This is a genomic window from Polaromonas sp. 39-63-25 (assembly GCF_002278925.1).
Taxonomy (GTDB): Bacteria; Pseudomonadota; Gammaproteobacteria; order Burkholderiales; family Burkholderiaceae_C; genus Polaromonas.
Window position 1 is genome coordinate 1 of sequence record NZ_NCJH01000003.1, and the last position, 54634, is coordinate 54634.

Annotated in this window: 58 protein-coding genes and 2 pseudogenes (1 of these 60 cut by a window edge); 22 read left to right on the forward strand and 38 right to left on the reverse strand. The window is 63.5% G+C overall.

Translation table 11 applies throughout. The annotated features are described in order from the left end of the window. Window positions 1-478: pseudogene (locus B7X65_RS04325) on the forward strand (type I glyceraldehyde-3-phosphate dehydrogenase); the annotation flags it as partial. 59 nt (window positions 479-537) lie between these two features. Here the strand turns inward: B7X65_RS04325 and B7X65_RS04330 are convergent. The 5 genes from B7X65_RS04330 to B7X65_RS04350 form a co-directional block, all read right to left on the reverse strand. Further along, complete coding sequence (locus B7X65_RS04330) at window positions 538-867, reverse strand: hypothetical protein (protein ID WP_293593033.1); 330 nt, start codon at window positions 865-867, stop codon at window positions 538-540. Between the two features lie 34 nt (window positions 868-901). After that, window positions 902-1354, reverse strand: coding sequence for a hypothetical protein (locus B7X65_RS04335; protein WP_293593035.1), 453 nt, complete (start codon window positions 1352-1354; stop codon window positions 902-904). Window positions 1355-1441: 87 nt separating this feature from the next. Beyond that, entirely contained in the window at window positions 1442-1849 is a 408-nt protein-coding gene (locus tag B7X65_RS04340; RefSeq protein WP_293593037.1) for a hypothetical protein, read from the reverse strand. Continuing rightward, on the reverse strand, window positions 1846-2211 hold the full coding sequence (locus tag B7X65_RS04345; RefSeq protein ID WP_293593039.1) for a hypothetical protein: 366 nt from the start codon (window positions 2209-2211) through the stop codon (window positions 1846-1848). Before B7X65_RS04345 ends, B7X65_RS04340 begins: the two co-directional genes overlap by 4 nt. Before the next feature lie 300 nt (window positions 2212-2511). Beyond that, the gene (locus B7X65_RS04350) at window positions 2512-3558 is read right to left on the reverse strand and encodes a pirin family protein (RefSeq protein ID WP_293593041.1); all 1047 of its coding nucleotides are present in this window, start codon (window positions 3556-3558) and stop codon (window positions 2512-2514) included. Window positions 3559-3845: 287 nt separating this feature from the next. Between B7X65_RS04350 and B7X65_RS04355 the strand changes: the two genes are divergently transcribed. Then, window positions 3846-4184 (forward strand): collagen-like protein, encoded by a 339-nt coding sequence (locus tag B7X65_RS04355; RefSeq protein ID WP_293593043.1) that lies wholly within the window; start codon window positions 3846-3848, stop codon window positions 4182-4184. A gap of 139 nt (window positions 4185-4323) precedes the next feature. Here B7X65_RS04355 and B7X65_RS04360 read toward each other — a convergent pair whose 3' ends face one another. The 6 genes from B7X65_RS04360 to B7X65_RS04385 form a co-directional block, all read right to left on the reverse strand. Further along, window positions 4324-5085, reverse strand: a complete 762-nt coding sequence (locus B7X65_RS04360) for an ABC transporter permease (RefSeq protein WP_293593045.1) — start codon at window positions 5083-5085, stop codon at window positions 4324-4326. After that, entirely contained in the window at window positions 5082-6032 is a 951-nt protein-coding gene (locus B7X65_RS04365; RefSeq protein WP_293593236.1) for an ABC transporter ATP-binding protein, read from the reverse strand. The genes B7X65_RS04360 and B7X65_RS04365 overlap by 4 nt, the downstream gene beginning before the upstream one ends. Before the next feature lie 133 nt (window positions 6033-6165). Further along, window positions 6166-6873, reverse strand: a complete 708-nt coding sequence (locus B7X65_RS04370; RefSeq protein ID WP_293593047.1) for a DUF899 family protein — start codon at window positions 6871-6873, stop codon at window positions 6166-6168. 15 nt (window positions 6874-6888) lie between these two features. Beyond that, the gene (locus B7X65_RS04375) at window positions 6889-7410 is read right to left on the reverse strand and encodes a DUF1579 domain-containing protein (RefSeq protein WP_293593049.1); all 522 of its coding nucleotides are present in this window, start codon (window positions 7408-7410) and stop codon (window positions 6889-6891) included. Window positions 7411-7423: 13 nt separating this feature from the next. After that, window positions 7424-7849: a VOC family protein gene (locus tag B7X65_RS04380; protein ID WP_293593051.1), complete on the reverse strand. Its 426-nt coding sequence runs from the start codon at window positions 7847-7849 to the stop codon at window positions 7424-7426. Continuing rightward, entirely contained in the window at window positions 7798-8433 is a 636-nt protein-coding gene (locus B7X65_RS04385; RefSeq protein WP_324488451.1) for a VOC family protein, read from the reverse strand. Before B7X65_RS04385 ends, B7X65_RS04380 begins: the two co-directional genes overlap by 52 nt. Window positions 8434-8576: 143 nt before the next feature. Here B7X65_RS04385 and B7X65_RS04390 point away from each other — a divergent pair, with 143 nt between their 5' ends. Both B7X65_RS04390 and B7X65_RS04395 read left to right on the forward strand, forming a co-directional pair. After that, a complete protein-coding gene (locus B7X65_RS04390; RefSeq protein WP_293593053.1) occupies window positions 8577-9239 on the forward strand; it encodes a TetR/AcrR family transcriptional regulator in 663 nt (220 codons plus the stop codon). A gap of 14 nt (window positions 9240-9253) precedes the next feature. Next, a complete protein-coding gene (locus B7X65_RS04395) occupies window positions 9254-9952 on the forward strand; it encodes an amino acid racemase (protein WP_293593055.1) in 699 nt (232 codons plus the stop codon). Between the two features lie 108 nt (window positions 9953-10060). On the opposite strand, the gene B7X65_RS04400 is transcribed toward B7X65_RS04395, so the two are convergent. Then, window positions 10061-10639, reverse strand: coding sequence for a DUF1439 domain-containing protein (locus B7X65_RS04400; protein ID WP_293593057.1), 579 nt, complete (start codon window positions 10637-10639; stop codon window positions 10061-10063). A 464-nt stretch (window positions 10640-11103) separates the two neighbouring features. Between B7X65_RS04400 and B7X65_RS04405 the strand changes: the two genes are divergently transcribed. Continuing rightward, window positions 11104-11475, forward strand: a complete 372-nt coding sequence (locus tag B7X65_RS04405) for a hypothetical protein (protein WP_293593059.1) — start codon at window positions 11104-11106, stop codon at window positions 11473-11475. 10 nt (window positions 11476-11485) lie between these two features. On the opposite strand, the gene B7X65_RS04410 is transcribed toward B7X65_RS04405, so the two are convergent. After that, entirely contained in the window at window positions 11486-12265 is a 780-nt protein-coding gene (locus B7X65_RS04410; protein ID WP_293593061.1) for an N-acetylmuramidase domain-containing protein, read from the reverse strand. A gap of 350 nt (window positions 12266-12615) precedes the next feature. On the opposite strand from B7X65_RS04410, the gene B7X65_RS04415 reads away from it, so the two are divergent. Together B7X65_RS04415 and B7X65_RS04420 are read left to right on the forward strand one after the other, a co-directional pair. Continuing rightward, a complete protein-coding gene (locus B7X65_RS04415) occupies window positions 12616-13332 on the forward strand; it encodes a phenylalanine--tRNA ligase beta subunit-related protein (RefSeq protein ID WP_293593063.1) in 717 nt (238 codons plus the stop codon). Window positions 13333-13482: 150 nt separating this feature from the next. After that, window positions 13483-13980 (forward strand): hypothetical protein, encoded by a 498-nt coding sequence (locus tag B7X65_RS04420; RefSeq protein ID WP_293593065.1) that lies wholly within the window; start codon window positions 13483-13485, stop codon window positions 13978-13980. A gap of 204 nt (window positions 13981-14184) precedes the next feature. On the opposite strand, the gene B7X65_RS04425 is transcribed toward B7X65_RS04420, so the two are convergent. The 4 genes from B7X65_RS04425 to B7X65_RS04440 all read right to left on the reverse strand — a co-directional run bounded on the left by B7X65_RS04425 (window position 14185) and on the right by B7X65_RS04440 (window position 16007). Next, a complete protein-coding gene (locus tag B7X65_RS04425; protein ID WP_293593067.1) occupies window positions 14185-14436 on the reverse strand; it encodes a hypothetical protein in 252 nt (83 codons plus the stop codon). A gap of 160 nt (window positions 14437-14596) precedes the next feature. Further along, the gene (locus tag B7X65_RS04430) at window positions 14597-15364 is read right to left on the reverse strand and encodes a tRNA-uridine aminocarboxypropyltransferase (protein ID WP_293593069.1); all 768 of its coding nucleotides are present in this window, start codon (window positions 15362-15364) and stop codon (window positions 14597-14599) included. A gap of 34 nt (window positions 15365-15398) precedes the next feature. Continuing rightward, window positions 15399-15779 carry a VOC family protein gene (locus B7X65_RS04435; RefSeq protein ID WP_293593071.1) on the reverse strand — a complete coding sequence of 127 codons (381 nt, stop codon included), beginning with the start codon at window positions 15777-15779 and terminating at the stop codon, window positions 15399-15401. A gap of 102 nt (window positions 15780-15881) precedes the next feature. Beyond that, a complete protein-coding gene (locus B7X65_RS04440) occupies window positions 15882-16007 on the reverse strand; it encodes a hypothetical protein (protein WP_293593073.1) in 126 nt (41 codons plus the stop codon). A gap of 97 nt (window positions 16008-16104) precedes the next feature. Between B7X65_RS04440 and B7X65_RS04445 the strand changes: the two genes are divergently transcribed. Both B7X65_RS04445 and B7X65_RS04450 read left to right on the forward strand, forming a co-directional pair. Next, window positions 16105-16830, forward strand: a complete 726-nt coding sequence (locus B7X65_RS04445) for a hypothetical protein (RefSeq protein WP_293593075.1) — start codon at window positions 16105-16107, stop codon at window positions 16828-16830. Between the two features lie 24 nt (window positions 16831-16854). Beyond that, window positions 16855-17511 carry a hypothetical protein gene (locus B7X65_RS04450; RefSeq protein ID WP_293593077.1) on the forward strand — a complete coding sequence of 219 codons (657 nt, stop codon included), beginning with the start codon at window positions 16855-16857 and terminating at the stop codon, window positions 17509-17511. Between the two features lie 131 nt (window positions 17512-17642). Here the strand turns inward: B7X65_RS04450 and B7X65_RS04455 are convergent, their stop codons facing one another. From B7X65_RS04455 to B7X65_RS04470, 4 genes and pseudogenes are all read right to left on the reverse strand, one after another. Beyond that, a complete protein-coding gene (locus B7X65_RS04455) occupies window positions 17643-18251 on the reverse strand; it encodes a trans-aconitate 2-methyltransferase (protein WP_293593079.1) in 609 nt (202 codons plus the stop codon). A gap of 90 nt (window positions 18252-18341) precedes the next feature. Beyond that, a pseudogene (locus B7X65_RS04460) lies at window positions 18342-18506 on the reverse strand (VOC family protein); the annotation flags it as partial. 73 nt (window positions 18507-18579) lie between these two features. Then, entirely contained in the window at window positions 18580-20376 is a 1797-nt protein-coding gene (locus B7X65_RS04465) for an AAA family ATPase (RefSeq protein ID WP_293593081.1), read from the reverse strand. 42 nt (window positions 20377-20418) lie between these two features. After that, the gene (locus B7X65_RS04470; protein WP_293593084.1) at window positions 20419-22236 is read right to left on the reverse strand and encodes a 3'-5' exonuclease; all 1818 of its coding nucleotides are present in this window, start codon (window positions 22234-22236) and stop codon (window positions 20419-20421) included. A 207-nt stretch (window positions 22237-22443) separates the two neighbouring features. Here B7X65_RS04470 and B7X65_RS04475 point away from each other — a divergent pair, with 207 nt between their 5' ends. Together B7X65_RS04475 and B7X65_RS04480 are read left to right on the forward strand one after the other, a co-directional pair. Beyond that, window positions 22444-23064: a flavin reductase family protein gene (locus B7X65_RS04475; protein ID WP_300511934.1), complete on the forward strand. Its 621-nt coding sequence runs from the start codon at window positions 22444-22446 to the stop codon at window positions 23062-23064. Window positions 23065-23139: 75 nt separating this feature from the next. Further along, window positions 23140-23898, forward strand: a complete 759-nt coding sequence (locus tag B7X65_RS04480) for a class II aldolase/adducin family protein (protein WP_293593086.1) — start codon at window positions 23140-23142, stop codon at window positions 23896-23898. Window positions 23899-24015: 117 nt separating this feature from the next. Here the strand turns inward: B7X65_RS04480 and B7X65_RS04485 are convergent, their stop codons facing one another. After that, window positions 24016-24819: a transglutaminase family protein gene (locus B7X65_RS04485; protein WP_293593089.1), complete on the reverse strand. Its 804-nt coding sequence runs from the start codon at window positions 24817-24819 to the stop codon at window positions 24016-24018. Window positions 24820-24953: 134 nt separating this feature from the next. Next, window positions 24954-25115, reverse strand: a complete 162-nt coding sequence (locus B7X65_RS04490) for a hypothetical protein (RefSeq protein WP_293593091.1) — start codon at window positions 25113-25115, stop codon at window positions 24954-24956. A gap of 273 nt (window positions 25116-25388) precedes the next feature. Between B7X65_RS04490 and B7X65_RS04495 the strand changes: the two genes are divergently transcribed. Beyond that, window positions 25389-25724: a four-helix bundle copper-binding protein gene (locus B7X65_RS04495; protein WP_293593093.1), complete on the forward strand. Its 336-nt coding sequence runs from the start codon at window positions 25389-25391 to the stop codon at window positions 25722-25724. A 34-nt stretch (window positions 25725-25758) separates the two neighbouring features. Further along, entirely contained in the window at window positions 25759-26760 is a 1002-nt protein-coding gene (locus B7X65_RS04500; RefSeq protein WP_293593095.1) for an OBAP family protein, read from the forward strand. Window position 26761: 1 nt separating this feature from the next. Here the strand turns inward: B7X65_RS04500 and B7X65_RS04505 are convergent, their stop codons facing one another. The 7 genes from B7X65_RS04505 to B7X65_RS04535 form a co-directional block, all read right to left on the reverse strand. Then, entirely contained in the window at window positions 26762-27955 is a 1194-nt protein-coding gene (locus B7X65_RS04505) for a nitrate/nitrite transporter (protein ID WP_293593238.1), read from the reverse strand. A 152-nt stretch (window positions 27956-28107) separates the two neighbouring features. Next, the gene (locus tag B7X65_RS04510; RefSeq protein ID WP_293593097.1) at window positions 28108-28527 is read right to left on the reverse strand and encodes a response regulator; all 420 of its coding nucleotides are present in this window, start codon (window positions 28525-28527) and stop codon (window positions 28108-28110) included. 188 nt (window positions 28528-28715) lie between these two features. Further along, entirely contained in the window at window positions 28716-30038 is a 1323-nt protein-coding gene (locus B7X65_RS04515; RefSeq protein WP_293593099.1) for a TRAP transporter large permease subunit, read from the reverse strand. Further along, window positions 30035-30565, reverse strand: coding sequence for a TRAP transporter small permease (locus B7X65_RS04520; RefSeq protein ID WP_293593101.1), 531 nt, complete (start codon window positions 30563-30565; stop codon window positions 30035-30037). Before B7X65_RS04520 ends, B7X65_RS04515 begins: the two co-directional genes overlap by 4 nt. Window positions 30566-30631: 66 nt before the next feature. Continuing rightward, complete coding sequence (gene dctP, locus B7X65_RS04525) at window positions 30632-31609, reverse strand: TRAP transporter substrate-binding protein DctP (protein WP_293593103.1); 978 nt, start codon at window positions 31607-31609, stop codon at window positions 30632-30634. A gap of 90 nt (window positions 31610-31699) precedes the next feature. Then, entirely contained in the window at window positions 31700-33214 is a 1515-nt protein-coding gene (locus B7X65_RS04530) for an indolepyruvate oxidoreductase subunit beta family protein (protein ID WP_293593105.1), read from the reverse strand. Next, window positions 33211-35397, reverse strand: a complete 2187-nt coding sequence (locus tag B7X65_RS04535) for an indolepyruvate ferredoxin oxidoreductase subunit alpha (RefSeq protein WP_293593108.1) — start codon at window positions 35395-35397, stop codon at window positions 33211-33213. Before B7X65_RS04535 ends, B7X65_RS04530 begins: the two co-directional genes overlap by 4 nt. 201 nt (window positions 35398-35598) lie before the next feature. Here B7X65_RS04535 and B7X65_RS04540 point away from each other — a divergent pair, with 201 nt between their 5' ends. Next, window positions 35599-36531, forward strand: coding sequence for a LysR family transcriptional regulator (locus B7X65_RS04540; RefSeq protein ID WP_293593109.1), 933 nt, complete (start codon window positions 35599-35601; stop codon window positions 36529-36531). A 92-nt stretch (window positions 36532-36623) separates the two neighbouring features. Here B7X65_RS04540 and B7X65_RS04545 read toward each other — a convergent pair whose 3' ends face one another. The 3 genes from B7X65_RS04545 to B7X65_RS04555 form a co-directional block, all read right to left on the reverse strand. After that, a complete protein-coding gene (locus tag B7X65_RS04545; RefSeq protein ID WP_293593110.1) occupies window positions 36624-37316 on the reverse strand; it encodes an SPOR domain-containing protein in 693 nt (230 codons plus the stop codon). Next, the gene (locus tag B7X65_RS04550) at window positions 37310-38176 is read right to left on the reverse strand and encodes a biotin--[acetyl-CoA-carboxylase] ligase (RefSeq protein ID WP_293593111.1); all 867 of its coding nucleotides are present in this window, start codon (window positions 38174-38176) and stop codon (window positions 37310-37312) included. Before B7X65_RS04550 ends, B7X65_RS04545 begins: the two co-directional genes overlap by 7 nt. Window positions 38177-38304: 128 nt before the next feature. Beyond that, window positions 38305-39024: an SET domain-containing protein-lysine N-methyltransferase gene (locus B7X65_RS04555; RefSeq protein ID WP_293593112.1), complete on the reverse strand. Its 720-nt coding sequence runs from the start codon at window positions 39022-39024 to the stop codon at window positions 38305-38307. 74 nt (window positions 39025-39098) lie between these two features. Here B7X65_RS04555 and B7X65_RS04560 point away from each other — a divergent pair, with 74 nt between their 5' ends. Beyond that, entirely contained in the window at window positions 39099-39617 is a 519-nt protein-coding gene (locus B7X65_RS04560) for a TlpA disulfide reductase family protein (protein ID WP_293593113.1), read from the forward strand. Further along, window positions 39614-42583: a DNA topoisomerase III gene (locus B7X65_RS04565; RefSeq protein WP_293593114.1), complete on the forward strand. Its 2970-nt coding sequence runs from the start codon at window positions 39614-39616 to the stop codon at window positions 42581-42583. The genes B7X65_RS04560 and B7X65_RS04565 overlap by 4 nt, the downstream gene beginning before the upstream one ends. A gap of 630 nt (window positions 42584-43213) precedes the next feature. On the opposite strand, the gene B7X65_RS04570 is transcribed toward B7X65_RS04565, so the two are convergent. The 4 genes from B7X65_RS04570 to B7X65_RS04585 form a co-directional block, all read right to left on the reverse strand. Then, window positions 43214-44041 (reverse strand): gamma-glutamyl-gamma-aminobutyrate hydrolase family protein, encoded by an 828-nt coding sequence (locus B7X65_RS04570; protein WP_293593115.1) that lies wholly within the window; start codon window positions 44039-44041, stop codon window positions 43214-43216. A 62-nt stretch (window positions 44042-44103) separates the two neighbouring features. Next, window positions 44104-45540 (reverse strand): sensor histidine kinase, encoded by a 1437-nt coding sequence (locus tag B7X65_RS04575; protein WP_293593239.1) that lies wholly within the window; start codon window positions 45538-45540, stop codon window positions 44104-44106. A gap of 140 nt (window positions 45541-45680) precedes the next feature. Continuing rightward, window positions 45681-46355 carry a response regulator transcription factor gene (locus B7X65_RS04580; RefSeq protein ID WP_096666079.1) on the reverse strand — a complete coding sequence of 225 codons (675 nt, stop codon included), beginning with the start codon at window positions 46353-46355 and terminating at the stop codon, window positions 45681-45683. Window positions 46356-46469: 114 nt separating this feature from the next. Then, window positions 46470-46973 (reverse strand): MarR family winged helix-turn-helix transcriptional regulator, encoded by a 504-nt coding sequence (locus tag B7X65_RS04585; RefSeq protein WP_293593116.1) that lies wholly within the window; start codon window positions 46971-46973, stop codon window positions 46470-46472. A 167-nt stretch (window positions 46974-47140) separates the two neighbouring features. Here B7X65_RS04585 and recA point away from each other — a divergent pair, with 167 nt between their 5' ends. Then, the gene (gene recA / locus B7X65_RS04590; protein WP_293593117.1) at window positions 47141-48256 is read left to right on the forward strand and encodes a recombinase RecA; all 1116 of its coding nucleotides are present in this window, start codon (window positions 47141-47143) and stop codon (window positions 48254-48256) included. A gap of 107 nt (window positions 48257-48363) precedes the next feature. Further along, window positions 48364-48837 (forward strand): recombination regulator RecX, encoded by a 474-nt coding sequence (gene recX / locus B7X65_RS04595; protein ID WP_293593118.1) that lies wholly within the window; start codon window positions 48364-48366, stop codon window positions 48835-48837. A gap of 79 nt (window positions 48838-48916) precedes the next feature. Here the strand turns inward: recX and argC are convergent, their stop codons facing one another. Beyond that, on the reverse strand, window positions 48917-49840 hold the full coding sequence (gene argC, locus B7X65_RS04600) for an N-acetyl-gamma-glutamyl-phosphate reductase (RefSeq protein WP_293593119.1): 924 nt from the start codon (window positions 49838-49840) through the stop codon (window positions 48917-48919). A gap of 197 nt (window positions 49841-50037) precedes the next feature. On the opposite strand from argC, the gene sucC reads away from it, so the two are divergent. The 4 genes from sucC to B7X65_RS04620 form a co-directional block, all read left to right on the forward strand. Further along, window positions 50038-51198, forward strand: coding sequence for an ADP-forming succinate--CoA ligase subunit beta (gene sucC / locus B7X65_RS04605; protein ID WP_293593120.1), 1161 nt, complete (start codon window positions 50038-50040; stop codon window positions 51196-51198). A gap of 15 nt (window positions 51199-51213) precedes the next feature. Then, window positions 51214-52107: a succinate--CoA ligase subunit alpha gene (sucD, locus tag B7X65_RS04610; RefSeq protein WP_293593121.1), complete on the forward strand. Its 894-nt coding sequence runs from the start codon at window positions 51214-51216 to the stop codon at window positions 52105-52107. A gap of 85 nt (window positions 52108-52192) precedes the next feature. Continuing rightward, on the forward strand, window positions 52193-52894 hold the full coding sequence (locus B7X65_RS04615; RefSeq protein WP_293593122.1) for a TerC family protein: 702 nt from the start codon (window positions 52193-52195) through the stop codon (window positions 52892-52894). 236 nt (window positions 52895-53130) lie between these two features. Beyond that, window positions 53131-54634, forward strand: partial view of a CHASE2 domain-containing serine/threonine-protein kinase gene (locus tag B7X65_RS04620; RefSeq protein ID WP_293593123.1) — the 5' portion only. It continues 1199 nt past the right edge of the window; only the first 1504 of its 2703 coding nucleotides appear in the window; its start codon is at window positions 53131-53133; the stop codon falls past the right edge of the window.

The following is a 54634-nucleotide window of genomic DNA, read 5'->3' on the forward strand; positions in this document are numbered from 1 at the left end:
GACTACCGTGCACGCCGCCACGGCCACCCAGAAAACCGTGGACGGTCCGAGCAACAAAGACTGGCGCGGCGGCCGCGGCATCCTGGAAAACATCATTCCATCGAGCACCGGCGCGGCCAAGGCCGTCGGCGTGGTGATTCCCGAGCTCAACAAAAAGCTCACCGGCATGTCTTTCCGCGTGCCGACCTCCGACGTCTCGGTGGTGGACCTGACCTGCGAGCTGAACAAGGAAGCCACACTCAAGGAAATCTGCGCCGAGATGAAGGCGCAAAGCGAAGGCGCGCTCAAGGGCATCCTCGGTTACACCGAAGACAAGGTGGTCGCCACCGACTTCCGCGGCGAGACCTGCACCAGCGTGTTTGACGCCGACGCCAGCATTGCGCTGGACAGCACCTTCGTCAAGATCGTCGCCTGGTACGACAACGAGTGGGGCTACTCGAACAAGTGTCTGGAGATGGTGCGGGTGGTCGCGAAATAATTCGTCGCCTGCTCCCTCAAAAAACGCGCCTGAAGGCGCGTTTTTTTTCGCCGGACGGGTTACAGAAGCACAAACCCCAGCGCGGTATTGACCGTGTCCTTGACGACATTCAGCGCAGCGTTGATGGCCGCTTCCGCCATCAGTATCCCGAGGCCCTCCAGCGTCAGCAGCACCATGCGCGTGGCATTTTTCTGGATATCCAGATGAAGTGCCGCCTGCTCCTCGTTGATCTTGCCGGCAAGCTTCAGCGCTTCAATCATGACCAGCGTCTGCGCCAGTTTTTTGCTTTCGGCCTCACCGTATTCCTTGATGTCGGGCCACTTGTCGCTCAGCACACCCTTGAACGCGGTGAGCATGTCCTTGCCGAGCTGGGATGCATTGAGACTCATGGTTTTTTTCCTTGCGAGTGGTTGGGAGATTTATTCACCGCGGCTTGGCGAGTTCCAGCTTGAGAATGGCCGTGAAGCTGCTGTTGAATTGCGTGCGCAGGGGCGCAATCTGGTCGCCGGACAGGCATGCCATCCGGTGCAGTTTTTCCAGACTCCCGAGGCTGCCTGAGAGCAACCCGGCCTGCTGCGTCGTGATCTCGTTTTTGGGAATCGCCGCAGCCCGGACGGTGATGGCGCTGATGTCGACCTTGGCCTCTTCATAGAACTGCTTGTGTTTCTCGTATTTGCAGTCAGGCAGGCCCTGGACCGCCTCCAGCGCAACGAGGTGTGCTTCGGTTTTTTTCTGCAGGGCCGTCACGGCCTTGTCGGTTGCTTCGTCATACTTGCTGATGAGCTGAATCGAGCAGCCCGAAAGCGCCATGCCGGCCGCTACGAAGACTGCGGCGAACCGGGCCCGGCACGTCGATGGATGTCTGATGCTTGTCATGCTGGCTCTCCTGGTTGTCAAGTTGCTATGCCTGGATCTGCAAGTGCGGCTGCGCGCGCGGGGATGGCGTGTATCACGGCACCGGCCTCACCCGCTCGCACGGGGCAGGTTGTCGTCGCGCGCGCCCGGCGCCGGAATATCCTTGCCCAGCAGGTAGCCCGCGATCGCGCCGAACAGGCCGACGATGGGCGTCAGCTGGTCGTTGCTGTAGCCAACGACCAGCAGCAGCGCAGAAATGCCGATGATGGAAATGACGCCAAAAATGCGCAGCACGTGCGACGCGGGTGCCTTCGAACGCCAGAGCAGCAGGGTGCCCAGCAACAAGGCGCCGAAGGTGAACAGCAGCACGGCTATTGCGAGGAACTGAACCAGACTGGGTGACCAGGCCTGGACCAGCTGCGTGTTGGCCGGGTTCGCCGCGGCGGCGCTCACGGCGGCTTGCGCGGCGTCGAGGGCGGCCATCGGGTCGGCGGGGGAGGGGGACGCTGTGGTCATTTGGTACCCCCGGCTTTTTTGGCGGCTTCCATTTGCTGCACCCGGGCCTCAAGCTCGTCGAGGCGTTTGGACAGCGCCTTGAGGGCGTTGGTCTGCGCGGTCAGCAAGGCGGCGTTGGCCTGCGTGGACTCCGCTGCGTCTGCCCCCGGCCCCGCATGGCCGGGCACCTGCGCGAGGTAGTCCTTGTAACTCAGGACCTTCGGTTCCTTGGGTGCCTGCCAGTTCCAGCCCTTGGGCTGGGGGCCCGCCGGAGGCCCTTCCGTGCCGGCGGGAAGTTTGGGCGGTAGCTGGGCGCTGGCGAGGGTAGCTTGCAGCAAGGCCGCGCATGCCAGAAGCGCAAGACCCATGCGTGTGGTTTTCATGCCTTTCCTCCTCAACAGAAAGCCCCTGTCTTGACCCTCTGCACGCCGACTTGCCAACGCGGCGCAGGAGCAGGGACATCAGCGAAACGATAGGCCGACCACCGGTAAAAGAAAGGCAACTATTTCCCGGGTTTTTCCGGAATTATTCAGGGTTTCCGGACGGTGCGGCGGAGCAGTGCGTCCCGATTTTTAACCATGAAAAGGAAGACTGGCCCTTATGCAGCGAGCGCGGCCAGCTATTAAAAATGTAGCGATTCAGGGGACGCCGACCACCCCGGGATGACGGGCGCCGCCACCGTCTCAAGGGGCCGGTTTTTCCTCGCGCCCGTCCGGATGCACCGCAAACCTCGCCGGGTCGCGCCCGTGCACGGGCGCATCGCTGTCAAACGACCAGCCACCGAACTGGGTGCGCTGGTAGTCGGCCATGGTCTGCGCAATTTCGGCCTGGGTGTTCATCACGAAGGGGCCGTACTGCGCCACCGGCTCGCCGATCGGCCTGCCTTGCAGCAGCAAAAACTCGGCGTCGTTGCTGCCGCTGTTGACCAGTTCGACGGCCCTATCGGCACGCACCTCGATGGCGGCCGGGCTGCGGATGTCCTGGCCGCCTATGCTGACGGACTCGCCCTTGAAGAAGTACAGGTTGCGCCGCGTGCCCTGGCCGCCGGCGGCTGGCAGCGTCCAGCGCGCGCCCGGCGCCATGCGTATCGTCCAGATCGCCACGTCAGCATCGGCCTGCGCAGCCCAAGAGTCGGGCGGCGGTGCCAGTGGCGTGGCGGCGTCCTGCAACCTTCCGGCAATCACGGCCACCTGGGTAGCGCGGCCTTCGGCGTCTTTGGTGGTCAGGCGCGGAATGTCCTGCGACCAGAACATGGTGAAGTGCGGGTCGCTCATCTTGGCTGCCGCCGGCAGGTTCAGCCAGATCTGGAACAGCTCCAGCGGGTTGTCGTTTTTTTCGTCCAGCAGCGGGAACATCTCGGCGTGCACGATACCCTTGCCGGCCGTCAGCCATTGCACGTCGCCGCGGCCGAAACGCGCGGTGGCGCCCAGCGAATCCGAATGGTCGATCAGGCCCTTGCGCACGATGGTGACGGTTTCAAAACCGCGATGCGGGTGTGGCGGAAAACCCGGCACTTTTTCGCCGTGGTACATGCTCCAGCCGTCCTTGCGGCTGAAGTCCTGGCCAATGGCACGGCCCGCCAGCGAGACCGCCGGCCCCATGTCGGCGTTGGCTTTGGGATAGGCGTCGTCGTGATAGGCGCAGAACAAAAAGGGGTCGATGGTTTCCCACGGAAAACCGAGAGGCTGGACCTGAACGATGGGGCTGGACGTAGGTGAAAAAGAGGACATGGCGTTGCTTTCAGGAGTCTCCCTCAAGCTTACCGGCATCTGTTTTCCAGTGCTTGGCGCCGCCACGCGAGCACCCACGCGAGCTGGGGATTCCGGCAACACCGGCCAATTCGGGACACGCCGTTGTGGGTTCGTCCTACAGGACACTGCCAGCACCGCAGGTAGATTCACGGTTCGTCCTGTTGCATCTACCCAGAAATTATTTTAGGCAGTACAAGGCCGAGGCAGGAAAAACTGCCTGCGCACAATTTCGCGCGTATTTTTCGCTCAAATTCCGAAAGACTTCCATGAAATATTCCATTCTGCTTGCCGCTCTGGTCGCTACCCTTGGTCTGGCCGCTTGTGACCGCACGGTGGTCACTCCTCCTGCCGTGGCCGTTCCTGGCCCTGCCGGCCCTGCTGGCGAAGCTGGCTCCACCGGCGCTACGGGTTCTACCGGCTCCACCGGTTCGACGGGTTACACCGGCGCAACAGGTTCTACCGGCTCCACCGGCGCGACGGGCTCCACCGGCCCTAGCGGCGGTGCTACCGGCGCAACGGGTGCCACTGGCGCTACCGGCTCCACCGGGGCAACGGGCGCAACCGGCGCTACCGGCGACACCGTGATTGTTGTTCCGCAAAAGTAAGCTTCCAGCAACGCGCGGCCACCCTTTCCGGGGCTGGCTGGCGTGATGTGTGTGCGCCACGAGTGCACGTACATGAAAAGAAAAGGCCCCAGCCACCGAGGTGACTGGGGCCTTTTTCATGGCCGGGCTCAAGCCTTCATCAGGCTTTCAATTTCCAGCCGGTGCGAAAGATCCACCACACGGCGCCCAGGCACAGCGCCAGAAAGCCCAGGATGGCGGCGACGCTGATGCCGACGTTGACGTCCGCCACGCCGTAAAAACTCCAGCGGAAGCCGCTGATCAGGTAGACCACGGGGTTGAACAGGGCAATTTTCTGCCACAGCGGCGGCAGCATGTTGATGGAGTAAAACGCGCCGCCCAGAAAGGTCAGCGGCGTCACCACCATCAGCGGCACGATCTGCAGCTTCTGGAAGTTGTCTGCCCAGAGACCGATGATGAAGCCGAACAGGCTGAAGGTCAGCGCCGTCAGAAGCAGGAAACAGAGCATCCAGAACGGATGCGCAATGCTGTAGGGAACGAAGATGCGCGCCGTCGCCAGGATCAGCAGGCCCAGCAGCACGGACTTGCTGGCCGCCGCGCCCACGTAACCCAGCACCACTTCCATGGCCGACACCGGCGCCGACAGCAGCTCGTAAATCGTGCCTGACCATTTGGGCATGTAGATGCCGAAGGCGGAATTGGAGATGCTTTCATTGAGTAACGACAGCATGATCAGGCCGGGGATGATGAAGGCGCCGTAACTGATGCCGTCGATGTCGCCCATGCGCGAACCAATCGCCGCGCCGAACACCACGAAGTACAGCGAGGTCGAGATCACCGGCGAGGCGATGGACTGGGTCAGTGTGCGGAAAGTGCGCGCCATTTCAAAGCGGTAGATCGCGCGGATGGCGTGCCAGTTCATGCAGCCTCCTTCTGGGTGGCGGGCTTGTTGGCATGGACCAGGCTCACGAAGATGTCTTCCAGCGAACTCTCGCTCGAATGCAGGTCCTTGAAGTCGATGCCCAGTTCGGCCAGCCGTTTGAGCAGCTCGCCGATGCCGGTTTCCTCCTGCTGCGTGTCGAAGGTGTAGACCAGCGTGTGGCCGCCCTCGGTCAGCTCCACTGGCAGCCCGGCCAGCCCTTCGGGCACGGCCTGCAGCGGCGCGCGCAATTGCAGCGTGAGCTGCTTCTTGCCGAGCTTGCGCATCAGCACGTTCTTGTCTTCCACCACGATGAGCTGGCCCTTGCTGATCACGCCGATGCGGTCGGCCATCTCTTCGGCTTCCTCGATGTAGTGCGTGGTCAGGATGATGGTCACACCGCTGTCCTGCAGCTTGCGCACCATCTGCCACATGCCCTGGCGCAGTTCCACGTCGACGCCGGCGGTGGGCTCGTCGAGAAACAGGATCTGCGGTTCGTGCGACAGCGCCTTGGCGATCAGCACCCGGCGCTTCATGCCGCCCGACAGCGTCATGATCTTGCTGTCCTTCTTGTCCCACAGCGACAGGTCGCGCAGCACTTTTTCGATGTGGGCCGGGTTGGCCGGCTTGCCGAACAGGCCGCGGCTGAAGCTCACCGTGGACCAGACGGTTTCAAACGCGTCGGTCGACAGTTCCTGCGGCACCAGGCCGATCTTGGCGCGCGCCGCCCGGTAGTCGCGCACGATGTCGTGGCCGTCGGCCGTCACGCGACCCGAACTGGGCGTGACGATGCCGCAGACGATGTTGATCAGCGTGGTCTTGCCGGCGCCGTTGGGCCCGAGCAGCGCGAAAATTTCGCCGCGCCGGATGGTGAGGTCCACCGACTTCAGGGCTTCAAAGCCCGAGGCGTAGACCTTGCTGAGCTGCTCGATGGAGATGATGTCTGGCAAATCGGAATTCCGGTTGATGTGGGCGCTGGTGAAGATGCAGCGGCCCGCGTCACTGTAACCGGATCGCATGAAGGTTGCTGACGACGGGGTTGTTCACCGCGCGCGGGTGATTCCCGGCATCCCGGACCGGTTGTCAGGTCCCGGGATAACTCAGTTCCGGGTACCAGTCCCGGCCGCGGCCTTCGGGCGTGCTGTCCAGGATGGTCCACAGCGGCATCAGGTCCGGCGCGCCGCGCGGGTCCTGGCCGGGATCGGCCGTGGACACGCCCATCTCGCCGCTCCAGAAGTGCCGCAGGCTGCCGCCCTGCCGGGTGAAGACGTTGAAGGCCGGCACATCAGCATCCTGCGCACTCACATAGTCGCGGGTGTAGTCGCCGCTCACATCCGAATAGAGTTTCAGGTGGCGCCAGCCGCGTTCTTTCTTGAAGGCCAGCAGGCGTGTTATCGGCGAGCGCGCCACCACCACCAGCGCGATGCGCTGCGCCACATCCTCGGCTTCGCCGTCCCAGGCCGACAGCAGCGAGGTGCACATCGGGCAGGGCCGCTTGCGCTGCGGCCCGAACATATAGCTGTAGACGGCCAGCGTCTGCTTGTCGGCGAACAGGTCCGAAAAACGCACCGGGCCGTCTTCACCCTCGAAGCCGTAGTCCTTCGGCAACACGCCGCCCGGCGGCAGGTCGCGCCGCTGCTGCGCCACGCGTTCGATGTGGCGCCGCAGCTCGATCTCCTCGGCCAGCAGCGCATCGCGCGCACGCCGGTAGTCCTCGCTTTCATTGGGGAAACGCACCCCGTTGTTCAGGGCCAGCTCCCGGGCCGGCTTCAGGGTCGGTGTGGGGGTCATGGGCGCTCCTGTATTTCAGCCGTTGCGGGCCTTCACCCGGCGGTAGGTGGCGCTCATGAAGCGCTTCCAGCTGCCGTCGGCCTGAATCACCTGCGAGGCCAGCTCGTACACCTCGGGTCCCTGCAGGGTGATGATGTCCTGGTAACGCACCAGCGTGCCGTCGCCGCTGAACGACGGTCCTTCCGTGTCCAGCGTCAGCACTTTGCCGGCCGCGTCCAGCGAGCCCGCGTAGTGCCACAGGTGCGTCATCATCGAACCGACGAAGGTTCCGACAAAAGCGCTTTTCTGCGGGTCATAGCCGAGCGTGATCAGCATGTGGGCCGGGCTGCCGTCGGGCATGCTGCCCTGGCTTTCGCACAGCACCCACAACTCGCCCAGGCTGCGCACGGTTTGTTGGCCCGCGTGTTTCATGGCGGGCTGGCCCGGGCCCATGTCCGCCTGGCCTTCAAACGACCATTGACCCACCAGCTGCTGCAGCCAGCGGTGCTGGGCCAGCGCTGGCACGGCGGCGCACGGGTCTTGTTCGGTATTGGACATGACAGCACTCCTTTCAGGGCATGGGCAGCGGGTTAATGACCATCCAGCCCAGGCCGAAGCGGTCGGTCACCATGCCGAAGGACGAGGCGTAAAAAGTCTTGCCCAGCGGCATCTGCACCTGCCCGCCGTCGCTCAGCGCCTTGAACAGGCGCGCGACTTCCGCATCCGTGGGGGCGGTGATCGTCAGCGAAAAACCCTTGAACTCCGGCTTGCCGCCGAAAGCCATGCCGTCCGACGCCATCACCTGCGTTTCGCCGATGCGCAGGTTGGCGTGCATGATCTTGTCCTCCGAGCCCGGGGGGCACATGTCCGGCGACTGGGGCTCGGGGTTCTCCTTGAAGCGCATCATCGCCGTCACTTCGGCGCCCAGCGCGGTTTTGTAAAACGTCAGGGCCTCTTCGCAGCGGCCGTCAAAAAACAGATAGGGCTGGACTTGCATGTCGGTCTCCTTGTCAGGGGGTGGGTGGGTGGGGGACGGGGACGGGGGCGGGTTGGCGGAAGTGGCGATGCAGGCCGGCATACAGCCGCAAGGTCTCCGCCACCATGGGTCCATGCGGCCTCGTAGACCTGCTGCAGCTTGTTGCCGTCGAGCTTGATCATCTGCATCATGGCCTGCATCACGCGGTTGACCTTGGCCGGATCCTTGTCGGCCAGCACCTTGCGCATCACGCTGGGCACGATCTGCCAGGACACGCCGAACTTGTCGGTCAGCCAGCCACAGGCCTGCACGCTGCCGCCCTCGGACAGCCTGTCCCAGAGTTCATCAACCTCTTCCTGGGTCGGGCAATCGACAAACAGCGACATGCCCGGCGCGAAGCCGAAGTCCGTGCCCGCATTGAGCACGAAGAAGGTCTGGCCGGCAATTTCGAAACTGCCGGTCATGAAGCTGCCTTTGGGGACCGGGGCGCCATCGCCGTAACGCTGGATGTCGCCGGCCTTGGCGTTCCTGAACACCGAGGTATAGAACTTGAGCGCATCTTCAGCTTGGTCTTTGAAGGTCAGGAAGGTGGTGATTTTTTGCATGGGAATGCTCCTTGGAGTCGCTGGCCAACCATTGCCTGCGTTGTCAAACAGGGCAAACAGGGGTATTGTGAAGGTGTTGTGTACACCGTCCACAAAAGAATAGCAAACATAATGGACGCTGTCCACATAAAACGTAACAAACCATGACAGCGCTGTCCATCACGCCGCCGATCCCTGCGCCGGCCCGCAGCACCTACCGCCACGGCGACCTGCGCCGCGCGCTGCTGGAAGCCGGGATCGAGCTGGCGCGCGCGGGTGGGCCCGAGGCCGTGGTGCTGCGCGAGGCCACGCGCCGCGCGGGGGTGGCGCCCAACGCCGCCTACCGGCATTTCGCCAGCCGCCAGGCCCTGTTGCAGGCGGTGCGTGCGGCCGCGCTGTCGGCCGTGGCCCGGGCCATGGAAGCCGAACTGGCCGCCGTGCCCGCCGGTTTGCCGCCAGCCGACTTCGCCCGCGCCAGCGTGCGTGCCGTCGGCACCGGCTACCTGCGTTTTGCCCAGGCCGAGACCGGGCTGTTCCGCACCGCCTTTGCCGCGTCCGACGACATGAAGGATGAAGCACCGCGCGACCCCGACAGGGCCGGCCCGGGCGGCCTGAACCCGTTCGAGCTGCTGGGCGCCGCGCTCGACAAGCTGGTGCAGGCCGGTGTGATGCCGCCCGAGCGCCGCCCCGGCGCCGAGTTCCTGGCCTGGTCCGCCGTGCACGGCCTGGCCATGCTGGTCATCGACGGGCCGCTGGGCCCGGTGATCGGCCCGCAGATGCAGCTGGTCGGCCAGCGCCTGCTCGATATGGTCGAAAAAGGGCTGTGAAGACCTCACCCCCCATGCCCCAGCACATCGGAATCGTCGGCTGCTCCGCGGAAGGTGCCGCCCTTTGTTACCGCACCATTTGCGCGGAAGGTGCCGCGCTGCTCGGCCCGCACGCGCACCCCGAGGTTTCCCTGCACACGCCCTCGCTCGCCGCCTATGTGGACTGCCTGGACTGCGGCGACCTGCAGGGCGTGGCCGACCTCATGCTGGCCTCGGCGCGCAAGCTGGCGGCGGCCGGAGCCGACTTCCTGATCTGCCCCGACAACACCATCCACCAGGCCATGTCGCTGGTGGTGCCGCACTCGCCGCTGCCCTGGCTGCACATTGCCGAGGTGGTGGCGGACGCGGCCGTGCAGCGCGGCTTTCGCCGTGTGGGCATCACCGGCACGCGCTGGTTGGTGGACAGCGCGGTCTACCCGGACAAGCTGGTCGCGCGCGGCCTGCAGTACCTGCGGCCAAACGATGCCGAGCGCGACGAACTGGGCCGCATCATCATGGACGAGCTGGTGTGCGGCATCTTCCGGCCAGAAGCCGTGGCCAGTTTCCAGCGCGTGATGGAACGAATGAAAGGCGAAGGCTGCGATGCGGTGGTCCTCGGCTGCACCGAGATTCCGCTGATCATCAACGACGGCAACTCGCCGCTGCCCACGCTGGACTCGACGCGCCTGCTGGCGCGGGCAGCCTTGCAGCGCGCGGTGCACGGCAGAACTTAGGCATCAAATCGGCCTGTAGCCCAATCAGTACCTGCGCAAGCTGCTATCAAAAGAGAAGTGTCGGACGCTGTGGCCCAGGCACAGCACCCTCATCGGCAGCGCGCCGGCTCACAGCATTTTCTTGGGCACCAGGGCAATCGTCAGCCCTTTGGCCGTGACGGTGATGCTGCCCGGTTCCAGCCCCAGGCCGTCGGTCAGCATCAGGTCTTGCGGCTTGAGTTTGTGCAGCACCACTTCCTTGAGCGCCTGGCTGGCCAGCGTGGGAGCGTACGCCTGCAGCAGCGCCGCCGGGCCGGGCGCCATGTCGTCCAGGCGCAGGGCGTTGAGCCGAATCTGGTGCGCGCGCAGCGTCTGGTCGCTGGCTTCATAACGCAGCGCAAAGTCCACGTCGAAGGTGCCGGTCGAGGTGCGTGCCAGCGCCGGGCCGGCCGCGTCCACCACCATCTCGGTGCCCAGGCGGTTCAGTTCGGGCAGCAGGCGCACGCGCGGCGCCTGCACATTCAGGTTCAGCAGGCTGCCCATCTCATAACGACGCGGGAAGCGCTGTGCCACGGCCTGCTGCAGCTGTTCCAGCGTCACCTTGTAGCCCGTTCCGCCGGGCGCGTCCGGTGTGGCGGCGCGCGCCGCACCCGCCGCAGCGGCAAAGACGATCCAGCCGGGCGGGGTCAACAACAGTCTGCGTTTCATCGGGCCTTCATGAAAAAGCGCATGCAGGCATGCAATCGGTCATTGTGCGCCGCGACTGTTAACCGCCCTGTTGATGCGGTTGTCGGGCACATCCCGTTACGTGCGGACATGCGCCGCCTACAAGCCCACACACACACGACACCTGCGAAGCGCTCAATGCATCAACCCGGCTGCTAGGGCCTGTTCACACTGTTTATGCAAGATGCGTTGCGAGTCAAAAAGGTCATGCGTGAGGCGCAAAACGCAGCCGGGCTGGCGCCCGGCAAGGCTTTGCAACGCTGCGCATGGCCTTTTTGGCCGCAACCAGGAGGGAACGTGGTTAAAACAACGCCACTCGTCGTTGCACTCCTAGCCCAGCCGTCCAGGCTGAGCGTCGTCGCGCGCCTAGATTGGCGTTGTTTTAACCACGTTCGCACTTGTATAAACAGTGTGAACAGGCCCTAGGACGGGTGTCAGGACACATCATGAAAACGACTCTTCTGGTTTTGACCGTGGCCGGCCTGTCGGGCTGCGCCGTTTACCCGGTGCCGGCCTACCCGACTTACCCGACCCATGGCGGTGGCCCGCCCATGGTGGTGGAGCAGCCGGTGTACATCGAAGGCGGCTACCAGCGCCGTGCTTATGACTACCCGCGGGGCTACAGCCGGCCTGCGCCTGTTGTGGTGGTGCCGGTTCCGGTTCCGCGCGCCTTTCCGCACAGACCGCCGCCGCATGCGTCGCACCACGACCGTGGCCATGGCGACCGGGACCGCGACGGCGCACGCGGTCATGACCGTGATGGCGACGGAACGCGCGACCGCGCAGACCGTTGGCCCAACGACCCGCGCCGCAGGTAAAACGCTTGCCCTACCAGCCGAGGTTCGCCGACAGGCGCGCCATGGTGGCGTCGTCGGGCACGCCGGAGGCCGGCAGCCCGGCGCGCTGCTGGTACCTGACCAGCGCCTTCTGCGTGGCCTCTCCGTACCACCCATCCACAAACCGCGCGCCGCCATAACCCAGCAGCATCAAGGCCAGCTGCACGGTGCGCACCGCGAGGTCGGGCAAAGGCCCGAGCTGGTAACGTTTGTGGGCCAGCGCCAGCTTCGCGTCGTAGCGGTTCTTCTGGAAATCCTGCCCGTTGTAGCTGAAGGCAAACTGCACCCAGTCGGCGTTGCGCAGATGCCGCGCAAGATCGCCCTGCTCGATGAACCCCGCCATGGCGTCGAGCTGCGCATCTTCTGATGCCTTGCTGGCGCTGACCAGTGCATCCACGCTGGCAGCGCCGACCTTGCCGGCGTTGAACCCCATGACCTGACCCAGGCCCCATGACGTGCTTTTCAGCGCCGCCTCGCGGTCGAGCATCATGGCCCGGGTGAGCCGCTCATACTGGGAAGCGCCGCCATTGCCGTAACCCCCCGCGCTGCGGCTGCTGATGTCGGGCGCCTGTGCATCGAAGCGCCCATGCGTGAGCCGGCTGAACCAGTGGCGCTCGAACAGGATCTTGGGTCGCCGGTCCGGCAGGAAGCCGCAGCCACTGGTTTCAACCGTCAGCACCGCCCAGAGCGCAGGGGCGTCCACCCCCAGCCTGCCGAGCACCGTTTCAATTCCCTGTTGCGACAGCGGTGACGCCTTGCCTGTAAATACCATGAGCCCATTTCCTTTCTGCCGCCCGTGATGCAGGAACGATGCGGTCCTGAAAAAGCAGGCGTGCTATTGAGAGTTGTTATGCTCCCGGTTGTAGCGGCCCGGCGGCGATTTGGCATCCCCCAAATGGAGGACAAAACGCGCGGTGCAGCGGCCGTGGAACCAATGGATACGTTGTGTTTTTTTTGCACGTCACCCGTTTCGCCGCGCACAGTACGCGCTGACGGGTCAAGCATGAAAGTGGCCGCCAGCCCAATGAACACGGGCGGAAGCAGCTATAAAAACAGGAGTGTCAGCGCGGCGTTGCGGGAATCGGCCGACTGGCCCATCATCGGCAGCAAAGAGGCAAGCGCATGTTTTTCAGCCATTCCAACGAGATCTGGACCCAGTGCCCCGAGCTGGTACCGGGTGCCATGTTTGTCCGGGGCATCAGCAGCAAGGCGGCGGTCGGCCCGCAGGTGGCGCGCTTCAGCGGCATCGCCGCGGCGCGGCTGGCCAGCAGCGGCGAAGGCGAGTTGCCGGAGATCAAGGCCTGGCGCCAGGTGTTCTCCAAAATGGGGCTCAAGCCCACCAAGTACCGCTGTGCGGCCGAGGCGCTCCTGCGTCGCCTGCGCAAGGAAGGCGCCCTGCCGCGGCTGCATCCGCTGGTGGACTTGTGCAACGCGGTCTCGGCGGCCTTTGCCATTCCGGTGGCGGTGTTCGACCTGGCCAAAGTGGTGGGCGACCTGCAGGTGCGTTACGCCACCGGCCTCGAGCATTACCAGCCCTTCTCCGGCGAGGTCGAGCACCCCGAGGCCCATGAAATCATTTTTGCCGACGAGGCCGACAACGCCCACGCGCGCCGCTGGACCAACCGGCAGAGCAGCCTGTCGGCCGTCAGCGCCGACACCAGCACGGTGCTGATCGTCGCCGAAGCCCTGCACGAGTCGGCCTACGAAGACATGCGCACGCTGATCGCCGCGCTCATGCACGAAGTGCCTTTGGCCTGGCCCGCCGCCACGGCCAAGGCCCGCCTGTTGACCCGGTCTGCACCACGCTTCGAGCTGCAGCCTGCGCCGACCGCGCGCTGACAATCCCGCCACCGGCAACACCATGTAAAGCGCGCGTGCTGTCTTGAAACAGCATGTGTATGGCGTCGTCGGGGTGGCCGCGCCACACGTTGTACACGGGATCATCATGACTTCATCTGGTCACACAACTCGCTCACTCAAAGGACTCTCATGAACAAATTACTCGCCACCCTGATTGCTACCCTCGTGACCGGCGCTGCATTTGCGCAAGCCGCTGCGCCCGCTACCCCCGCCGTGCCTGCGACGCCTGCAGTGGTCAAGGCAGAAACCAAGGCCGACAAGTCCGTGGCAGCCGCTGTGCAAAGCGAAGCCAAGGTGGACGCCAAGGCCGACACCAAGGTTGAAAAGGCAGAAGTCAAGGCTGCTGAAAAGAAAACCAAGGCCGTGACCAAGTCCGCCACGACCAAAGTCAAGGCACAAGCCAAAGCCGCCAAGGCCGACGCAGATGACCAGGCCAAGGCCACCGCCAAAGCTGAAAAAACCATCGTGAATGCTGACGCCAAAGCCGACAAGACCATCATCAAGGCCGACGCCAAAGTGGAAACCGTCAAGGCCAACGCTGCAGCCGACAAGGCCACCGCCAAAGTCGAAACCGGCGCCGTCAAGGCAGAAGCCAAGGCCGACGTGAAAGCCGCCGGCAGCAAGTAAATAGCAACGCAGCAGCTCTTCGCTGCTGCACGCCAAAACAAAAAAGACAGGCCTGGCCTGTCTTTTTTTATGGGCGTCTGAAGAGGGTCAGGCCGAGTTCATGGCGAATGGTCTCTGGAGCGCAAGCTTCAAGCCAAATCGGCTGCCAGCCCTTGTGCTGCCTGCGCAACCAGCTATCAAAACAGAAGTAACGCAGGGCGCCGCTTACCGACCCACCACCGACCAGCCCGCCTTCAGGTTGGCCTTGTCGTTCTCGTATTCCCACGCCGTGCCGCAGCGGTCGCAGCGGTACTTGGTGACGGTGACCAGCGCGCCGCCGCGCCTTTCCTGGCGGTTGGCGCCCTGCACCAGCTCCGGGTGCCCCGGGGCCTTGCGCCAGTTGCGCTGGATGCCGGCGCACGAGTCGCACAGCTCCATTTTTTTCAGTTCGATTTTCCGGTTCAGGTCGTCGGTCATGGTGGGGCTCTTGAGGTGGGGGTGACGCCGGGCCGGTGCGGGTACAAGGCCGGGCGTGATGGGCTCCATTGTCGCGCCTTGGCCGTTTGCCTCCAACCTTCACGCCAAATCGGCCTCTGGCCCTTTTGGGGTGGGCGCAAACAGCTATAAAAAAAGAGTACTACAGGTTTGACAAAGCCAGCAACCGCAGATGCGCCGCATCTTCCATGTCCACTGGCAACTGCTGCTTGGCGCGCAGGTAGTGGTTGGTGAACACGTCCAGGTAAGCCTCCAGCGTCTGCGCCGCATGGGTTTCGCCGGCCAGCTCCAGGCACAGCGCGCCCACCTCCGAGGTGCAGAAATGCGCGTCGCGCTGCGAGCGGCGCAGGCGGTAGCGTGACAGCTGCTCGCTCTGCAGGCTCAGCACCGGCAGCTTGTCGAGGTAAGGGCTTTTGCGAAACATCTTGCGCGCCTCGGGCCAGGTGGCGTCGAGCAGCACAAACAGCGGGCGCTTCGCCGGCGTGCCGCCCGTGGTTTCGGCGGGCAACAGCGCCGTCACCACCCGCTCCTGCGCCACAAACTCCCCCGGAAACACCAGGTAGGGCTGCCACTGCGGATCGGCCAGCAGGGCCAGCAGCGCCGGGTCCACCTCGGTGCGCGCCCAGCCGAAGGCAAAGGTGTCGGCCACCACATCGGCAATCAGCCAGCCCGTGTTGCTGGGCTTGAGGGGCTCGATGTCGGCCATGATCAAACACACGCCCGACCGCACCGGCAGCACCGGGCGCAGCGCGCACAGGCAGTGGCTGGGAATCAGCCGGCAGCCGGCGCAGCGCTCCCCGCGCGGGCCGCCGCGTGCCAGAAAGGGTTTGGAGCTGCGCGCCAGGCGCGCGCTGCGCAAAAGGCTGACCGCATGAGGGAAAGCGTGGGGAGCTTGGGGCAGGTGATTCATTCAGCGGCAGCTCGGCCTGCCCCAGCTTGACGGATCAGGCAGCCGGCCGGTAAATCACGCACAGCTTGTTGCCGTCCGGGTCGCGCAGGTAGGCCAGGTAGGGCTTGCCCGGGTGACTTTCGCGAATGCCCGGTGGGTCTTCACACGTGGTGCCGCCGTTGGCAACGCCTGCCGCATGAAAGGCGTCGCCCTGTTCCGCGGACTCCAGCTTGAAACCGATGGTGCTGCCGTTGCCATGGCAGGCCGGCTCGCCGTTAATGGGTATGGTGATGCCGAAGCTGCCGCCCGGGCTGCGGTAGAAGTAGCGGTTCTTGTTGGCAACGCCGGGGCCTATGCCCAGGGTGCCGAGCACCGCGTCATAAAACTTCCTCGAGGCTTCCAGGTCGCTGACGCCGACCATGACATGACTGAACATTGATTTTTCTCCGTGGGGTGCTGAGTAGGCGAAAGGTATCGGTGGATGGTAAGGGATTTGGCCATCGTTAAGCAAAAAGTTCTGCAAGTTTGCGCGTCAACTTCAAGGGCCTGGCGTATGCAGGTGCAGCATGCTGCGATGCCGGAATGTGTAGAAGGCATCGGTCATGAAGTTGGACAAGTAGACGAGGCACACGGAGGTGTTGTGCAACGAAGACATTTGGATCATTGAGTGCTCTTCAGCGCTCGATGCCAGGGCCTGTGTGTCCCTTGCACGCCTAAACTGCTCAGGTCACAAATCGTATAACTATTCTTTGAGGGACCGTATGACAAACTCGTTGATAAACCGCTGTGCGTGCCTGGCCGTCTTGTTCGGCGCGTTGCTGCTCACTGGCTGCGCCACCAGATTTGAGAAGCAGGCTTTTAACAATGAGGCCTCCGCAGGCATCAAGAAAATCGCTGTCCAGCAATGGAACGATCTGGACGAGTATGGCGTCCGCGTCCTCAATCATCCGGGCATGAGTTTTGGGTTGATCGGTGGGCTCGTCGCGGCGGCGGATACCGCCAGCAAGACCAAAAAGCTCAACGACGTGCTGGACCCCAAGAACACCAAGCTTACCGCCGACTTCTATGCAAAAGCATTGCCGGGCCTCCGGCAGGCGGGGTATGAAGTGGTCGCCGTGCCGGTAAAGCGGGGCGCAAAGCCCGCCGAAGCCAAAGAAACCGTTCGAGTCATGAAAGGCCAGGACGCGTTTCTTCTTCTGACCTTTGAGGCTGGATATCTCGCGGCAGGCGCATCAACCGCCTACTATCCTTTTGTGGCCATGACTGCCGAGCTCAATGACAGCAAATCTCAGGCTGTTTTGTACAAAGAGGCCTACCACTACGGTTACAACAGCGGCAACAAGGATGTTGTGTTTATCGAAGCCGCAGCCGATTGCAAATTTGCCGACATTGACAAGCTCGTAGCCAACATCGACAAAACCAGAACCTGCCTGACGGCCAGTGTCGACATTCTGGTCAAGCAGATGGTTGCGGACCTGAAAAAGTAAGTTCGCTCACTGACGCCTCAACACATGCGCCATCTTTTCATCCGTCTGGCGGCGGCAGGTTGCCTGGCCGCTGTTCATCTGGTGGGCAACGCGCAAGACCCTGCGCCGCTTGCCACCCAGAACGCGGCACCCGCCGCGCAGGGCACGGCGCCCTGTTGCCAGCAACTGAAAACGCTGGCCAGGGTACCCCTTCCGCTTGAAAAAACCGAGTTGAGGCTGGACGAAAAATCCCCCGCTCATGACTTTGGACAAGGCGCACAGGCACTGTTATTGCTGGAGCTTCCGGCCTACACGAAAACATATGCCGTCAGCATCGCCAGCCTTCCCCTGGCTGGCGGCGCAGGTAAAGGCAACGAACTCACGCACGTCGCCATGCGCATCGAAACGCTGGATGCGGACTTTTCGCCCCTCAGGGTGTACCCCCACACCGGCATGAAGAAGCGCGGCCATGGGTATGAGAAGACGATATTCATCAACCCCTCCAACCAGAACGAACGCTACCTGCTGATTTACGGGGCCTTGAACCTCGAGCCCGAACAGGTCACCGTGTCCAGAACCGATGTCGTGTTTGTTGGCACGGGCTTCTTCATTGGCGGCATCGACAACGCCTTCAAGCTGAGAGCCACCAGCAGCGGCTTGCTTCAGGTTGAAGCCAAGGGCCTGCAACCCGCGAAACCATAGGCTGCGAGCGCGCCTGGCGTCACGGCGCCCCTGCGCTGGCCGGGGTCAACCGGTCGCCGGGTCAGGCGCTCGGCCGGTGCAAGGCGCAGCGCTTGTTGCCGTCGGGGTAGCTGGACGGTTCTCAGCCGCGCTCAGCGGCTGTCCACGCATTCAAGTTCAAACAGCGGCACATCAAGCTTGCGGCTTAGCCACACGCCGCCGCCAATTTCGGTCAGGCCCTCGCGCAGGCCGCGCCGGTACAGCTGCGCCGGGTGGCGGTGCAGGCGCGGGTCGGCCAGTTCATCGTCGATGACGTCGCGCTCGTAGTCCTCGCGCGTCGCGGCTTCCACATACAGCGCGCCCCGGCACAGGCGGCCCAGGTTGTGCAGGGCCCGCTTCAGGTCCGCCGGGTTCAGGTAGGTCAGCACGGCCTGGCAGATCACCAGGTCGAAGGGCTCGCTAGAGGTGTAGTCCACCACCGACCCACGCTCCCAGCCATAACGTTCGCACAGCCAGGCGCTGTACTCCACGCCGTGGTAACTCGCCTCAGGAAAGTGCGTGGCCACAATCTCGCGCCACACGCCAATGCCGCAGCCCATGTCCAGCACCCGCTTCACGGGCACGCGCAGGTACTTCAGGTAGCTGCACACAAAGGTGCCCAGGCGCTCTACATGCGCCGGGTCCACCACGCCGGTTTTCTCGTCGAAGTAGTAGCGCTGGTAGTACGCCTCGTCAAACCATTGGTCGCTTGCAGATTTCATGCGCATTGCTTTTCTGCTGGGTGGAGGGCATCGCCCTGTTCATGCAAAGGCCACCTAAAACCCGATCGTGTTGCTATTGCAAGCCGTCTAGCCATTGCTCGGCGTGGTGATGTCAAACGAGCCGCCGGGGCTGCGGTAGAAATAGCGGTTCTTGTTGGCGACGCCGGGGCCAATGCCCAAGGTGCCGAGCACAGCGTCATAAAACTTCTTTGAGGCTTCGAGGTAGTTAACGCCGATCATGACATGACTGAAAATTATTTGTCTCCGTGGGGTGCCCGTGGGCGGTTTGGAACTGGGAGATGGTAATAGATGCCAAAAAGATCCAGCGTTATGTATCCCCGGAGACGGCGGTGTTCCTAAATTCCTCCAAAGTACATATCAACTCCTGCAAATCATGGGGGATATCGTCGACCGAAAAATGCGATGCGATTTGAACGTCGCTAATCGATATAGACAACATTTTTTGCAAGCGCGTATTTAACTGCGCCAGGACTTCCTTCCCAGGGACAATGGTTAGGCGTGACGAAGGAGTCTTCCAAACCTCCTCAAAGCCCTCAATCGCTGCACGTGTTACCGTCGCCGCGTCCAAACTAGCATGGCTTTTCTTCGCCATGTCCAAATTACGGGCCACAATTTGCGACAGTACTTCTCCTTTAAGCCCCTCGGTAATTTCGTCAAGTAGCGCAGAAACATCTGGGAGCGGAGGCAACGCACAACCGGTCCGCCGTACTCGCTCGTTAAGCCTAGAGGAGATGGCGCTAGATAATACCTTCGAGCTCAATAAATAGTTTTCGATCTCTTTGCACTGGTGGATGTATATAAGTGACGCGTGCTTCTTCAGTTCACTTGCAATTTGTTGAACTTCTTCTTTGGATCGATAGTCACGGTCAAGAACTACCGCGCGCATCATTCTCGACCCTATAGTTAGCTCTATACCTGCGGCCAGATCCTCCATCCGCCTAGGATTGAACCCGTCAAGCTTAACTAATGCAAAGTCAGTTCTATTTGCCAGACGATCAAATGTCATTGTCCGAGCGAAGCGAGCGAGGATGTCAAAATCAAGTCCTTCAACAAAAATTACTCGGCGTGTTTTCGTAATTTGCGTCAATGTCGGATTCAGATTTGAGCCCAACGCAAAGAAGACGCGTTTAATTTGACTGACGTCTTTGACCCTCGTTGCGGAGCGTTTCTTTTTGTTTATCGTCAGCAAGCTACTGGGTTCTGTTTCTGAGATTATTTCTGTTGAGTGCGTTGCGATCAAAATGTCTGGCCCTAGATCTCGGAGCAAAGCAACTAACTGCCTTTGCAGATCTGCATGAAGGTAGATGTCGGGTTCGTCGATTACTAGTAGGTCGGCGCCAGCAGACTTCACAATGTGCGTAAGCATTTGGCACCAGACTTGGAAGCCATAACCTGCCCAACAGATCTCACGGGGAAATCTCTCCTCTGGACAAAACATTTTTAGAACTCTCGATTGAGATGTGCTGCCCTGCTGAATCTCCGGGCGTTCTATGTCCATGCCGGGCCATGTGCTCTGGATGAGGCTTCTAAAACGATCAAATCCGTCCGGGTAGTGCTGCCAGATATTCCTAAAATTTCTCGACGCGCCGTTCGTCATTAATGCGCGTCGAGCAGCCTCTTCTTGATACAACAACTCGTGTTGCTCGACCGGGCCAAGAATTGGAACAAACCCGACACTAATGTCAAATTTCTTCTTGAAAATAGTTGGGGAATCTACTTTTCCGCCTTCCGAATCCGGAAGTAAAAAGCATGATCCTTGTTCTGGGAAGTGAAGAATTAACTTATTGCCGTTTGAAAGTTTGAACGTAACTTCTGCAGGTTCTGAGTCATCGTAGTCATGAAAAATATTCTCTGATGAAATCGGCAAATCAGCAATGTTAAAGCGATGTCCCCATCTTCTAATTCCATTGGCGATCAACTGCTCGGCTTTTCGCGATCTCGCCCTACGCAAGCCTTCCGAGAGTATTCGAAAAACACCGATGATCGTGGATTTCCCCGCGTTGTTGGGGCCTACAAGGACGTTGAAATCTTGCAGCGAAATGCTGAAATTGGCGAATGCCTTGTATCTCTTGAAATGTACAGAAGTAATGCGAGTAGATGACATTTGATTTTTTAGTTAGGCAATCTTCTGAAGAGGCGCAAGGATTTAAGTCGACAGCCGCCGCCCAAACCCACTATTGCCAGACACCCCCATCACCAACATGTGCGTCGCCCGCGTCGCCGCCACATAAAACACCCGCGCGGCCTCCTGCTCGTCTTCCCCAGGCGCGGGCATGTGTCCCACGCCGGGCAGCGCCACCACGGGGAACTCCAGGCCCTTGCTGACCTTCATGGTCATGATCTGGATGGCGTCTGCTGCGGGGTTGTAGTCGCCTGAGTACTTGCGCACATTGAAGGGCAGCTTGCGCTGGTGCAGGGCGTCGGCGCAAATGTCCATGGTTTTCCAGTCTGCGCACAAAATGGCCATGTCGCCCCAGGCGTGGCCTTCCTGGTGGGCGTGGCTCAGCTGGTCGGCAATGGCAAATGCTTCTTCGCGCAGGCTGGGCAGCTTGATGATGATGGGCGCTTGCCCTTCGCGCCCGCAGCTGATGGGTTTGACCAGCGGAATGCCGTCGTCGTCTTTGTCGTCCGCCGTCAGCAGGTCTGCCGCAATCAGGTTGGCGGTTTGCAGGATTTGCTTGGTGTTGCGGTAGTTGATTTTCAGGATGGTGGTGCGGCCCTGAGCCTGCACGCCCACGCTTTTGAAGCTGAACTGTTTGCTGCGGCTGCGTTCGTAAATGCTTTGCGCATCGTCATACAGAAGCAGCAGCCTGTTGGTGGTCGGGTCCACCATTTGCGTCACCAGCTTGAGCCACTCGGGCGCAAAGTCGTGGCCTTCGTCAATCAGCACGGCCTGATACTGGCCGCCGGGGATGTGCTTGCGGTCGACGGCGGCAATGACGCGCTGCACCAGCTCTTCCACAAACTGCTGGGCCCCCATCTGCCCCGGCAGGGGCTGCCCAAAAGCCACCAGCTGGTCGCGGCACCATTTATGAAAATGCCGCACATGCACCTTGCCGCTCAAGCCCTTGGCGTCCATCACGCTGTGCAGCTTCACGCCCAGCGGTTCGTTGAAACACAGGACGAGGATGGGCTTGCTGTTGGCGGTGCTGGCCTGCGCCAGGTATTCGGCGCGGTAGCCGAGGATCATGGTTTTGCCCGAACCCGCCACGCCATGAATCACCCGGTGGCCGTCGCCCAGGCTGCGGGCGAGTTGTTCCTGCTGGATGTCCATCACGCGCATGATGCTGGGCATCTCGGCGCTTTCATCGCTGTCGTCGAACAGCGCGCCCTGCGGCTGCACGCGCACTTCGGGAAACATGATCCAGCGCACCCGGTCCAGTTGCGGCAGCGACATGACGCCGCTCATCATGAAGGGGAACATGCCCCACAGGCGGCTCTGCAAGTCTTCGGCGTCAACCTTCTCCAGCATTTCATCGCTGCAGATCACGTAATGCGGTTCAATGACCTCATCCAGCAGGCCGTCGGTGAATTGCCTGCGCGTCATGTTGGGGAACACCACGCCATAGCTCCACGGAAAGCTCAAGCTGCCCTGGTACTTGCCCTCTGCCTGTACCAGTTGCGGGTCGCGCTTGAGCGCATCAACGACCGCGTGTGCATATTGCCGGGCCTGTTCGGCGGGATTGGGCTGGGTTTTGAGCATCCCGTCGACAAAGACCCGCCAGCTTTGCTTGTCCGCGTGCTGGATCGTCTTGGGGCTCCAGTCCTTGACCTCCAGGATCAGGATGCCGCGTCGTGGATGCATCACCACAAAGTCAGGGTGCAAATGGCGGGGACCCACCGGCACGTCGTACCAGAGCAGGTAGTCGTCGTCGAGCTTCTGCTCCAGCCGCTCGGCCAGCCTGCGCTCGCCGCTGGTCATGCGGGAACCGCAGCTGCTGATTGCCGGAATAAGAGTTGCCATTGGAGATTGCTGCCGTCCCTAACACTTGGTTACGAGAATCATGCCCGGCATCGTGCGCAGGAGTTCCGGGTTTTTCAGTGACTTTTTGCCATATCGCCGCACTGGCGTAGGGCTATTCCCCTGCGGCCGCCGCATGGCCCGCAGGCCTGGAAGGCGCGTGGCTTCAGGTATCGTTGTTCCATCTTTTCATTTCTTCAGGGTTTCCCCTTGCCAGACGCCATCCACTTCTACGAACCCCGCCACGGCCACGGCCTGCCGCATGACCCGTTCAATGCCATCGTCGGGCCGCGGCCGATTGGCTGGATCTCGTCGCACAACGCGGCCGGTGCGCTGAACCTGGCGCCCTACAGCTTTTTCAACGCCTTCAACTACGTGCCGCCCATCGTGGGCTTTGCCAGCATCGGCTACAAGGACACGGTGCGCAACATCGAGGCCACCGGCGAGTTTGTGTGGAACCTCACCACGCGCGCGCTGGCCGAGCAGATGAACCAGACCTGCGCCGCGGTGCCGCCCGAGGTCAATGAGTTCGAGCTCGCCGGCCTCACGCCCGCGCCCTCGCGCGTGGTGGCGGTGCCGCGTGTGCTCGAGAGCCCGGTCTCGTTCGAGTGCCGGCGCACGCAGGTGCTGCAGCTCGAAGGCGTGGACGGCAGCAAGGTCGACACCTGGCTGGTGCTGGGCGAGGTGGTGGCGGTGCACATTGCCAAGGCGCTGCTCAAAGACGGCGTGTACGACACGGCCAACGCCGGCCACGTGTTGCGCGGCGGCGGGCCGGGCGACTACTTCACTGTCGGGCCGGAGCAGCTGTTTCGCATGTACCGGCCGCGATAGCCAGCCAGCGCGAGTTGTCTGCCCCGATTAAAGTCAGTTCATTCCCCATCTATTGAAAACCGCATCATCATCATCATGAACATCGCCTCGCTCAAGGAAGTTGTCAGCGCCGAAGAATGGCAATTACGTTTGGACCTGGCCGCCTGTTACCGCCTGGTGGCGCTGTATGGCTGGAGCGACCTGGTGTTCACGCACATCAGCGCGCGGGTGCCGGGGCCGGAGCATCACTTTCTGATCAACCCCTACGGCCTGATGTTTGACGAGATCACGGCCTCGTCGCTGGTCAAGGTGGACCAGCAATGCAACAAGGTGATCGACTCGCCGCATCCGGTGAACCCGGCCGGCTTTGTGATTCACAGCGCGGTGCACGAGGCGCGGCACGACATGACGTGTGTGCTGCACACGCACACCCGCGCGGGTGTGGCCGTCAGCGCGCAGAAGTGCGGTCTCTTGCCGATCTCGCAGCAGTCGGCCTTTGTGCTGGCCTCGCTGGGTTACCACGACTACGAAGGTGTGGCCTTCCGCGACGACGAGAAGCCGCGCCTGCAGCAAGACCTGGGTAGCGCGCGCCATCTGGTGCTGCGCAACCACGGCCTGCTGACGGTGGGCGAAACGATTGCCGACGCCTTCATGAACATGTACCGCTTTGAAAGCACCTGCCAGATCCAGCTCAGCGCACAGGCCGGCGGCGAGCTGATTCATTTTGAAGAAGAGATCTACACCGGCGACGACCGCGCTGCCACCTATGTGCGCGGCGGTGGCATGGGCGGCCCCTTTGTCTGGCCGGCGCTGCTGCGCAAGCTGGACCGGCTCGACACCAGCTACAAGGACTGAGCCGCGCTCCCTTTCCCGTTTGTTTGCGGTTTGTGCATGAAATTGGCCTCCAGCCCTTATGGAGTGTGCGCAGGCAGCTATCAAAAACAGAGCGTTTGAGGCGCCCACAGGCTGCCGTCAGGCGGCAACAGTGTCGGTCACCTCGCTGACCTGCACCTTCATGTCGCTGACTTCCAGCGGCTGCGGGCCGTAGTCGGAGATGAAGGCCACGTCGGCGGCATCGCGGCCATAGGCCAGCACGATGCGGCCGCCGCGCGGCTCCTTCTGGGTGGCGTCGAAGGTGTACCAGCGTCCGCCCACAAAGGCCTCGAACCAGGCGTGCAGGTCCATCGGGTCCAGTTCGTGCAGGTAACCCACGACCATGCGCGCGGGAATCTGCAGGCTGCGGCACAGCGCAATGCCCACATGCGCAAAGTCGCGGCACACGCCGGCGCCGTGGTCCAGCGAGTCCATCGCGTCGGTGCTGGCGTCGCTCACGCCGTACTGGTAGTCCAGGTTGGCGTTGATCCAGCCGCGAATGGTTTCCGCCTGCGCATAACCGGGTGGCGTGTCGCCGACGATCTCGCGGGCCTTCTCGGACATCTTGTCCGACGGGCAGTAGCGGCTTTGCAGCAGGTAGAGCAATACGTCGTCGGGCAGCTCGGCCACCGGCGTGTGCGGCGCGTCGGGCTGCACGGCGATCTGATCCTCGACCTCCATCACCACTTCGACCTCGATGCGCATTTCGCCGGCCTGCAGCACCAGGCGCTGGCACAGGTTGCCGTAGCTGTCGACATACTCGGTGGTCGGCACCCAGGGCTGCAGCTCATAACGGTCGCTGACGATCCACTGCGCCTGGCCGCTGCGCGGGCGCAGCATGGCGACGATGGGACAGTCGGCGGCCGTGTTCACGGTCAGGGTGCAGGTGGCTTTGAGTTTCATGGCGGGGCAGGTGCGAAGGGTGGCGTGTGGGCTGGAACGACTTGCCCACCTTACCCCTCAGCCGTGCACACGTCTGTAGGTCAAGGCTTGCTGCTGATGCCGGCGGCGGTTTTGCCCGCGCCGGCCGGGCCGGGCTACTTCGCGCTGCCGCCCTTGTTCACCAGTGACAGCGCGATGCCGATGGCAATCCCGATGCCTATGCCCATGGTGAGGTTTTCGATGATGGCGCCGATGATGACGCCGATCATCACGCCGGCGCCGATGTTGAGCGACTGTTTCTTTTCCTGTTGGGTCATGGCTGAAGCTGCACGGCGGGCTGCTGCTGCGCCGCGCTGAAGCATGGTTGAGGGAAAGAACACCTTAGCGCGGGCGGTGGCCGGGGGCAAACGATGAAACGCGTTTTTACATCCGCCGCCGGCGCAGAGCACCACCGGGTCGCGCCACCGGGTCGTCCTACAAGGACGCCGGACCATCGCTGACAGTTCCTTGGGCCGCAGGCTCCTAATGTGACCAAAGACCCATCGCGGCCCCTGCGCCGAAACGCTTTGCCCCCACCCAAGGAGACCCCCATGACTGACCAGAACTACCAGCGCTGTATCGATGCCTGCTACAGCTGCGCTGCCGCCTGCAATACCTGCGCGGCGTCCTGCCTGCGCGAGCCGGATGTGAAGGCGATGGCGCGCTGCATCGCCCTCGACATGGACTGCGCGGCGATCTGCGAAACCGCCGCTGCGCTGATGGCGCGCGACAGCGAGCACGCCCGGGCCGTGTGCGCGCTGTGCGCAGAGATCTGCGAGGCCTGCGCCGCGGAATGCGTGCAACACGACATGGACCACTGCCAGGCCTGTGCGCGGGCGTGCAAACACTGCGCCGAGGCCTGCCGCGAAATGGCGGCGCAGGCCTGAGGGTCGTCATCACCGTGCCGCCACTGGAGAACCCATGAAACGGATGGTTCTGACAAGCGCCATGACCTTGCTTGGCTTCACGCTGGGGGCATGTGGTGACAACAGGACCAAGTCCAGTGTCCAGGCGCCGGGACAGCCCGAAACCATCAAGACCCAGGTCCTGGAAGCGGGGGCCATCGCCCTGCAGAACAAGCCGCCGGTCGAGGCACTCAATGCCTACCTGGACGGCTTTCACTTCTACAACGGCCGCCCGGACATGCAGATCGAGGCGCACCACTACTGTTCGCTGCTCAACGAGGACGTGACCCAGTGCGTGATCTACGACGGCAACCAGAAGGACGCCAAGATCATGGGTGTGGAATACATCGTCAGCGCCGGGCTTTTTGCCGGGCTGCCGCCCGAAGAAAAGGCGCTGTGGCACAGCCATGTGCACGAGGTGAAGTCCGGCCAGCTGCTGGCGCCCGGCATTCCGGAGATCGCCGAGAAGGAGTTGATGAAAAAGCTGGTGGGCACCTACGGCAAGACCTGGCACACCTGGCACACCGACGCGCAGAAAACCCTGCCGCTGGGTGTGCCGCAACTGATGATGGGTTTCACCGCAGACGGGCAGGCCGACCCCGCCATGGTCGCCGCGCGCGACAAGCGCTTCGGCATCGACAGCGCAGCCCGCAAAAAGAGCCGCGAGGACATCGCGTCACCGACCATGGACCCGGGGGCCGACGCCTGGCAGCAGGGCAAGGTGGTTCAGATTCCCGACCCCACCGGCAGCCAGCACGCCCACGAGAACGCCACCCGGGGGCCAGGAAACCAGCGCGCCGCAGGTCAATGCGCGCTCCAACCAGCCCAAAGCCACGCTGCCATGACCCCGGGCCGTGGCCCCGCGACGGTGATGGTTAAAACAGGCTGCAGCCTTTATGCAGCGTGCGCCAGCAGCTATGAATACAGGAGCGTCGGTCGGCCGGCTTCCGAGGGCCCCGAGCGCCGTTTTTATTTCGCGCTGCCGGTGGTGGCGCCTGACGCAGCGCCGGCCGGCTAGCTCAGGCGTGGGTGGCCGGCGCCGCCGGCTGTGGCAGCACGGTGAAGGCCAATGCCCCCAGCGTCAGCAGCGCGGCAATGCTGGCCAGCACGGCGGTGAAAGGCTCCACGCCCTGAGCCGACGCCACCGAGGCCACAACGCCGGTGAACCACTGCATGGTGGCCACGCCCAGAAACATCGCCATGGTGAAGACCGACAGGGCGCGGCCCGTCATGGCCGCCGGGTAGGCGGCGCGCACGTCGGAATATTGAAGAATCATGTAACCCGACAGCAGGCCGATGACGATGGGCGCCGCCACGTCGATGAGCGGGCTGTGTATGAAGGCAAACGTGGCAAACAGGCCGGCCACCAGCAAGGTGAAGCCGGTGATCCAGCGGCGCCGCGTGGCGGGCCCGGGGTCGAAGCGGCCGAACAGCGGCGGGCCGGCCAGCGACACCAGTGACATCACCAGCGCCACGTTGCCGCTTTGCACCAGCGAAAAACCATGACGCTCGATCAGCATGGGGCCCAGCCACAGGCCGCGCAGCGAGACAAAAGAGGCATACCCCACGCTGGCCAGCAGCAAGATGCCCCAGGTGTGCGGCAGCGTGAACAGCGCGCCAAAGCCGGCCAGGGCCTGGCCCACGGACTCCTTCTTTTTCAGCGCATCCATCGGGTGCGGCGGCTCATGCACCAGCGCCCAGATCAGCCCCCAGGCGAGCACGCCCCACGCGCCCAGCACCCAGAAACCCATGCGCCACGAACTGGCCTCGATCAGCCAGGCCAGCGGCGTGCCGGTCAGCAGCAGGCCGATGCCGCCCAGGCTCATGGCCAGGCCCGAGATGGCGGCAAAGCGGTGCGCCGGCATGTGCCGCGCGATGAACACCGTGCACACCAGAAAGGCCGGCGCGCAGCCGATGCCGATCAACACCTGGCCGGCCATCAGCATGCCGAAGCTGGTGGACAGCGCCGACACGGCCGCGCCGGCAATCGCCACCGGAAACGCGGTGAGCACGGTGCGCCGCACGCCGTGCAGGTCAATGCCTATGCCCATGAACAGCTGCATGGCGCCAAAGGCAAAGTGAAAGGCGCCGGCAAACAGGCCCAGCGCCTGGGCGCTCAGGCCAAAGTCGGCCTGCAGCGGTGTGGCCATGATGGCGGCCACGGTGCGGCAGGCCTGGCTTAGCGCAAACGCGGTGATCAGCGCAAACAGCATGACCCAGATGGCGCGCGTGGGATCGGCGCGGGGGTCGGGAAGGGCGGGCGACGCGTGGGCGGCGTGGGGTGGCGGTGCGGCGGCGGTCATGCCGGTGAGGTTACACGACCTGCGACGTCATGGCAGGCCTTCACCCGCAGGGGGCGGGGCGCTCAGTGCAGCGTGCCGTTGGATTCCACCTGCGGTACCACGCGGGCCAGGTTGTTGGCGTGCGCCTTGCAAAACGCCACCAGTTCTTCCAGGTCGGCGGATTTGTCGAACACCCGGTCGGCGCCCAGCTGCAGGCAACGGTCCGTGATGTTCCGATGGCAATAACTGGTGAGCACCACCACCTTCTGGTTCGGCTTGCGCGCCTGGCAGTCGCGCAACACGCCAAAGCCGGAACCTTCCGAGAGGAAAAGGTCAACAATGGCCAGCTGCCAGTCGTCATTGAAGGTGCGCAGCCATTGGCGGGCCGCAGCCTCGCTGGCGGCATGGCCGACAAATTTGAGCGGCGCCACTTCTTCCATGGCCAAGACCACGGTGTCGCGTATCTCGGGCTTGTCTTCGACAAGGAAAGTGCTGAGCAGCATGGCTCCCCTTTTGATGAAGGGGTAACCGTACGTCACTGCGGCGGCCGCACCTGTGGGCCCGGGACGCCTTGGCCTGTAGGCGCTGTCCCACAGGTCGCGCAGGGCCTGCGTCTGGAGCAAAACAGGGCTCCGGCCCAATACTGACGGGCGCTCAAAGCTATGAAAAAAGTAGCAATCCTGGAGGCGGGCTATCCAATCAGTTTGGGCAGCCAGGTCGCAATTGCCGGCATCCAGAACACCGCCGCGAGCAGGATCAGGCTCATGAGTACATAAGGGACGACGGCGATGAAAATGTGACTCATGGTGACCGACGGCGGCGCCACGCCGCGCATGGTCATCAGGAGCAGGCCGTGCGGCGGCAGCAGCAGGCCCAGCTGCATGCAGATCAGGAACATCACGCCGAACCAGATCGGGTCGATGCCGAGCGCCTGCACGATGGGCATGAAGATGGGCAGCGTGATCATCATCATGCTGACCTGGTCGACAAAGATGCCGAGGAAAATCAGCATCAGCATCATGCCGACCACAATCATGTTGGTGGACAGGCCCTGGCCGGTGATGAACTGCACCAGGCCGCTGCTGGCGCCCGAGAACGACAGGATCTGCGCAAAGGTCGTGGCGCCCAGGATGATGAACAGAATCATGCCCGAGATGCCGGCCGTGCCCTTGAGCGCCTTGATCACCGCATCCCAGGTCAGCGCGCGGTAACACAGGGCCAGCAGCATGGTGGCAAAAGCGCCCAGCGCCGCGCATTCGGTCGGGGTGGCCCAGCCGGCGGCCAGCGCGCCCACCACCACGCCGAAGATCGACAGCGTGGGCAGCACATAGCCAAAAAACAGGCTCCAGCGGGCCCAGCCGCGGTGTTGCACCACGTCGTCCCTGTCGGCCGGCGCGAGCTTGGGGCTGATGCTGACGCGGATGATGATCCACAGCACAAAGGCCACCGACAGAATCACACCCGGAATCACGCCGCCTATGAGCAGCTTGGAAATCGAGATGCCCGACAGGGAGCCGAGCAACACGGTCAGCGCCGAGGGCGGAATCAGCATGTCGACCGCGCCGATGGCCATGATGGGGCCGGTGGCAATCGTCGGGTGGTAGCCGCGCGCCAGCATGATGGGCAGCATCAGCGAGCCCAGCATGGCGGTGGTGGCAATCGTCGAGCCCGAGATCGCCGAGAACACCGTGCCTGCGACCACGGCCACCACGGCAAGACGGCCGGGCACACGTTTGATCAGGCGCTCCACGCCTTCGATGACCTTGAGTGCCAGGCCGGTGTGGAACAGGATCTCGCCCATCAGCACAAACAGCGGAATCGGCGTCAGTGAAAAAGCCGTGACCGAGGTCACGCTGCTGCGCGCCAGCTGCATGAGTCCGGGCTCGCCGCCCATGTAGAGCCAGGCGCCAATGATGTTGATGGTGATGAAGGTCAGCGCCACCGGCATGCCGATGAACAGCAGCACCGTGGAGCCGCCCAGCATCAGCCAGGCGGCCAGGCCCCAGCCGCTCATGCTGCGCTCACCGCGTCGTGGCGCGGACCGCGCGGGCCGCGTTGCAGCCGGATCATGCGAAAAATCATTTCAATTCCAAGAAGAACAAAAACCAGCGGCAGCGGCGCCAGCGCCCACCACTCGGGGGTGACCAGGGTCTTGATGTTGACGGCGCCCGAGATGTAGCTCGACCACGCGGCCTGCGTGCCGTACCAGGCAATCACCACGCAGCAGGCGAGACCGATCAGGTCGCCGACCCATTCAAGGGTCCAGGCCAGCCGCGGCGGCAGCGCCTGCAGCAGGATGTCCACCCGGATGTGCTGGCCCTGGCGCAGCAGCCAGGGCGCCACACACATGGTGATCAGGTAGAGCATGAGCTCGGAGATTTCATTGCTCCAGGCCAGGCCTTGCGGCAGGCCGGGAATGGGCAGGTTGCGCAGCGCCACATCGGCCACGATGATCAGCATCATGGCCATCAGGATGGCGCAGCCGAGCATGGCCAGCGCGCTGAGCGCCCTGCCGTAGTGGGACGACAGGCGGTCAATCATGAATCAAGCCACCGCAGCGAAGGCACAGGCGGGTGAGGCGGCCATGCGCCGGCTGCGGCTGGCACCTCATTTGGAAAACAGCGCCTTGAAGCGGGCGGCAATCTCCGGGCTCTGCTTGGTCGCACCGGCCCAGCCGATGTCGTAAGCCTTGTCGCGGAAGGCCTTGGCCGTGGCGGCATCAAACGTGATGGTCTGGATGCCGGCGGCCTGCTGGCGTGCGGTTTCCGAGGTGGTGTACTTGGCCCAGAAGGTGTTTTCGGCTTCGAGCACGAGCAGCTGCTTTTGCAGGTAGTTGCGCTGCGTGTCGGTGAGCTTTTTGTACGCCGGCAGGTTCATGATCAGCGAGACTTCGGCGTCGTAGAAACCGGGGTCGATGCGGAATTTGGTTTTTTCGTGCCAGTTCAAGTCAAAAATGCCGCCGATGGGCCAGCCGTAACCATCAACCACGCCGCGCTCGAGCGCGGTGTAGACCTCGCCCGGTGGCGTGGTGATGACGTTGGCGTTGAGTGACTGGAAGAAGTCGCGGTACACCGGGGTGATGCGGATCTTCTGGCCGGTCAGGTCGGGCTTGTCGACCTTCTTGTTGGTGTAGATGTGAAAGGGCTGATTCTCGACCATGCGGGCCAGGTACTGCATGTTGCCCTTCTCGTTCCAGACCTTGTTGATCGCGTCGAAGGCGCCGTTCTTGCGCTGCTCGGCCACGTGGATCTGCGTGAGCTTGAGGAAGTCGGCCTCGGGCATGACGTTGGTGTAGAACGCGCCGGTGTTCATGGCCATGTCAACCACGCCGGTTTTCACCGCGTTGCCGGCTTCAAAGGTCGGGATGGCTTTCGGGCCACCGAGGAAGTTGATCTGCAGCACGCCCTTGCCTTCGGCGTTGACCTTGGCGATCCAGGGTTGCAGGCGCTGCACGTAAATGCCGTTTTCGGCAAACGCACTTACGAGGCGCAGCGTGACTTCCTGCGCGGCGACGCCGCCCGAAAAGCTGGCGGCGACCAGCACGGCCGAAACCGTTTTGACGGTGTTTAAAAAGCTGACTTTCATGGGGTCTGTCTCCTGTTGGATTTGCTATTGATGATCCGCTCTGCACAAACACCCGTCAATGCGGGCGACTACCACTCTCACGTTGATGACCTACACCGTGGCCAGCATCTGGTCCAGCGCCTTGCCGCTGTCGTCGGCCAGCGCGGCCTGGCTCAGTGCCTGCAATTTCCGGGCCCCATCGGGTCCGGCCTGCAGTTGCGGCAGTTTGCTCATGACGCGTTCGAAACTGCGCCAGCCGCGCACATGGGTGTCGCCATAACCTTTGACCAGCCGCTGCGAGCGCGCCACTTCGAGCGCCAGCGCCGGCTGCGTGCTCGCCAGGCTTGTGATGGTGGCCAGCCAGCCGTCGATGCGCTGCTGCTCCACCTGGAAGCGCAGCGAGCGCGGACGTAGCGGACGCAGCGCGGCAATCGTGTACAGCAGCAGGTAGCCGCGTATCGAGCTGGTCTGCACGATGCGGCCCTTGCGCGTGAAAGGCTCGACGCAGGCGCGCGCCCAGGGCGTGGCCAGCAGCCAGCGCCCGAGGCCGGCCGGCAGCGTGTCGGCAATTTCCTCGACGCGCGGATGCAAAAACTCGTTGATGCCCAGGTGCTGCGTATTGCTCAGCTTGACTTCGCCACCGACGCGCGCAAAACGCGAGCGCCGGGTTTTCAGGTCGGCCACACGCACGGTGTCTTCGTAGGACATCCACAGCGCCAGGTGGCGCGCGGTTTCGTCGAGCAGCTCGGCGGCCAGCGCAGGGTCGGCCGGCAGGCGGGCCAGCAGCGGCTGCAGGCGGTCCAGGTAGGTTGCGGCGTAGGGCACGTCCTGGTAGTCGGCCGCACGCATAACGCCGGCGGCCAGCGTGGCGTGGCTGCTGGCCGGAAAGTTTTGTTCAATACGCTGCGCCAGCGCCGCGAGCCGCGCGCCGACCGGCGGCATGGGCGCAGCGGCTGGCAGGGCCGCCGCCGCTGGTGGCGCCAGCGTTTGCTGCGCCACGGCAAAACCCGCGGCAAAGGCCTTGAGGCTGGAGGTGACGCCGACGCCGCCGCGCGTGATGGTGGCTTCGAACTGTTCGCGGGTAAAGGGCAGGTGGCCGGTGGCGGCCAGCGCGCCATACAGCGTGGGGCTGATCAGGCTGCCGGTGTCTTCGGCCAGCTGGGCAAAGTCGGCGCTGATGAAATGCCGGGCCGCGGCACGCCCGCCTTCAAGCAGCCTGTCCGAGCTGACGCGGCCGTCACCCATGGCGGTGCGTTCGGTCATGGAATACACGCGGTGCGTCGAGGCCACAAAGGTGGTGCGGTTGGCCGTGACCAGGCCGCGCTGCAGTGCGCGGCCGGCCTCCATCAGTTCCGAGGCAATCACGATGTCGACCTCGCCGGGCACCGGGCTCAGCGCCATGACCGGCATGCGGCCGGCGGGAACGGCGGCTTCGGGGAACATCTCGAGGTAATACACGGTGGCGCCGGTGCGCTGTGCTACGCCGGGCACCGAGGTGGTCTGCGCGAAGTAACCGTTCTGTTCGGCCAGATCCACCAGCCAGTCGGCCAGCACACCGCCGCCTTCGCCGCCCATCGCGAGGATGGCGATCGTGATGGCTCGCTCACTGTTCATTGGTGTACTCATGCCGCAATCCCTTCGAGCCGGCGCTCAATGCGGTTTTGCAGCCAGCCGATCACCGCCGTGCGCAGCTTCAGCTTGAAGCCGTCCCACGCGGTCGGGTTGTTGATGATCTCGGCGCGATAGAAAGACGGGCACAACACCGCGGCGTGTGCCACTTCGCCGCACAAGCCGCAGCCCACGCAGCTGTCGATCACCGTGGCGATCGGGTCGCGCCGCAGCGGGTCCGGGTTGGGCTTGATGGTCAGCGAGGGGCAGCCCGAGAGCCGGATGCACGAGTGGTCGCCGGTGCAGGTGTCGGGGTCGATGCCGAAACGTTCGCGCACCACACGTTCGCCGCCGGCAATCATCTTGCGGATCTGCGGCTTGACGCGGCGCTGGCGGTTCAGCATGCATTCGCTTTGCGCAATGATGACCTTGGGGCCTTTTTCTTTCGTGGTGAGTGCTTCGCGCAGGGTGTCGCGCATCTGCGCCAGGCTGTAGGTGTTGGTCACCGTCTTGGCCCATTTCACGCCGACGCCGCGCACGGCTTTCTCGATCGGGTTGTTGGTGCTGCGCAGCGGGTTGACGGCCTTGGACGACAGCACGTCCTGCCCGCCGGTGGCGGCCGAGTAGCCGTTGTCCACCACCAGCAGCACGTTGTCGGTCTGGTTGAACACCGCGTTGCCGACACCGCTGGTCAGGCCGTTGTGCCAGAAGCCGCCGTCGCCCATCATGGCGATCGTGCGTTTGGAGGTTTCAGTGGTGTTGAAGGCCGAGGCGCCGGCCCAGCCCAGGCCGTAACCCATGGTGGTGGCGCCGATGTTGAAGGGCGGCAGGATGGAAAACAGGTGGCAGCCGATGTCGCAGCTCACATGGTGCTGGCCGAGCTCGCGCTCGATCAGCTTCATCGCGGTGAAGATGGGGCGCTCGGGGCAGCCGGTGCAAAACGAGGGCGGGCGGGCCTGCACCTCGGCGGAGGCCGCCTGGATCGCAAAGGCCTTGGGGTTGCCGCTAAGGACCGCCAGGCCGGTGGCCGCGGGGCGCGCCGCCAGCGGCAGCTCCCGGCCCTCCAGCAGCTCGGGTGCGTAGATGTTTATGAAGCGGGCCAGGCCCTTGAGCACCACGCCGCCGGTGTATTCGCCGGCCATGGGCAACACGTCCTTGCCGTGCACGCGGGTCTGGATGTCGGCCCGGCGCAGGATGGTGTTGACGTTTTGCTCGATGAAGTCGGGCTGGCCTTCCTCGACCAGCAAGATGCCGCGCTTGCCGGCGCAAAAACGCTTGAACTCGTCGTCGATCAGCGGGTAGGTCAGGTTCAACACATACAGCGGCACCTGCGACTGCCCGAACGCATCGGCCAGTCCCAGCAGCTCGAGCGAGCGCAGCACGCTGTTGTACAGGCCGCCCTGCATGACGATGCCGAAGTCTTTGGCGCCCTCGGCAAAAAATTCGTTGAGCTGGTGCTGCTGGATGAACTTCACCGCGGCCGGCCAGCGTTCGGTGATTTTTTCCTGTTCCTGCGCATAGCTCGCCGGCGGCAGCACGATGCGGCTGGCGTCGCGCTGCGGGTTTTCCATCGCGTCCTTGAGCGTGAAGGCCGATCGCTTGTTGTCCTTGGTGGGAAAACGCCCATGCACATGGCAGGCGCGTATGCGCAGCTCCAGCATCACCGGTGTGCGGCTGGCTTCAGAGAGTTCAAACCCCATTTCCACGGCCTGCACAATGCTTTCCAGGTTGGGGCGCGGGTCCATCAGCCAGACCTGCGACTTCATGGCAAAGGCGTGCGAGCGCTCCTGCATGATGCTCGAGCCCTCGCCGTAGTCCTCGCCGACGATCAGCAGCGCGCCGCCGGTCACGCCGCCCGAGGCCAGGTTGGCCAGCGCGTCGGAGGCCACGTTGGTGCCGACGGTGGACTTGAAGGTCACGGCGCCCCGCAGCGGGTAATTGACGGACGCCGCCAGCGTGGCGGTGGCGGTGGCTTCGGAGGCGCTGTGCTCGAAACGCACGCCGAGCTCCTGCAGGATGTCGTTGGCGTCGGTCAGCACATCCATCAGGTGCGAAATCGGCGCGCCCTGGTAGCCGGCGACATACGACACGCCCGATTGCAGCAGGGCCTTGGTGACGGCCAGGATGCCTTCTCCGCGAAACTCTTCCCCCGCGCCCAGGCGCAGTTTTTCCACCTCGGCGGAAAACGAACGTTCAGCCATGCGCCGCCCCGCTGGCCGCAACGGCGTCCAGGGTCTGAAAAATAGGTGCTTGCTGCATCAATGGCCTTCTGTTTGCAGCGCAATTTACGCAGCTTGAAGGCATCATGCAAATGGATTGTATGAATGGAGCACATCTGTTTGATCAATAATTCGGGACAACCCTGAGAACCCTTCACAGACTCTTTCGCGAAAGGCGCGGCGATGAATTTCCGTCAACTCGACCTCAACCTGCTGCGCGTGCTGGCGGCCATTCACCGCACCGGCTCAGTGACGCTGGCCGGCAAGACTCTGGCGCTGTCGCAGCCGGCCACCAGCAATGCGCTGGCCCGGCTGCGCGACTTTTTCGAAGACGAGCTGTTTGTGCGCGCGCCGTCCGGCCTGAAGCCGACGCGCCTGTGCGAGCAACTGGCGCCCGCGGTGCTGGCGCAGCTACTGGCGCTGGAGACGCTGGTCACCGGCCACGAGGAGTTCGACCCGGCCAGCAGCGACATGCACTGGCGGCTGTCGCTGTCCGACCTCGGGGAAATGCTGTTCCTGCCGGAACTGGCGGGCGCGATGCGTAGCCAGGCGCCGGGGGCGCGCCTGTCCAATATCTCGGTGGCTTCCAGCGACGTGGCGGCGGCGCTGGAGGCGCGCGAGATCGACCTGGCCATCGGCATCCTGCAGCCGCGTCACCGCGGCATACGCACCGAGCTGCTGTTTCGCGAGCGTTATGTGGCCATCGCCGCGCCGCAGTGGCGGCCCGCCTCCGGCCGTAGCGGCCGCACCCTGACCGCGCAGCAACTGGCCGAGGCCTCGTTTGTGGTGGCCGCGCCGACGGCGACCTTTCACGGCAGCGTCGAGCAGATGCTGGCGCGCATGAAGCTGGAAGACCGCATCGTGCTGCGGGCCCGGCATTTCGGCGCGTTGCCCGAGCTCGCGCTGACCTCGGACCTGCTGTCCATCGTGCCGGAAATGTATGCGCGCAACCTGCGCCAGCGTTACGACTGCCGGGTCTGGGGCATTCCCGGCGTGCCGGCCTACGAGGTTCGCCTGGTCTGGCACAGCAGCACCGACAGGGACCCGGCGCACCAGTGGATGCGCGCGCTGGTGCACAAGCTGTTCAAGCGGCCGGTACGTGCCGAGTCCCGCTGAGTTGGCGGATTTTTAAGACAAATCGGCCGTCAGCCCATATACATCGGGCGCAAGCAGCTATTGAATATGTAGCGAGCCGGGCTCGCAGCGATTCAAGGGCAGGGCCGCAGCGCCTTGCCTTCGAACTGTGGCTTGAGGGCGTCGAGCTGTTCGCGCAGGGCGGCGTCCACCGCGGCAAGCTTGAGGATCTGCCCGCGAGCCTCGGCGCGCTCCTGGACCACGCGGGCGGTACGCACGCCCTTGGTGGCAATACGCGCGAGCTCTTTGTCGGCGTCGGCCTGCTGGGTGAAGCTGGCCAGGGCCAGCCCGGGGGCCAGCGTCTCGTTGTTGACCGAACGGAAGGCCACGCCGAGCTGGCGCAACTCGCTGCGTTTTTTGGCCAGAGCGTCTTCGGTGGTGTATTTGCCCATGTAGACAATCCAGCGCGCCGGCTCGGTGCTGCTTTCGAATTGCCAGCTGCCGGCGGGCAGCGCTTTTTCCAGGCTGGCCCGCAGCGCCGTGGTCTGCTGCTCGTTGAACAGGCCGGCCTGCAGGCATTCGGGGGCCGCGGCTTCCGCCGCGACGCTGGCGCCATTGCCCGGCCGGGCGGCGCTGCCGCTGTTTTCAATCTGTTGGGCTTCGTCGGCCGTCAGCAGGCGGATGGCTTCGGGCCGGATCTGCGTGGCCATGCGCTGGGGCTCGGTCTGCACGCCGGGCGCCATGCCCAGCGGGGCCAGCGCGCCTTGGGACCAGGCGAAGTAGGCGACGTTGGCCAGCGCCAGCAGCAACACCAGCAGCCTCAGCATGGGCGCGCGCTGCCTGCGGTGGGGGGCGTCACGGGACGGACGCTGACTTCGGAGCTGGTGATTTCTTTCATGCCAGCCGCAGTATGCACCAGCAGCGCGCCGTTTTCGCCGACGCCGTGGGCCACGCCCTGGGTGCCGTCGGACAGCTGCACGGCGCGCCCGGCGAGCGCGTCACGCGCCGCAAACCGGGCCTGAAACGGCGCAAAACCAAACAGGCCGAAGGCCTGCACCGCCTGCACCAGCGGCGCCGCCACGCGCAGCAGCGTTTGCGCCACGTCGATGCCGGGCAGCAGCGTCTGCAGGGCGCCGGGCGCCAGCGCGGCCGGCTGGCCGGCGTCCCCAGGGGCCAGCGGCTGCGCCATCGGTCGGACGTTGATGCCGACGCCGATGACCACATAACGCTGCTCGCCCCAGCTGGCGGTTTCGACCAGGATGCCGGCCAGCTTGGATTCGCCGCCGGCATCGCTCAGCCACAGGTCGTTGGGCCACTTGAGACGGATGGCGGGTGCGGCGCGGTGGCCGGGTTCCAGGCTCTCGGCGATGCTGATGCCGACCACCAGCGACAGGCCCGACCAGTCGGCCGGCTGCAGCGGCAGGCCCAGGGAAAAGGTCAGGCTGTCGCCGACGCTGCTTTGCCAGCTGCGGCCCATGCGGCCGCGGCCGGCGGTTTGCTGCTCGGCCACCAGCAGCACGGGCCCGCAAGCGTCCGGCCCGGCTGACCGGAAACGCCGCATCAGCTCGGTGTTGGTCGAATCGATCTGCGGCAGCACCTCGACCGTGAAGCCGGGCAGCACGGGCGCCACGGCCTCCCAGATGGCCTCGGCGGGCCAGCGGATGGGGGCGGTGAGTGGCGTGTTCATGGGGATGGTTGTGGGCTTCAGTGCGGGAGGGCGTGTCATCCCGGACTCGATCCGGGATCCATGACCGCGAACTGTTTGGGTCGCTCAAGCCGGGGCAATGGATGGCTGGTCAGGCCCGCCATGACGGCTCAGGGCTTTTTGCCTTTGGCGGGTTTGACCGGTTTGGCGGCTTTACCGGTCTTTCCGGCCTTCTTCAGGACTTTCTTGAGTTCCTTGTTGAGCTCTTTCCTGAGCTGCTTGCCCTTCACCGGCTTGTCGGCCGCGGCTGCCTTTTCAGACTTTTTCTTCTTCTCCTTCTTGCCCGGCTTGTCGTCCTTGGGCGCGAGCAGTGTGCCGCGGCAGTCGGGGGAACCGCACCAGCACGGGTACTCGGCCAGCAGCTTCTTGGTATAGGGCGCGTCGATGATCAGGCCGTAGTCGTAAAACAGCTCGTCGCCGGCCTTGATATTGCGCAGCGCCTTGATGAAGACACGGCCGTCCTGCTCGTCGGCCTCGCAGTTGGGCTTGCAGCTGTGGTTGATCCAGCGCGAGGAGTTGCCGCCGTACTTGGCGTCAATGACATGTTTTTCATCGATGTGAAAGTAGAAGGTGTGGTTCGGGTCCTTCGGGTCGTGCGGGTGGCGGCGCAGGGCTTCTTTCCAGGTGATCACTTCGCCCACGTATTCGATCAGCGTCTCGCCTTCGGCGAGGTCCTGCACGGCAAACACCCCCTTGCCGTGGACGTTGGACACGCGCGTTTGAATACGGCGGCCGGCGTCGGGCGCGGGCTTGACGGACGGGCTGGAAAGGGGGGCAGAGACCTGAGTTTTTGACACGACGTATTTTTTTGGTATGGTTAATTCATGCATGTGCGCGCACATGCGGGTGCGCGCGTGCGTACGCGCGAAGCCGCTATTGTAGTGAAGCACGCAAGGAGCAAGCCATGTTGAACCGCCGCAAGGCACTCGAATCCGTCGCCGCGCTGGCCGCCGCGGGTCTGGGGCTGCCCGCGTGGGCAAGGGGCTCGGACAGCCCCTTGCCCCAGGTCGGCAGCACCCTGGCCTTGCCGGCCTTGAGCCTGCTGGATGGACGCTCCTGGACGCCCGGGCAAGTGCAGGGAAAGGTGCTTGTGGTGTACTGGTGGGCCAGCTGGTGCCCTTTTTGTGCGGTGCAGTCGCCCCATATGGAGGCTTTATGGCGTGCGCAGAAGGCGCGGGGCCTGGAGGTTCTGGCGCTGTCGATTGATAAGGAGGCCGCTGCGGCGGTCAACTATATGAAGGTCAGGGGCTACAGTTTTCCCGCCGGGATGCTGAGCCCTGAAGTGGCCAAAGTGCTGCCCAAACCGGACGGTCTGCCGGTGGTGGTGGCTGTGAAAGTCAGTGGCAAGCGTGGAAAAGTCCTGTTTGCCGAAGCCGGGGAAATGCTCCCTGAAGATGTAGAAGGTTTGAAGAAGTACTTATGAAAACGCTGGTGATTGCAGAAAAACCCTCGGTTGCACAGGACATCGTGCGGGCGATGACGCCGACCGCGGGCAAGTTTGAAAAGCACGATGAGTACTTTGAGAGCGACGACTGGCTGGTCACCTCGGCCGTCGGCCACCTGGTGGAAATCCAGGCGCCGGAGGAGTTCGACGTCAAGCGCGGCAAATGGAGTTTTGCCAACCTGCCGGTGATCCCGCCCTACTTCGACCTCAAGCCGATGGACAAGACCAAGACGCGGCTCAATGCCATCGTCAAGCTGACCAAACGCAAGGACGTGGGCGCCCTCGTCAACGCCTGCGACGCGGGCCGCGAGGGTGAGCTGATCTTCCGCCTGATCCAGCAGTACGCCAAGAGCGCGCACCCGGTCAAGCGCCTGTGGCTGCAGTCCATGACGCCGGCCGCGATCCGCGAAGGTTTTGACAGCCTGCGCACCGATGCGCAGATGTTGCCGCTGGCCGATGCGGCGCGTTGCCGCTCGGAGGCCGACTGGATGGTCGGCATCAACGGCACGCGCGCCATGACGGCCTTCAATTCGCGCGATGGCGGCTTCTTTCTGACGACCGTGGGGCGCGTGCAGACGCCGACCTTGTCGGTGGTGGTCGAGCGCGAGGAAAAAATCCGCAAGTTCGTGTCCAGGGACTACTGGGAAATCCACGCGAGTTTCCTGGCCGAGGCCGGCGAGTACCCGGCCAAGTGGTTTGACCCGAAGTGGAAAAAAGCGGCCGCCAATGCCGACAACACCGAGCCCGATGCCGAGTTGAAAGCCGACCGCGTCTGGTCCGAACGCGAAGCACTCGCGATTGCCGAAGCGGTGCGCGGCAAGGCCGCCACGGTGACCGAAGAAAGCAAGCCGACCACGCAGGCCGCGGGGCTGCTGTTTGACCTGACCTCGCTGCAGCGCGAGGCCAACGGCAAGTTCGGCTTTTCGGCCAAGACCACGCTGTCGATTGCGCAAAGCCTGTATGAACGCCACAAGGCGCTGACCTACCCGCGTACCGATTCGCGTGCACTGCCGGAGGACTATGTGCCGGTGGTCAAGCAGACCTTTGAAATGCTGGCCGCCAGTTCCATGAAACACCTGGCCCCCCATGCGGCGACGGCGCTCAAGGGCAACTACATCAAGCCCAGCAAGCGCATTTTCGACAACAGCAAGGTGAGCGATCACTTTGCCATCATCCCAACGCTGCAGGCGCCCAGCGGCCTGAGTGACGCCGAGCAAAAGCTGTACGACCTGGTGGTGCGCCGCTTCATGGCGGTGTTTTTCCCGAGCGCCGAATACCTGGTGACCACGCGGATTTCCCAGGCCGTCGGCCACAGCTTCAAGACCGAGGGCAAGGTGCTCGTCAAGCCGGGCTGGCTGGCGATTTACGGCAAGGAAGCCGCCGATGAAGTGGCGGATGCCAAGGAAGGCGACAAGGGCCAGAGCCTGGTGCCGGTGAAACCCGGCGAGATGGTGCGTGCCGAGGTGGTCGAAGCCAAGGGACTCAAGACCCGTCCACCCGCCCGCTATTCGGAAGCGACCCTGCTGGGTGCGATGGAAGGCGCCGGCAAGACGATCGACGACGACGAGCTGCGTGAAGCCATGCAGGAAAAAGGGCTGGGCACACCGGCCACGCGCGCGGCCACCATCGAGGGCCTGATCAACGAGAAATACATGCTGCGCGAAGGCCGCGAACTGATTCCGACGGCCAAGGCCTTTCAGCTCATGACCTTGCTGCGCGGCCTGGGCGTGGAAGAGCTCTCTCGCGCCGACCTGACCGGCGAGTGGGAATACAAACTCGCGCAGATGGAACACGGCAAGCTCAGCCGCGAGACCTTCATGGCCGAAATTGCCGCCATGACCAAAAACCTGGTCGACAAGGCCAAGGGTTACGACAAGGACACGATTCCCGGCGACTACGCCACGCTGAGCGCGCCCTGCCCCAACTGCGGCGGCGTGATCAAGGAAAACTACCGGCGCTACACCTGCACCGGCAAGAACGGCGCGGAAGGCTGCGGCTTTTCGTTCGGCAAGACACCGGCCGGCCGCACCTTCGAGGTGGCCGAGGTCGAACAGTTCCTGCGCGACAAGCGGATCGGCCCGCTGGACGGCTTCCGCTCCAAGGCCGGCTGGCCTTTCACCGCCGAGATGGTCATCAAGTTCGACGAAGAGACCAAGAACTACAAGCTCGAGTTCGACTTCGGCGACGACAAGGCCGGCGAAACCGGCGAGATCGTCGACTTCAGCGCCCAGCAGTCACTGGGGGCCTGCCCCAAGTGCGGTGCGGGCGTGTTCGAACACGGCAAGAATTACGTCTGCGAAAAGTCGGTGCCGACCAACGCGCAACCGACACCGAGCTGCGACTTCAAGACCGGCCAGATGATATTGCAGCAGCCGGTGGAGCGCGAGCAGATGGTCAAGCTGCTCACGACCGGCAAGACCGATTTGCTCGACAAGTTTGTCTCCATGCGCACGCGCCGCCCCTTCAAGGCCATGCTGGCCTGGGACGCCGAAGCCGGCAAGGTCAACTTCGAGTTTGCGCCATCCAAGTTTCCGCCGCGCAAGACCGCCGGCCCGCCGCGGACCGGCACGGTGAAAACGCCGTTCGGGAAAACAGTGGCCGCGAAGACTGCCGGACCCGCCGCCAAAAAGGCGGCGGCCAAAAAAGTCGCGGCCAAAAAAGCCCCCGCTGCCAAAACCGCCAAGCCGAAAGTGCCGCGCGTTGCCAAGCCAGGCAGTGGCCTCAAACCCAGCGACGCACTGGCCGCGGTGATTGGTTCCGAACCGGTGGCGCGCACCCAGGTCATCAAGAAACTCTGGGACTACATCAAGGCCGAAGGCCTGCAGGACGCGGCCAACAAACGCGCCATCAACGCCGATGCCAAGCTGCTGGCTGTGTTCGGCAAGCCGCAGGTGACGATGTTTGAGCTGGCGGGGATTGTCGGGAAGCATTTGACAGCCGAGTAAATTCCACGGCTTTGCACGGCTCCCTTCGCCGGCATCACGCTGCGACCGCGGTCTGCCTTGGACAGTAGGGGCAACTCCCCACCCCTAGCCCCTGCCCTCGCCCCGCTGGGCGATGGAGGGGGACTTCATTTGGCTGCGTGTGTTGCGTCCGCGTGCAAACATCACAGCCACGTTCTCCGACCTGACGCGCTGCGCGCGTCAGGTCTCTCCGAATTCGGAGTTTGGTATTTCTCTTCGTTCCCTCCCCGTCGGGCTGGGCCGAGGAGCGCAGGCAAAAGCGGATCAGGGCTCGCGATTGTCTGAGGCGGAGCCGAGTTCGAGCGAGCCCCCGCTTTTGTCGAGCACCGCAGGCTGCCTGGAGCGAAGCGGAAGGACCCAGACCATCGGGTCGCCTTTTCTTTGGGTACTTTCTTTTGGCGACGCAAAAGTAAAGTGCCTCGCCCGCCGGGGCGAGACCCGGCCTGCAGGCGAACCACACACGGTCAAAAACACAGTCGGTAGCCGGCAAACATGGATCTCGGATCAAGTCCGGAATGGACCCGTGTCAGGAAATTTTGCTATAAATTAGGTAGCTGTTTGCGCTTGTCCAGTAAGGGCTGGAGGCTTGTTCGGCACGCAGCCGGCGGCATGTCAGGCCGTAGCGTGCTTCTTCGCCGCCGCCACCGCGGAAAGAAAATCCTCCAGTACCGCCGCATCGTCAATCGTGTCCGAACCCGGCTGGTGAAACTCGGGGTGCCACTGCAGCGCCGCGATGTAGCTTTTGGCCGGGTCCTTGCGGCGTATGGCTTCCACCATGCCGTCGGGCACGCTGAAGGCTTCGGCCACGAACTCGGGCGCCAGCTTCTTGATGCCTTGATGGTGAATGCTGTTGACACGTGCGCGTTCCACGCCAGGGTAAAGGCGGGACAACTGCGTGCCCTGCACGATCTCCACGCTGTGGAAGTTCTGGTCGTAGACCACCGCGTCGCGATGCAGGAAGGACTCGGGCACCTGGGTGGCGATGTCCTGGTACAGCGTGCCGCCGAAGGCCACATTGAGCAGCTGCAGGCCGCGGCAGATGCCGAACACCGGCTTGCCGGCTTTTTCGAAAGACGCCACCATGGCCTTGTCGTAGTCGTCGCGCACGCGGTCGCCGGACCAGCGTTCTTCGAGCGGCTCTTCGCCGTAGCTGCCGGGCCAGACATCGGCGCCGCCGTGCAGCACCAGGCCGTCGAGCCACTGGGCATAGTCGTCGAAACCCGCATCGCCGCGCTGGGTGGCGCCGGTCGGACAGGGCACCATGACCACCATCGCGCCCGAGGACATGATCCAGTGGGCGACCGTCTGCTCGACGTATTGCAGGGTTTTGCCGGTGAACAGCGAACGCGTCGGGTCGGCGTGGGAAAAGCAGGCCGAGAGGCCGATTTTGAGCCGGGTGCGCATGTGGCGCTGGCTGTTCATGGCTGTCGTTTTGCGCATCGCGGATCCAGTCGCAGGTCGTCGGTTCGGGGGCAGTGCCCAGTGTAGTGAGGTGCCGGCCTTTATTCCTGCGGCAGGTCGGCAAACCCCATGAACCGAACGGTGATGCGTGTCCCCGGCGGCGTGTGGCCGGGCACGGCGTCATCAACCGCGACGGTGGCGCCATGCTGTTTGGCGATTTCCTCCGCGATGGCGAGCCCCAGTCCCGAACCGTCGACATTGGTGCCGAGCGCGCGGTAAAACGGCTGCAGCACCAGCTCGCGCTCGGCGGCCGGGATGCCCGGGCCCGAGTCCTCGACCTGCAGCACCACCACGCCGCTGAAGCGGTCGGTCAGCAGGCGCACCGTGACCTGCCCGCCCTCGGGTGTGTAGTTGAGCGCGTTGTCCAGGAGGTTGCGCGTCAGCTCCTTGAGCAGTGTGGGGTTGGCTTCCAGCATGTTGGCGGCTTCGCCGGCCGGCGGGCCTTCGTAGCCGAGGTCGATGCGTTTTTCCAGCGCCCGCGGCACCGAGTCCTGGATGGCCTCGGCCAGGATGTGCACCAGGTCCAGCCGCTGCTTGGCCAGGCTGCGGCCGGTGGTTTCAGCGCGGGCCAGGGCCAGCAACTGATTCACGGTGTGGGTGGCGCGTATGCTGGCGCGGCCGATCTGCTTGAGGGACTTTTTCAGTTCGTCGGCGTCGGTTTCGCGCTGTGCCAGGTCGGCCTGCATGCGCAGCCCGGCCAGCGGGGTCTTGAGCTGATGGGCGGCGTCGGCCAGAAAGCGCTTCTGCGTGGTCAGCAGCACCTTGAGCCGGCCCAGCAGGTCGTTGATGGACGACACCAGTGGCGCGACTTCTTCGGGCACGATGCTTTCGTCGAGCGGGCTCATGTCGTCGGACTTGCGTGCGCGTATGCGTTTTTCCAGCTGGTCCAGCGGCTTGATGCCGCGCACCAGCGCCAGCCAGACCAGCAGCACGGCCAGCGGCAGCGTGACAAACTGCGGCACCATCACGCCCTTGACGATCTCGGTGGCCAGCGTCTTGCGCTTTTCCAGCGTCTCGGCCACCTGGATCAGGATCGGGTGGCCGCCCGCCACATCGACCTTGATCCAGGTGTAGGCCACACGCACGTCCTGCCCCTGCATGATGTCCTCGCGCAGCCGTACTTCGCCGTCAAAGGTCATCTCCTCGTCTGTCGGCAGGGGCAGGTCGTGTTCGCCGCTGATGAACTCGCCGCGCGCGCCCAGCACCTGGTAGAACACCAGGTCGGTGTCGTCGGCACGCAGGATCTCGCGTGCCGGCGCCGTCAGGTTGAACTGCACCTGCTTGTTTTTGACGACGATCAGTTTGCTCAGCGCCTGCACGTTGTACTCGAGCGCGCGGTCAAAGGGTTTGCCGGCAATGTTCTGCGCCACCAGCCAGGTCAGCGCCAGGCTGATCGGCCACAGCAACAGCAGCGGCGTGAGCATCCAGTCGAGGATCTCCCCGAACAGGCTGCGCCGTTCGCGCTGAAAGAGTCTCAGTGCCACAGCTCGAAAAGTACGGTGGCGTTGTCTTCAAGCCGGCCGGGGCCGCGGAGCCGGCTTTGTCGGGCCGCAGGCGCAGCGGCCCCCTCGGGGGGCAGAGAGCTACGCGCAGCGAGCGAACGTGGGGGCCACATTCACTAGCCTGGGATCTTCTCTAGGCAGTAGCCCAAGCCGCGCACTGTGGCAATCCGCACCGGGCCTTTTTCGATTTTCTTGCGCAGCCGGTGGATGTAGACCTCGATCGCATTGTTGCTGACCTCCTCGCCCCATTCGCACAGGCGCTCGACCAGTTGGTCCTTGCTGACCAGGCGGCCGGCGCGTTGCAGCAGCACTTCCAGCAGCCCGAGTTCGCGCGCCGACAGCTCCAGCATCTGCCCGTCGATGGTGGCCACGCGGCCGGCCTGGTCGTACACCAGCGGGCCGTGCTTGATGGTGCTGCTGGCGCCGCCCATGCCGCGCCGGATCAGCGCGCGCACCCGCGCTTCGAGCTCCTGCAACGAAAACGGTTTGGCCATGTAATCGTCGGCGCCGTAGTCCAGGCCCTTGACGCGTTCCTCGACGCTGTCGGCGGCGGTGAGGATCAGCACCGGCATGGCCGAGCCGCGCGCGCGCAGGCGCTTGAGCACTTCCAGCCCGTGCATGCGCGGCAGGCCCAGGTCCAGGATCAAGAGGTCGAACTCGGTGTTGGTCATCAGCGCGGCATCGGCTTCGGTGCCGCTGGCCACGTGGTCGGCCGCCGCGCCGGAAGCCCGCAGCGTACGCAGCAAGCCGTCGGCCAGCACCTGGTCGTCTTCGGCAATCAAAATACGCATGTTTGTCTCCTGAGGGGGTCCCTGGCGCGGTCCGGCGGAACGTACAGGGTGAAACGGCTCTGGGGCTGTTTTCCAAATTCTAGGCTTTTATCGGCTGTGGTTTGCTGACAGACTTCAAGCGCCGGCATACGCTTCCAGCCCCAGCGCCACCACGGTGGCCACGTCGGTGCCCACAGCCTGGCGGAATTCGGCTTCGGCCTGCGCCACAGCGTCGCGAAAGGCCTGCAGCCAGAGCAGGCCGGCGGCGGTGAACACCACGGTGCGGGCGCGCCTGTCGTGCGGATCGGGCTCGCGTATGACCAGGCCCCAGGCCTCGCACTGGTCCACCAGGTCGCCCATGGCCTGCTTGCTCATGCCGGCGCTTTGCGCCAGGTCGGTCAGGCGCGAACCGCCGACCGCCAGGTGGCGCGTGATGTGGATGTGCGCCGCACCCACCTGGGCACGGGCCGCCAGATTCGACAGCGCCAGCGGCACGTCCACGTTGCGCGCCATCAGCACCAGCACCCGTTCGTCGAAGCGCCGCAAGGCGTGGCCCAGCAGGCGGCCCAGGTGCGTGAGGCGCCAGTTTTCCTCGTCAGCAGGCGGGTGGATGGGGGCGTCAACAAGGCTGGAATCCATGCCGAAAATGATAAACCCAATTGATCAGGCAAACTGACTAAAAACAGGGTTTACTTATTTATATGACAGCCATAAAGTACTGGTCATGCACCCAGTACTGTAATTAAAAGCAGAGCTGGTATCCGAAGCCAAAAGTTTTCCCTCACCGACCCTCAAGGAGTTTTTCCATGGACCTGCCAAACAAGACCAACCCCGCCCTGAACACCGAAAAAGCCAAAGCCCTGCAAGCCGCGCTGGCCCAGATCGAGAAGCAGTTCGGCAAAGGCACCATCATGAAACTGGGCGCCGGCGAGGTGATCGAGGACATCCAGGTGGTCTCCACCGGCTCGCTGGGCCTGGACATTGCGCTCGGCGTCGGCGGCCTGCCGCGCGGCCGGGTCGTTGAAATCTACGGTCCGGAGTCGTCCGGCAAAACCACGCTGACCTTGCAGGTGATTGCCGAAATGCAAAAACTCGGCGGCACCTGCGCCTTTGTCGATGCGGAACACGCGCTGGACATCCAGTACGCGCAAAAACTCGGCGTGAACCTGCAGGACCTGCTGATTTCCCAGCCCGACACTGGTGAGCAGGCCCTGGAAATTGTCGACTCGCTGACCCGCTCCGGCGCGGTGGACCTGATCGTGGTCGACTCGGTCGCGGCGCTGACACCCAAGGCCGAGCTCGAGGGCGAAATGGGCGACTCCCTGCCCGGCCTGCAGGCCCGCCTGATGAGCCAGGCGCTGCGCAAGCTGACGGCCCACATCAAGAAGGCCAACTGCATGGTCATCTTCATCAACCAGATCCGCATGAAGATCGGCGTGATGTTCGGCAGCCCCGAAACCACCACCGGCGGCAATGCGCTGAAGTTCTACGCCTCGGTGCGCCTGGACATCCGCCGTATCGGCTCGATCAAGAAGGGCGAGGAAGTCGTCGGCAATGAAACCCGGGTCAAGGTGGTCAAGAACAAGGTCGCCTCGCCGTTCAAGATGGCGGAGTTCGACATCCTTTACGGTGAAGGCATCAGCCGCCTGGGCGAGGTGCTGGATCTCGGGGTGGCCGGCCACATTGTCGAGAAAGCTGGTGCCTGGTACGCCTTCAATGGCGAAAAAATCGGCCAGGGCCGCGACAACTCGCGTGAATTCCTGAAGGAAAACCCGGAGCTGGCCATGGAAATCGAAAACAAGGTGCGCGAGTCGCTGGGCATCCCCTTGATCCAGGAGGCGGTCGGCAACAAGCCGGAAAAGGCGGAGAAGGCCGAAAAAGCAGACAAGGTTGAAAAAGCCTCCAAAGTCGCGGCCGCCTGAAAAGACGGGGCTGGTATGCCAGGTTTTATGCCAAATCAGGCTCCAGCCCTTGTCTGTAAATCGCAAGTAGCTATCAAAACAGTAGTAGTTGACGACGGAATGTCGGCATGACACCAGGCAAACCTCCCGCGACACCGGGTTTCGGCCTGTCCCTCAAAGGCCGGGCCTTGCGCTGTCTCGCGCAACGTGAGCACTCGCGCAGCGAGCTCGAGCGCAAGCTGGCAGCACATGCCGAGTCGCCCGAGCAACTGGCCCAGGTGCTGGACGACCTGCAGGCCAAGGACTTCATCAGCGAGGCGCGGGTGGTGGAATCGGTCATCAACCGGCGCGCCGCGCGTTTTGGTGCGGCGCGCATCCGCCATGAGCTGCAGGGCAAGGGACTGGCGCCCGAGGCTGTGGCCGAAGCTGTGAGCAGCCTGAAAGCCAGTGAGGTCGAACGCGCCCGCGAGGTCTGGCGCAGGAAGTTCGGCGAGCCGGCGGCCGACGCCGCAGCCCGCGGAAAGCAGATGCGTTTTCTGGCGGCTCGCGGTTTTGGGGCGGAGGCGATCCGCCGTGTGGTGTCGCAAGCCGAGGACGACTGACGGCGGCCACCCCTGTTTCAAGGAATTGGCCTCTAGCCCAATCAACGCGGGCGCCAACAGCTACAAAATATGTAGCGCCTTACAGGCCCAGCATGAGCTCGAGGTTTTGCACGGCTGCGCCGGAAGCGCCCTTGCCGAGGTTGTCCAGCCGCGCAATCAGCACCGCGTGGCGGAACTCCTCGTTGCCGAACACCCGCAATTCCATCTTGTTGGTGTCGTTCAGCGCGAGCGCGTCTATCGAAGTGCTGTCACCCACCGGCTCGACCGTGACCCATTGGCTGCCCGCATAGTGGCGCGCCAGCGCGTCCTGCAACTGCACGGCCGTTGGCCGGCCGGGGAGCAAATCCAGGTGCAGTGGTAGCTGCACCAGCATGCCCTGCTTGAAGTTGCCGACGGATGGCGTGAACACCGGCCGGCGTGTCAGCCCGGTGTAGCGCATGATTTCCGGCAGGTGCTTGTGTTTGAGGTTCAGGCCGTAGATCTGGTACGGCGGCGCCTTGCCGGCTTCGTAGTCTTCAATCATGGTGCGGCCACCGCCTGAGTAACCGCTGACTGCGGGCAACGCCAATGGGTAGTCCAGGGGCAGCAGGCCGGCATCGACCAGCGGGCGAATCAGGGCGATCGCGCCGGTCGAATAACAGCCGGGGTTGGCCACGCGGTCGGCGTTGGCCACGGCTTCACGCTGGCCGGCCGCCAGTTCGGGGAAGCCAAACACCCAGCCCGGCGCGGTGCGGTGCGCGGTGGAGGCGTCGATGATCTTCGGCCCTTTTTTGCCGCTGACGCGTGCCAGGTCGTCGATCATGGCCACCGATTCCCGTGCCGCGTCATCGTGCAGGCACAGCACCACCAGGTCGACCGTGCCCATCAGCGCGCGCTTGGCAGCAGCGTCCTTGCGCAGCTCGGGCGCGATGCTGACCAGCTCGATGGCGGGCATGGCTTGCAGGCGTTCCCGGATCTGCAAACCCGTGGTTCCTGCTTCGCCGTCGATAAAGACCTTGGCCATGTGGCTTTTTCCTGCTGAAAGTGCTTAGAAGGGCGGTGTAAGCCGCGCACAAGAATTGTGCATCGCAACATGATACAGTTCTGCGCTGCTGCGTGCAGTGACCGAAGGCGTTACATTTTGGTGAATTCTGCGCAAATGTGGCAGATTGACATCACTTCGGCGAACGCCCCTTTTTACCGACTCCTGGAAGTAATTTCATGAAAATTCACGAGTACCAAGGCAAGGAAATCTTGCGCAACTTTGGTGTCCCCACGCCGCGCGGCATTCCTGCGTTCACCGTCCAAGAGGCCGTCGAAGCCGCCCAGAAACTGGGCGGACCGGTCTGGGTGGTGAAGGCCCAGATCCATGCCGGCGGACGCGGCAAGGGCGGCGGCGTCAAGCTGGCGCGCAGCATCGAAGACGTGAAAAAACTCGCCGGCGAGATCCTCGGCATGCAACTGGTCACGCACCAGACTGGCGCGGAAGGCCAGAAGGTCCGCCGCCTGTACATTGAAGACGGCGCTGACATCCAGAAAGAATATTACGTTTCCATCGTGACCGACCGCGCCACCCAGAAGGTGGCCTTCATCGCGTCGAGCGAAGGCGGCATGGACATCGAGGAAGTGGCGCACTCCACCCCCGAAAAGATCATCACCGAGTTCATTGACCCGCTCACCGGGCTGAGCGACGCGCAGGCCACCAAGATTGCCAACGGCATCGGGCTGCCGGCAGAGTCCACCGCCCAGGCCGTGGACGTGTTCCAGAAGCTCTACAAGTGCTACATGGACACCGACGCATCGCTGGTGGAAATCAATCCCCTGAACCGCGACAGCAAGAACAAGCTCATCGCGCTGGACGCCAAGTTCAACTTTGACCCGAACGCGCTGTTCCGCCACCCCGAAATCGTGGCCCTGCGTGATCTGGACGAAGAAGACCCGGCCGAAGTCGAGGCGTCCAAGTTCGACCTCGCCTACATCTCCCTGGATGGCAACATCGGTTGCCTGGTCAACGGCGCCGGTCTGGCCATGGCGACCATGGACACCATCAAGCTGTTCGGCGGCGAGCCGGCCAACTTCCTGGACGTCGGCGGTGGCGCCACAGCCGAAAAAGTCACCGAAGCCTTCAAGATCATGCTGAAGAACCCCGATGTCAAAGGCATCCTGGTCAACATCTTCGGCGGCATCATGAAGTGCGACACGATTGCCGACGGTGTGATCACCGCCTGCAAGGTCGTGAACCTCTCGGTTCCGCTGGTGGTGCGCATGAAGGGCACCAACGAAGACCTGGGCAAGAAAATGTTGGCGGACTCCGGTCTGCCCATCATTGCCGCAGACACCATGGCTGAAGCTGCGACCAAAATCGTGGCCGCCGTCAAGTAAGCCAGGAGAACCAACATGTCGATCTACATCAACAAAAACACCAAAGTCATCACGCAGGGCATCACTGGCAAGACCGGTCAGTTCCACACGCGCATGTGCCGCGACTATGCCAATGGCAAAGAGTGCTTTGTCGCTGGCGTGAACCCGAAGAAAGCCGGCGAAGACTTCGAAGGCATCCCGATTTTTGCCAATGTGACCGAGGCCGCCAAGGCCACCGGCGCCACGGTGTCGGTGATTTATGTGCCGCCAGCCGGCGCCGCCGCGGCGATCTGGGAAGCCGTGGAAGCCAACCTCGACCTGGCGATCTGCATCACCGAAGGCATCCCCGTGCGCGACATGCTGGAAGTGCGCAACCGCATGAAGGCCAAGGAAGCGGCCGGCGGCAAGAAAACCCTGCTGCTGGGCCCCAACTGCCCCGGCCTGATCACACCTGAAGAAATCAAGATCGGCATCATGCCCGGCCACATTCACCGCAAGGGCCGTATCGGCGTGGTCAGCCGCTCCGGCACGCTGACTTACGAAGCCGTGGCTCAGCTGACCGAAATTGGCCTGGGCCAGTCCAGCGCCGTCGGCATTGGCGGCGATCCGATCAATGGCCTGAAACACATCGATGTAATGAAGGCCTTCAATGACGATCCGGACACCGATGCCGTCATCATGATCGGCGAAATCGGCGGCCCGGACGAGGCGGAAGCGGCCATCTGGTGCAAGGCCAACATGAAAAAGCCCATCGTCGGCTTCATCGCCGGCGTCACGGCCCCTGCCGGCAAGCGCATGGGCCATGCCGGTGCGCTGATCTCCGGTGGTGCCGATACGGCGGACGCCAAGCTGGCCATCATGGAAGAGTGCGGCTTTACCATCACGCGCAATCCTTCGGAAATGGCCAAGCTGCTCAAGGCACTGCTCTAAGTTACCGCGTATTGCGGTTAGCCACAACAGACAGACCGGTTGTCATCGCTGACAATCGGTTTTTTGATTTTTCTGAGAGGTTTCCATGGAAGAGTTCATGACGGCTGGCTTCTGGCTCGCGGTTGGCCAGATCATCATGATCGACATCCTGCTGGGTGGCGACAACGCGGTGGTGATCGCCCTGGCATGCCGGAACCTGCCTCCCAAGCAACGCACCAAGGGCATTATTTACGGCACCATGGGCGCGATTGTCCTGCGCGTGATCCTGATTGCCTTTGCGCTTGCATTGCTGGCCGTGCCCTACCTCAAGATTGTGGGCGCCTTGCTGCTGCTCTGGATTGGCGTGAAGTTGCTGCAACCGGAAGACGAAGGCGACCACAACATCAGCTCCAGCGACAAGCTCTGGGGCGCGGTCAAAACCGTGATCATTGCCGACCTGGTGATGAGCGTCGACAACGTCCTGGCCATCGCAGGCGCCGCCCAAGGGGCGCACCAGGACCATCAACTGGCGCTCGTGATTTTTGGTCTGCTGGTGAGCATTCCCATCATTGTCTGGGGCAGCCAGCTGGTACTCAAGCTGATGGGGCGCTTTCCGATCGTGATCACCCTGGGCGCCATGTTGCTGGGCTGGATTGCCGGTCAGATGGCTTATACCGACCCGGCGATCAAGGCCTATCTGCCTGATTCGGCGCTCTGGAGCTATGCGGCGGCCGTGGCCGGCGCCTTGTTGGTGCTGGCAGCGGGCAAAATCCTGCAGGCACGTCAAAAGCCGGCCAACGCGGCCTGAGTCCCGGCCACCGCCGGGCTCCAGGCATGCAGCCCCGGCGCCAGCGGCACCAATTTGCAACACAAGCCTCTGGCCGTGTGCAAAAGTCCCTTGTCCGGGTTCTTGGCGTCTGTTAATGTCCAAAGGCGGTGAATTTGTAACCGGCCTGTAACGCTGGCCGGGTGACAAGTGCGCAAAAAAGAAGCCGGCGCGGCTGGCGCGCGGTCTGGCGAACCAGGACAAAAGGCGGGACGGACGTGGCCACATCATCAAGCAAGCGCGGGCAATTCTGGCGAGCCGACTGGTTTGTGGGCGTTCTGGTGGTGTTGGCCGTGCTGGTGCTGCACAGCGCGACCGACTTCTTTGCCACGCTGGAGCGCCGGTATTACGACTTTGCCAGTACCAGCACGTCGCGCCAGCCGTCGGACCGCATTGCCATCATTGCGATCGACGACCAGAGCATCGCCAACATTGGCCGCTGGCCGTGGCCGCGCGATGTACATGCCCAGCTGATTGACCAGCTGGCGGCTGCGAAAGTCAAAACCATTGCGCATACCGCCTTCTTTTTTGAACCGCAGACCGACCGCGGGCTGGTGTTCATCCGCAAGATGAAAGAAGCGCTCGGACCGGTTGTTGTTCCTGCCGATCCCGCTGCTCCCCAGGACAGCCTCAGCGAGCAACTGGGCAAGGTGATTGCCGAAGCGGAGGTCGCATTGGATACGGACGCCAAGCTGGCGGCGAGCATGGCCAAGGCTGGCAATGTGCTGGTGCCCTCGGTTTTTGTGCTGGGTGAGCCCCAAGGTAAGCCCGACCCCCTGCCCGCCTATGCCCTCAAAAGCGCGGTGGTGGAGCCGGGCGGATTCTCGCTGCCCGCCATTCGGGGCCAGCAGCCCATAGAGATCATCGGCAGCAGCGCGGCAGGCATTGCCCATTTGAACCAGCTGCCCGAAGTGGACGGCGCGGTTCGGCAGGAGCCGCTGCTGATCAACTATGACGGCCAGGCGGTTCCGTCCATGGGATTGCTCGCCGCGGTCAAGAGCCTGAACCTCGCTGCGACCGATATCAAACTCAATGCCGGGGAATCGGTGCAGATCGGCAAATTGCGCATAGGCACGGATGAGGCCGCCCTGATGTTGCCGCAGTTCTACAAGGGCCGGGACGGCAGGCCGGCGTTCGCGGTGGACTCTTTCTACGACGTGTTGTCCGGCAAGATCCCGGCGAGCAAATACACCGACAGGATTGTGATCATTGGTGCCACCGCCGCCGGCGTCGGCACGCAGTTTCCTACACCGGCCGGGCCCGGACTGTCACCGGCGGAGACGATTGCCCACATCACTTCCAGCATCCTCAGCGAACACTTCATTGTCCAGCCCGCCTGGGGCATCTGGGCCACGCTGGGAGTCCTGCTGGTTGTCGCAGCCTACCTGATTGCCGGCCTGCCGCGCCTGTCTGCAGGCAAGGCTGCCGTCATCACGCTGCTGCTGTTTGTGCTGCTGCTGGTGATCGAGTTCGGCTTGCTGTCGGCGGCTGCCACCTGGCTCAAGCTGGTGTTTCCGGCCGCGCTCCTGGTGATTGGCCACCTGGCACTGACCACCAAGCGTTTCCTGATGACCGAGGCCGGCAAGCTCAAGTCCGACGAAGAGTCGGCCGAAACCAACCGCATGATGGGCCTGGCCCTGCAGGGGCAGGGGCAACTGGACATGGCTTTCGACCGGTTCCGACGCGTGCCTTTCACCGACGCGCTGATGGACAACATGAACA

Coding starts and splice junctions, on each gene's coding strand:
- B7X65_RS04340 (WP_293593037.1), bottom strand. CDS start 1,849: ATGACCACAGCGTCCCCCTCCCCCGCCGACCCGATGGCCGCCCTCGAC.
- B7X65_RS04420 (WP_293593065.1), top strand. CDS start 13,483: ATGAACAAATTACTCGCCACCCTGATTGCTACCCTCGTGACCGGCGCT.
- B7X65_RS04615 (WP_293593122.1), top strand. CDS start 52,193: ATGGAAGAGTTCATGACGGCTGGCTTCTGGCTCGCGGTTGGCCAGATC.
- recA (WP_293593117.1), top strand. CDS start 47,141: ATGGACCTGCCAAACAAGACCAACCCCGCCCTGAACACCGAAAAAGCC.
- B7X65_RS04505 (WP_293593238.1), bottom strand. CDS start 27,955: ATGCTGTTTGCGCTGATCACCGCGTTTGCGCTAAGCCAGGCCTGCCGC.
- B7X65_RS04360 (WP_293593045.1), bottom strand. CDS start 5,085: ATGAACTGGCACGCCATCCGCGCGATCTACCGCTTTGAAATGGCGCGC.
- B7X65_RS04465 (WP_293593081.1), bottom strand. CDS start 20,376: ATGTCATCTACTCGCATTACTTCTGTACATTTCAAGAGATACAAGGCA.
- B7X65_RS04530 (WP_293593105.1), bottom strand. CDS start 33,214: ATGAGTACACCAATGAACAGTGAGCGAGCCATCACGATCGCCATCCTC.
- B7X65_RS04585 (WP_293593116.1), bottom strand. CDS start 46,973: ATGGATTCCAGCCTTGTTGACGCCCCCATCCACCCGCCTGCTGACGAG.
- B7X65_RS04555 (WP_293593112.1), bottom strand. CDS start 39,024: ATGCATGAATTAACCATACCAAAAAAATACGTCGTGTCAAAAACTCAG.
- B7X65_RS04385 (WP_324488451.1), bottom strand. CDS start 8,433: ATGCAAAAAATCACCACCTTCCTGACCTTCAAAGACCAAGCTGAAGAT.
- B7X65_RS04455 (WP_293593079.1), bottom strand. CDS start 18,251: ATGAAATCTGCAAGCGACCAATGGTTTGACGAGGCGTACTACCAGCGC.
- B7X65_RS04410 (WP_293593061.1), bottom strand. CDS start 12,265: ATGGTATTTACAGGCAAGGCGTCACCGCTGTCGCAACAGGGAATTGAA.
- B7X65_RS04545 (WP_293593110.1), bottom strand. CDS start 37,316: ATGCTGAGGCTGCTGGTGTTGCTGCTGGCGCTGGCCAACGTCGCCTAC.
- B7X65_RS04405 (WP_293593059.1), top strand. CDS start 11,104: ATGAAAACGACTCTTCTGGTTTTGACCGTGGCCGGCCTGTCGGGCTGC.
- B7X65_RS04495 (WP_293593093.1), top strand. CDS start 25,389: ATGACTGACCAGAACTACCAGCGCTGTATCGATGCCTGCTACAGCTGC.
- B7X65_RS04380 (WP_293593051.1), bottom strand. CDS start 7,849: ATGCAAGTCCAGCCCTATCTGTTTTTTGACGGCCGCTGCGAAGAGGCC.
- B7X65_RS04540 (WP_293593109.1), top strand. CDS start 35,599: ATGAATTTCCGTCAACTCGACCTCAACCTGCTGCGCGTGCTGGCGGCC.
- B7X65_RS04370 (WP_293593047.1), bottom strand. CDS start 6,873: ATGACCCCCACACCGACCCTGAAGCCGGCCCGGGAGCTGGCCCTGAAC.
- B7X65_RS04345 (WP_293593039.1), bottom strand. CDS start 2,211: ATGAAAACCACACGCATGGGTCTTGCGCTTCTGGCATGCGCGGCCTTG.
- B7X65_RS04560 (WP_293593113.1), top strand. CDS start 39,099: ATGTTGAACCGCCGCAAGGCACTCGAATCCGTCGCCGCGCTGGCCGCC.
- B7X65_RS04500 (WP_293593095.1), top strand. CDS start 25,759: ATGAAACGGATGGTTCTGACAAGCGCCATGACCTTGCTTGGCTTCACG.
- B7X65_RS04520 (WP_293593101.1), bottom strand. CDS start 30,565: ATGATTGACCGCCTGTCGTCCCACTACGGCAGGGCGCTCAGCGCGCTG.
- B7X65_RS04580 (WP_096666079.1), bottom strand. CDS start 46,355: ATGCGTATTTTGATTGCCGAAGACGACCAGGTGCTGGCCGACGGCTTG.
- B7X65_RS04355 (WP_293593043.1), top strand. CDS start 3,846: ATGAAATATTCCATTCTGCTTGCCGCTCTGGTCGCTACCCTTGGTCTG.
- sucD (WP_293593121.1), top strand. CDS start 51,214: ATGTCGATCTACATCAACAAAAACACCAAAGTCATCACGCAGGGCATC.
- B7X65_RS04400 (WP_293593057.1), bottom strand. CDS start 10,639: ATGAAACGCAGACTGTTGTTGACCCCGCCCGGCTGGATCGTCTTTGCC.
- B7X65_RS04375 (WP_293593049.1), bottom strand. CDS start 7,410: ATGTCCAATACCGAACAAGACCCGTGCGCCGCCGTGCCAGCGCTGGCC.
- recX (WP_293593118.1), top strand. CDS start 48,364: ATGACACCAGGCAAACCTCCCGCGACACCGGGTTTCGGCCTGTCCCTC.
- B7X65_RS04550 (WP_293593111.1), bottom strand. CDS start 38,176: ATGAACACGCCACTCACCGCCCCCATCCGCTGGCCCGCCGAGGCCATC.
- argC (WP_293593119.1), bottom strand. CDS start 49,840: ATGGCCAAGGTCTTTATCGACGGCGAAGCAGGAACCACGGGTTTGCAG.
- B7X65_RS04480 (WP_293593086.1), top strand. CDS start 23,140: ATGAACATCGCCTCGCTCAAGGAAGTTGTCAGCGCCGAAGAATGGCAA.
- dctP (WP_293593103.1), bottom strand. CDS start 31,609: ATGAAAGTCAGCTTTTTAAACACCGTCAAAACGGTTTCGGCCGTGCTG.
- B7X65_RS04485 (WP_293593089.1), bottom strand. CDS start 24,819: ATGAAACTCAAAGCCACCTGCACCCTGACCGTGAACACGGCCGCCGAC.
- B7X65_RS04435 (WP_293593071.1), bottom strand. CDS start 15,779: ATGTTCAGTCATGTCATGGTCGGCGTCAGCGACCTGGAAGCCTCGAGG.
- B7X65_RS04490 (WP_293593091.1), bottom strand. CDS start 25,115: ATGACCCAACAGGAAAAGAAACAGTCGCTCAACATCGGCGCCGGCGTG.
- B7X65_RS04335 (WP_293593035.1), bottom strand. CDS start 1,354: ATGACAAGCATCAGACATCCATCGACGTGCCGGGCCCGGTTCGCCGCA.
- B7X65_RS04330 (WP_293593033.1), bottom strand. CDS start 867: ATGAGTCTCAATGCATCCCAGCTCGGCAAGGACATGCTCACCGCGTTC.
- B7X65_RS04415 (WP_293593063.1), top strand. CDS start 12,616: ATGTTTTTCAGCCATTCCAACGAGATCTGGACCCAGTGCCCCGAGCTG.
- B7X65_RS04470 (WP_293593084.1), bottom strand. CDS start 22,236: ATGGCAACTCTTATTCCGGCAATCAGCAGCTGCGGTTCCCGCATGACC.
- B7X65_RS04535 (WP_293593108.1), bottom strand. CDS start 35,397: ATGGCTGAACGTTCGTTTTCCGCCGAGGTGGAAAAACTGCGCCTGGGC.
- B7X65_RS04430 (WP_293593069.1), bottom strand. CDS start 15,364: ATGAATCACCTGCCCCAAGCTCCCCACGCTTTCCCTCATGCGGTCAGC.
- B7X65_RS04450 (WP_293593077.1), top strand. CDS start 16,855: ATGCGCCATCTTTTCATCCGTCTGGCGGCGGCAGGTTGCCTGGCCGCT.
- B7X65_RS04515 (WP_293593099.1), bottom strand. CDS start 30,038: ATGAGCGGCTGGGGCCTGGCCGCCTGGCTGATGCTGGGCGGCTCCACG.
- B7X65_RS04570 (WP_293593115.1), bottom strand. CDS start 44,041: ATGCGCAAAACGACAGCCATGAACAGCCAGCGCCACATGCGCACCCGG.
- B7X65_RS04350 (WP_293593041.1), bottom strand. CDS start 3,558: ATGTCCTCTTTTTCACCTACGTCCAGCCCCATCGTTCAGGTCCAGCCT.
- sucC (WP_293593120.1), top strand. CDS start 50,038: ATGAAAATTCACGAGTACCAAGGCAAGGAAATCTTGCGCAACTTTGGT.
- B7X65_RS04425 (WP_293593067.1), bottom strand. CDS start 14,436: ATGACCGACGACCTGAACCGGAAAATCGAACTGAAAAAAATGGAGCTG.
- B7X65_RS04510 (WP_293593097.1), bottom strand. CDS start 28,527: ATGCTGCTCAGCACTTTCCTTGTCGAAGACAAGCCCGAGATACGCGAC.
- B7X65_RS04390 (WP_293593053.1), top strand. CDS start 8,577: ATGACAGCGCTGTCCATCACGCCGCCGATCCCTGCGCCGGCCCGCAGC.
- B7X65_RS04440 (WP_293593073.1), bottom strand. CDS start 16,007: ATGATCCAAATGTCTTCGTTGCACAACACCTCCGTGTGCCTCGTCTAC.
- B7X65_RS04395 (WP_293593055.1), top strand. CDS start 9,254: ATGCCCCAGCACATCGGAATCGTCGGCTGCTCCGCGGAAGGTGCCGCC.
- B7X65_RS04565 (WP_293593114.1), top strand. CDS start 39,614: ATGAAAACGCTGGTGATTGCAGAAAAACCCTCGGTTGCACAGGACATC.
- B7X65_RS04445 (WP_293593075.1), top strand. CDS start 16,105: ATGACAAACTCGTTGATAAACCGCTGTGCGTGCCTGGCCGTCTTGTTC.